The sequence below is a fragment of the Azospirillum formosense genome (genome assembly GCF_040500525.1).
Lineage (GTDB): Bacteria > Pseudomonadota > Alphaproteobacteria > Azospirillales > Azospirillaceae > Azospirillum > Azospirillum formosense_A.
Map to the genome: position 1 here is coordinate 1,646,249 of NZ_CP159403.1, position 55,413 is coordinate 1,701,661.

Here is a 55,413-nt window from a genome sequence, read left to right on the forward strand (position 1 = left end):
CTGCCGCCGGGCCGCCGCCGCATCACCGGCAACACCGCCCGGCAGACGTTGTAGGTGCCGAGCAGCGCCCCATCCACCTGCCCCCGGTAATCCGCCCACTCGGTGTCCCAGAACAGCTTGCGCTTCTCCGGGTCGAAGGCGTAGGGGCGGAAGGCGTTGTTCACCACCACGTCGATCTTGCCGAACTCCTCCGCCGTGCGCTCCACCATGCGGGTCACCGCGTCGGCGTCGGTCACGTCGGCCTGGACCGCCCAGGCGTCGCCGCCCGCCTCGCGGCAAGCGGCGACCACCGCCTGGGCGGCGTCCGCATTCTGGAGGTAGTTGACGGCGACCGCCGCCCCCTCCGCCGCGAAGGCCTTGGCGATGGCGGCGCCGATGCCGCGGCTGGCGCCGGTGACGAGGACGGTCTTGTCGCGGAAATCCATGGTGGGCCAAGCCTTCCTTATTCGGGGATCAGGTCGGACCGGACCAGCTTGGCCATGTCGAGGTCCGCCGCGATCAGGCCGAGCTGCCTGAAGGTGTCCGCCCCCTTCTGCATCAGCTCCGGATCGAAATGGCCGAGGCCCTTGGCCTTCGTCGTCTCCGACACGCTGGAGGCGTTGCGCAGCGTGATGATGGCGAGGTTAGTGGCCTCGTCGCGGCCGTTGATGGCGCGGGTCACGGCGAGGCGGGCGGCCTCCTCCGGCTCGGCGATCATCCAGGCGGCGCTGTCGCGGTAGGCGGCGAGGAAGCGCTTCAGAACGTCCTTCTTCGTGCGGTAGGTCTCCTCCGTCACCACGAAGATGTCGGAGGGCAGGTTCAGCGTGTCCTTGACCTCGATGACGTTGATGTCCTTCAGGCCCTTCTGCATGCCGACATGCAGGCCGGTGTCGGTCGCCGCGGTGGCGTCCACCTGACCCTGGATGACGGGGGCGAAGTTCAGCAGGCCGGTCACCTCGATGGTCACGTCCTTCTCGCTCAGCCCCACCTGATGCAGAAGCACCTGGAGGTTCTGGCGCGTGCCGCTGGACAGGCTGTAGACGCCGATGCGCTTGCCCTTGAGGTCCTCGGGTTTGGTGATGTTGCGCTCCTTCGGCGACACCACGTTGAAGACGTTCTGCGGGTAGATGTTGTAGATGGCGATCAGCTTCTCGCCCTTGTCGAGCGCCAGGTAGAAGGAGGCCGGGTCGGTGAAGGCGACATCGGCCTGACCGGTCAGCATGTTCTGGATGGCCGATCCGCCGCCGGTTCCCGGCACATAGCCGAGATCGATCCCCTTGGCCTTGAAGAAGCCCTTGTCCGGCTCGGCCAGCAGGTTGGTGATCTCGCTGATCGGCTGGCTCCAGCCCGCCACGGTCACCTTGTCGAGCGCCAGCGCGGGGGAGGAGAGGAGGAAGGCCGAAACGGCGACGGCACCCAGGGTGCGCAGGAACCCGAACATCGTGTGATTATCCTTTCCACGGACGGCGCAGCAGCCACCGCTCAAGCCCGGCGGCGGCCTGATAAACGATCATGCCCAGCAGCGTGATGACGATGAACAGGGCGAACATCATGGTCGAATCCATCATCCCCTGCGCCGCGATGATCGAGGCGCCCAGCCCCTGCCGGCCGCCGATGAACTCGCCGACGACGGCGCCGACCAGCGCCAGCACCACGGCGACGCGCAGGCCCGCCAGGATCACCGGCAGGCCGGAGGGGATCTTGAGGCGCAGCAGGGTCTGCAGGCGCGTCGCCCGCAGCATGCGGAACAGCTCCCGCTTGTTGGGATCGACCTGCTGGAGGCCGGTCATGGTGTTCTCCAGCAGCGGAAAGAAGCAGATCAGCGCCGTGATGACCACGGTGGAGGTCATGCCGAAGCCGAACCAGACGATGAACAGCGGCCCCAGGGCCAGCTTCGGCACCACTTGGCTGGCGAGGATGTAGGGGTAGAACAGGCGGCGCAGCACCGGCACCTCGGCCAGCAGCACCCCGGCGAGGAAGCCGATGGTGCAGCCGGCGGCGAGGCCCATCGCCATCTCCGCCGTGGTGACCCAGAGATGCGGCAGCAGATAGCCGCCGGCCAGCCCGTCCCACAGCGTGCGCAGCACCGCCGAGGGCAGCGGCACAACCAGCGCCGACACCCCCGCCACCCGGCAATAGACCTCCCACCCCGCCAGAAGCAGGACGAGCAGCAGGGCGGAGGCGAGGCGGACCATCACGATGCGCGCTCCAGCGCCACCTTCTCGGGATTGCCGTCCATGGCGCGGCGCAGTTCCAGGCACAGGGCGTTGAAGCGCGGGCTGTAGCGGACGTCGCGCCCGCGCGGGCGGGCCAGCGGCACCGGCAGGGCGTGGCGCAGGTGCCCACCCTCCATCACCGCCACCCGGTCGGCCAGATAGACCGCTTCCGCGATGTCGTGGGTGACGAACAGCACGGTGGTGCGGTGGCGGGCGCAGAGCGTCAGCAGGTCGTTCTGCAACTCCTCCCGCGTGATGGCGTCGAGCGCGGCGAAGGGCTCGTCGAGCAGGAGCAGCGGCGGCTCGGTGACCAGCGCGCGGGCCAGCGCGACGCGGCTCTGCTGCCCGCCCGACAGCTGGCTGGGGTAGCGTCCTTCGAGTCCGGACAGACCGACGAGGTCCAGCAGCTCCTCCGCCTTGCGGCGGTCCGCCGGCTGCGGGCGGCGCGTCAGCGACACCGGCAGAAGCAGGTTGTCGAGCACGGTCCGCCACTCCAGCAGCGTCGGCGCCTGGAAGACGAAGCCGACCTGGGCGCCCGGCCCCCGCACCGGCTCCCCCTGGATGCGGACGCTGCCGGTCGAGGGGGTCAGCAGCCCGGCGACCAGCTTCAGCAGGGTCGTCTTGCCGCAGCCGCTGCGCCCGACCAGCGCGTGGAACTCGCCCTCCCCGATGGTCCAGTCGACGCGGTCCAGGATGGTGCCGCCGCCCGGGACGCCGTAGCCGGCCTGTTCGATGCTGACGAAGGGCATGGCCGGGCGCCTCAATCCGTGTAGGGGGCGAAAATTTCCGCCGCCCGTTCCGCCGAGCCCTCGATCTCGGTCAAGGTGACGAGGTCCAGCAGGTTGAACCGTCCGTCATGGTGCCAGCCCGCCTCCGGCGCGGTCATGCGGCCGAGCGCGCAGAGGCGCGTCACCCCGACCGCCCCCAGCGCCCCGGCGAGCGCGAACAGCTCCTCCGGCGCGGCGGCGATGCCCACGGTCTGGAGGAAGGCGCGGTAGGGCGCCAGCCCCGGCACCGCGTCGGCCAGCCGGTCCACCGCCACCACCGTCACCGTGCGGTTCAGCCCGCAAGGGCTCAGGCCGTCCGCCGCGTCGGTGTAGGCGACCGCCCAGCTTCCCACCGGATCGCCCAGCAGGGCGCGGCTCGGGTCGGCGAAGCCCTTCGTCTCCTCTGCGTTGCGCCACGCGGCGACGCTGCCCGCCTCGCCCATCGACAGGGGGCGGCGCGGGAACTTGCTGCCCAGCGCGTCCAGCTCATGCGCCAGATAGCCGGCGAATTCGCGCGGCGACACCCGCCCACCGCGCTCCACGAAAAAGGTCTGGGGCGAGTAGCAACCCTGCTGGTCGTAGCGCGCCACGTCGTAGGCCGCCTGCCGCGCCACCGCTCCCGCCTTCCCGGCGTTGAGCGCGGAGCGGGCGACCATGGCGAAGCTGATCTTGTGGCCGTAGGGCAGGAAGCGCGTGGTGATCGGCACCCGCGCCCGGATGGCCTCCAGCGCGTCGTTGCCGCCATAGGCGACCACCGTGTCGGCGCGGGTCAGCCACGCCCGCTCCGCCGCTTCGTCGCCGCCCTTCCACCAGACGATGGCGATGCAGTCGGCCAGCTCCGGGTCGATCTCCGCCAGGATTTGCGCGAACCAGCCGGCGAACAGCGGCTCGGCGCTCGGCAGCTTGCCGACCGTGCCGGCCTTCACCAGCAGGCCGGAGATCAGGCTCCACAGCGGCAGGCCCGGCACGTTGCCCGCCCAGACATGCAGCAGCAGCTCCGGCCCGAAGGCGCGGGCGAAGCCGCCCTTGGGCATGGGCTGGAAATCGTCGAGCACCGCCGGATTGGCGAAATCCTCGGCGATGAACTTCCGAAGCTCCGGCCCGCGGAAGGTCTTCAGATAGCCGGTCAGCCCCAGCCGGACCATCTCCGCGTCGTAGCCGGTGACCAGCGGCAGCAGCCGTTCCGCCTTCCGCCGCCACGGGTCGTCGCGGTCGAGCAGCCGGGCGACGACGCGGTCGATGGTGGCGGCGATCTCCGTGACGGTGCGGCTTCGCAAATAGGTGCGCGCGTTGGCGCGCACCCGCGTTGCCAGCTCGGCGATCTGCGCCTCGCTCAGCACCGGCACCGCCACGTCGAGCGTCTCGGCGCCGCGCCGGAAGGTCAGCGTCCGCCAATCCACCGCGTCGGCGGACAGCCCCGGCAGATGCCCGGCACGCTCCATCAAGCCAACGGCCATTGGGCCCGCGCCGCTTTGAGGAAGTCCTCGACCGCCATGGAGCAGCCCTTGGCGTCCGCCCCGTCGGCCCGCCCGAGAAGCTGGAAGCCGCCGTCCACCTCCACTCCCGCGTCCTCGGTCAGGATGGCCGACGCGCAGTTGAAGTGGGCAAGATCGTGATGGACCAGCACGCCGACGCTGCCGCGCGACACCTCCTGCCCGGTCAGCGGGTTGATGACCCGGCTGCGGATCCAGTGCGGGCCGGACTTCACCGACGGGCAGGTCTCGTTGCCGTCGTCGTAGAACTGGGTGCTCAGCTCCGTCATGCCGTACATGTTGATGCACAGCCGGCGCGGCACGCCGAAGGTGGCGGACAGGCGGCCGTAGAACTCCTCCGCCGCCATCTCGCGCGACTGGCCCTTGAAGCCGCCGGTGTCGAGGATGCGGCTGCCCGCCGGCAGGGCGAAGCTCCGCCCCCGCTCGGCCAGAGCGTCCATCAGATGCACGACGCTGAAGCTGGCCCCCAGCAGGGCGTAGGGTTCGCCGGTCGCCTCGGCGCGGGACAGCTCGGCGATGGCCCCATCCACGTCCAGCCCGGCGTCGGAGACGAAATAGCGGCTCTCATCCGTCCCGAACTCGCTCTTCGCCAGCGCCAGATAATGGGCGAGCGAGGAGTTGGGCATCGCCTGCTCGGTCGGGAACAGGATGCCCATGCGCAGCCGTTCAAAGTCACCCATGAAGCGGTGGCGGAAATTGACGGTCATCGAGCGGTCGTAGACCGCCAGCGTCGGGTGGTGGCTCTTGCCCCGCACGCCCTTGGTGGTGCCGCTGGTCATGAAGACGTGCGGGCACTCCTCCGGCGGGCGCCCACTCAGCGTCAGGTCCTTGAAGGCGCTGATCGGCACCGCGGGCACGTCGCGCCAGCTCTTCACCGTGCGCAGGGTGCGCGCCCGCTGGGTGGCGAAGCGGCGGTAGGGGGCGTTGGTCTCGAACTGGTGGGCGAAGACGGCCAGCGCCATGCGGTTGAACGCCTCCTCGTCCGCCTCTCCGGCGGCGATGAAGGCCAGCAGCTCTTCGACAAGTCGGGCTTCGGTCACGTCCGCACACACCTTTTGCAGCGCCAACAAACTGTTGCCGGGACAAGCGGTGTCTGGATGGAATGGGGGTACGCCGTGCCGCCCTTCAGTCCCGTCCCTACGCCGGTATGACCCGGATCAGGTTCGATGGGTCACCGCGTTGTCCGGATGAAAGCGCCGGGCCGGCGGAGTCTCAGCCTCCTAGCGAGGCCCCCCAGGGAACACTTTGCAAGCTAAGGGACCCGCCCCCGCCCGTCAAGGAGGTCGGGCTAACGAACGGAGGCATTGCCTTTGGAGCCCCTCTCCCGTCCCGGGAGAGGGAAGGGGCCCACGCGAGGCGTGGGAAGGGTGAGGGTACCGCCGAGAATCAGCGCATTGATCCTTGCATGACCCTCACCCGCCCGCTCCGCGGGCCCCCTCTCCCGGGACGGGAGAGGGATTTGACGTCGAATGCGACGCCCCCGCCCGTCAAAGGAGGACCGGCGCTCCGCCCGTGGCACCCCCACAACCCCCGTGATAGGATCCGCGCCCGCGGGCGGCCGACGTCGGCGGCGGAACGGGGAACGGCATGGTGAGGATCGAGGACTGCACGCTGGTGTTCGCCGACACGGCGAACCACGCCCTGGTCGAGATGGCCATCCGGGACAGCCTCGCCGCCTGCCGCTTCTCCAGCGTCCTGCTGCTCTCCGACCGCGACCCGAAAATTCCGGGCGTCGACTTCCACCGGATCGCCCCGATCCGCGACATGGACGACTATTCGGACACGATCAACGTCCGCCTGCGCCGGCTGGTGACGACGGGCCATGTCCTGATCGCGCAGTGGGACGGCTTCGTCGCCGACCCGCGGGCCTGGACGGAGGAGTTCCGCGCCTTCGACTACATCGGCGCCCGCTGGGGCTGGTACCAGGACGGCATGACCGTGGGGAACGGCGGCTTCTCCCTGCGCTCCGCCGCCCTGCTCGACCGGCTGCGCGACCTGCCCTTCGAAGCCGGCATTCCCGAGGACCATGTCATCTGCCGGACCGAGCGCCCGGCGCTGGAGAAGGCCGGCATCCGCTTCGCCCCGGAGGACGTGGCCGACCGCTTCGCCTTCGAACGCACGCCGGTGCCGGGACCGGCCTTCGGCTTCCACGGCCTGTTCAACTTCGGCAAGGTGCTGGGCGACCGCGCGCTGGAGGAGCGGATCGAGGCCATGGACGGCCCGCTGCTCGACCGGCGCGACTACACGGACCTGATGACCAGCCTCGCGCTGACCGGACGCAAGGCCCCCTTCGCCTCCATGGTCCGCAAACTGGTGGCGCGGCGGGACGAGACGTTCCTGCGCTCCCAGATCACCGAATGGACGACCGGCGTGCAGCGGGACTATGTGCTGGCCCTGGCCGACGCCGTGCAGACGACGGCGGCGCCGGGGTCGCGCTGGCCGGCGGTGACCGCGCCGCAGCGCCGCCAGCCGAAGATCTACGACTGCTTCACCTTCCACAACGAACTCGACCTTCTGGAGCTGCGCTTCCGCGAGCTGTACGACACCGTCGACCAGTTCGTGATCGTCGAGGCCAAGCAGACCTTCACCGGCGCGCCCAAGCCCCTGCATTTCATGGAGGAGCGCGACCGCTTCCTGCCCTTCCTCGACAAGGTGAAGCTGGTCGTCGCCCCCGACTTCCCGGAGACCGACAATCCCTGGGTGCGCGAGCGGGCGCAGCGGAACGCCATCGCGCTCGGGCTGGACAAGGTGGAGCCGGACGACATCGTCGTCGTCTCCGACGTGGACGAGATTTTGCGCGCCCGCTCGGTCGCGTCGCTGCGCGACAGTTCGGCGATGATCGCCGGGTTCCGCGTGCCGCTGTTCTACTTCAAGGTCAATTTCATGAATGTGGAGGGCGAGAATTTCTCGGTCTTCCCCGTCGCCGTCCGCGGGCTGATGGCCCGGATGACCACGCCGCAGCAGATCCGCGAAAGCCGCGGCACGCTGGACCGCTACACCCCCGAGACGCGTCCGCCCTACGTGGACATCCTGCCCCACGCGGGCTGGCATTTCTCCTACATCGGCGACGACGCCGCCATCCGGCACAAGATCCAAAGCTTCTCGCACCAGGAGTTGAACCGCGACGACATCCTTGACGGCATCGACGTGCCGCGCTTCCTGGCGGAGGGCAGCGACCTCTTCAACCGTCCCGGCTACCGCTGGCAGGCCGTGGAGCTGAACGACTATTTCCCGGCGAACCTCCTGGGGGAGCGCGAGCGCTGGGCGGACTTCATCGCCGAGGAGGTCGGCGGCCGGGTCACCTGGAAGTAGGCGTCCCCTGCAAGACGGCCGCTACACCTCCCGCCGCAGCAGCGTCAGGGCGGCCATCGCCATGACCTGCGCGGAATGCACCATGTCGTCGATGTCCACATACTCGTCCGGCTGGTGGGCGAGGTCGAGGATGCCGGGGCCGTAGGCGATGCAGTCCTTCAGATGCCCGACCCGCGCGATGTGCTTCTGGTCGTAGGTTCCGGGGGACACCACCTGCGCCGCCGGGCGGCCCAGCACCGTCTCGATGGCCGCCCCCACCGCCCGCACCACCGGCGCGTCGGTGTCGGTCAGGGTGGGCAGGAAGGCCAGCACCTCGCGCAGATCGTAGTCGAAGCCGGGGCGCTCGCGGCGCAGGTCCTCCAGGATGCCGACGATCTCCGCCCGCACCTCCTCGGGGTCCTCCTCGATCAGGTAGCGGCGGTCGATGACCATGCGGCAGCGGTCGGGCACCATCGGACTGGGCAGGCCGCCATGGTCCTCCGGCTGGCCGCCATGGATGGCGTTGATGTTCAGGGTGGACTGCCGCGCCCCTTCCGGGACCACCGGCATGGCGGTGCGCTTGGCGGCCAGCCGGGGGATCAGTTCCGTCTCGATCCGGTGCAGCACGGCGCCCATGTGGCGCACCGCGCAGTTGCCGAGGAAGGGCATGGAGCCGTGGGCGACGCGGCCCTTCGTCTCGATCTCCGCCCACCAGACGCCGCGGTGGCCGATGCACACCCGGTCCACGTTCAGCGGCTCGGGGATGATGACGTGGTCGACCCGCGGGCGGGAGAAGTAGCCGAGCTTCGCCAAATGCCCGACCCCGCCGTAGCCGCCCGATTCCTCGTCCACCGTGCCGGAGATTTCCAGCGCGCCGGGGAAGGGGATGCCCGCCTCGAGGATCGCTTCCACGGCGATGATGGACGCGGCGATTCCGCCCTTCATGTCGCAGGCGCCGCGGCCATAGACGCGCCCGTCCTTCACCACGCCCTCGAAGGGATCGACCGTCCAGCCCCGGCCGGCGGGCACCACGTCGATGTGGCCGTTGAAGTGCACGCAGGGGCCGGGCTCGCGGCCCTCGATGCGAGCGATCACGTTGGTGCGCGGGTAGCGGTCGCTGTCGCCCGGCGCCCCGTCCGCCCGCACATACTCCACGGCGAAACCGCGCCCGGCCAGCCGCCGCCCGAGGAACTCCGCGCAGTCGGTGTAGACGTCGCCGGGCGGGTTCACGGTGGGGATGCGGATCAGGTCGCGGGTCAGCGCGACGAGGTCGTCGCGCCGCTCCGCGATCCGGCGGAACAGCGACTCCCGGTGGTCGAGCGGCATGCATCCCCCCCTACGCACAATTCGTTGCGCGGAAGGATCGGACATGCCGGCGCGCCTGTCGAGAGGTTCCGCGCCTCACTCCGCCGCGTGATGCCGCAGCCGCCCGTCCTCGTTGGCGCGGCCGTTGCGGATTTGCTCCTCGTACCAGCGGCGGTGATGGTCCTTGGCCCAGTTCTCGTCCACCACGCCGCTGCCCATGGCGTCGAAGGCGCCCTCCATGCCGATGGTGCCGATGTAGATGTGCCCGATGATCAGCGCGATCATCAGCGCGGCCACCACCCCGTGCGCCACATGGAGGATCTGCATGCCGGCGATCCCGGTGACGGCGAAGGGCATCATCAGCAGGAAGCCGGTGAGCGACAGCGCGAAGCCGCCGAACACCACCGCCCAGAAGACGCCCTTCTGGCCGGCGTTGAAGCGTCCGGCCTCGGGATGCTCGCCGGACTTGTTCAGAACGCCGCCGAGCGTCTTCAGCCAGACGAGATCGGCCTTCTCTGGGATGTTGTCGCGCACCCACAGCACGAAGATCATCAGCAGCCCGAGGACGAAGGGCACGCTGAAGAAGTTGTGCATGTACTTGCTGGCCTCGGCCAGCATCGTGAAGTTCGGATGGCCGATCAGCGGGATCAGCAGCATGCGCCCGAAGGTCACGATTAGCCCGGTCACCGCCATCAGCAGGAAACTGACCGCCGTCGTCCAGTGGGCGAAGCGGTCCATGCCGCTGAAGCGCGGCACCTGACGCCCCGACCGGCCGCCCTGGATGCGGATGGTGCCGCGGATCAGGTAGAAGAGTCCCAGCGCCGCGATCGGCCCCAGGATCAGCGCCCCCGCGATGATCTTCAGCCAGACCATGCGGAACTCGCGCCATTCCCGCCCCTCCGGCTGAACCAGGACGCCCAGCTTCGTGTCGGGAATGCTGACCCGCCCGGACAGCATGCCGTCCGGAGTCTGGTAGAGCTGCACCTCGTCCTTCGTGGTCGGCGAGTTCGGCCCCGGCGTCTGGTAGAGCTGCGCCTGCACCGCCGGGGCGGCGAGCAGCAGAACGAACAGGACCAGCAGGGGGCGCAGGAGCTTCGTCATGTCGCGTCCTTCCCTAGAGAATATGCGCTTTGCCTTGGCGGGGGCTTTGCGTTGGAATGCTGTTGCCCCCTCCCCGACCCTCCCCCGCTGCGCGGGAGAGGGGGCTCCACGCGAAGCGGCGGCAGTCCCCTCCACCGCGCCAGCGGGGGAGGGTTAGGGAGGGGGCATCACCCCACCCGCTCAGCTCCCGCCGGTGCCCTCGCGGCCCGGGCCGAAGGCGTTGCCACGGTCGTTCTCGCGGTAGGCGGTGGTCCAGCCCCAAGCGCCAGAGCCGTAACCGCGGCGCACCGTCCGCTCCTTGTAGATGTCGGCCAGGACATCGCCGTCGCCGGCCATCAGCGCGCGGGTGGAGCACATCTCCGCGCAGAGCGGCAGCTTGCCCTCGGCCAGCCGGTTGGCGCCGTATTTCTGGTACTCCTCCAACGAGTTGTCCGGTTCCGGACCGCCGGCGCAGAAGGTGCATTTGTCCATCTTGCCGCGCCCGCCGAAGTTGGTCGCCTGCGGGTACTGCGGCGCGCCGAACGGGCAGGCGTAGAAGCAGTAGCCGCAGCCGATGCACAGGTCCTTCGAGTGCAGCACCACCCCGTCCGCCGTCTGGTAGAAGCAGTCCACCGGGCAGACCGCCGCGCAGGGCGGATCGTTGCAGTGCATGCAGGCCATGGAGATGGAACGCTCGCCCGGCACGCCGTCCTTCAGCGTGATGACTCGGCGGCGGTTGATGCCCCAGGGGATCTCGTGCTCGTTCTTGCAGGCGGTGACGCAGGCGTTGCACTCGATGCAGCGTTCCGCGTCGCACAGGAATTTCATGCGGGCCATGGTCTCGTGTCCTCCTTGCGGCGCGTCAGGCCGGTTCGACGCGGCAAAGCGTCACCTTGGTTTCCTGCATGAAGGTCATGGGGTCGTAGCCGTAGGTCGTCACCCCGTTGGCCGGCTCGCCCAGGACGATGGGGTCGGTGCCCGGCGGGTAGTTCTGCCGCAGGCTGTCGCCCTGCCAGTAGCCGGAGAAGTGGAAGGGCATGAAGACCGTGCCGGCGCCGATGCGTTCGGTCACCAGCGCGCGCATCCGCGCCTTGGAGCTGTCCTCCGGCCCGTAGACCCAGACCATGCCGCCGTCGCGGATGCCCAGCCGCTCGGCGTCCTTGGGGTTGATCTCCACGAACATCGTCTGCTGCAGCTCGGCCAGCCAGGGGTTGGAGCGGGTCTCCTCGCCGCCGCCCTCATACTCGACCAGCCGTCCGGAGGTCAGGATGAAGGGGAAGCGCTGGCGGATGTCGCTGTCCGCGACCTTGAACTGGAGCGAGCGGGCGAGCTGCGGCAGGCGGTAGTCGCGCCGGTCCTCGATCGCCGGGTATTCCTTCACCAGCTCCGGGCGCGGGGAATAGATCGGCTCGCGGTGCAGCGGCACCGGGTCGGGCAGGTTCCAGGCGACGGCGCGGGCCTTGGCGTTGCCGTGCGGCACGCAGCCGTGCTTCAGCGCGACGCGGATGATGCCCATGGACAGGTCGGTCTGCCAGCTCACCTCGTCCACCTTGTCGCCGCCGATGGCCTGGATGACGCGCATCTCCTCCGCCGTCAGGTCCTTGTCCCAGCCCAGCTTCTTCAGCATCGCCATGGTGAATTCGGGATAGCCGTCCTCGATCTCCGACCCCTTGGAATAGGAGCCGTCGGCGAGCAGGCTGACGCCGTTGCGCTCCACCCCGAAGCGGGCGCGGAAGACGCCGCCGCCCTCCATCACATGCTTGGAGGTGTCGTAGAGCACGGCGCAGCCGGGATGGCGCAGCTCCGGATGGCCCCAGCAGGGCCAGGGCAGGCCGTAATACTCGCCCTTCAGCGGGCCGCTGGTCGCCTGCATGGTGATCTTGTCGAAATCGGCCTGATGCTTCATGTGCATCTTCAGCCGCTCCGGCGACTGGCCGGTGTAGCCGGTGGACAGGCAGCCGCGGTTGATCTCGCGCAGGATGTCCTCCGGCACCGGGCGGGTCTCCTCCACCGTGATGTGCTTGAACATCTCGTCGGCGAAGCCGAACTTGCGGGCCAGCAGGTAGATGATCGTGTAGTCGTCCTTGGACTCGAAGATCGGCTCCACGACCTTCTCGCCCCACTGCATCGACCGGTTGGAGCAGGTGCGCGAGCCGTCCGTCTCGAACTGCGTGCAGGCCGGCAGGATGTAGGTGCCGTTCTTGCGTTCCTTGAAGGCGGCGAAGGTGGTCGGGTGCGGGTCGGCGATGACGAGCAGGGACAGCTGCTCCAGCCCCTTCAGCATCTCCGGCATGCGGGTGACGGTGTTGCCGCCGTGGCCGAAGACGACCATCGCCTTCAGCGGCGACGGCTGCTCGATCTCCTCCGGCTTGTAGGTGACGCCGTCGAACCAGCGGGTGGTCGGGATGCCCTTGGCCTCCATCAGCTCCTTGGAGGCGAAGCGGGCCTTCATCCAGTCGTAATCGACGTCCCAGACGCGGCAGAAATGCTTCCACGCCCCTTCGGCCAGCCCGTAGTAGGACGGCAGCGTGGAGACGTCGAGCCCGAAGTCGGTGGCGCCCTGCACGTTGCAGTGGCCGCGGTAGATGTTGGCGCCGCCGCCGGCCACCCCGATGTTGCCCAGCGCCAGCTGCAGGATCGACAGGGCGCGGACGTTGGCGGTGCCGGTGGTCTTCTGGGTGATGCCCATGCACCAGATCACCGTGGACGGCCGATTCTTCGCCAGCGCCTCCGCCACGCGGTAGAGCTGCTCGCCGGGCACGCCGCTGACCCGCTCCACCGTGGCGGGGTCCCACTTCTTCACCTCGGCGCGGATCTCGTCCATGCCGTAGACGCGCTGGCGGATGTATTCCTTGTCCTCCCAGCCGTTCTCGAAGATGTGCCAGAGGATGCCCCAGGTGACCGGGATGTCGGTGCCGGGACGGATGCGCACATAGTCGGTGGCGTGGGCGGCGGTGCGGGTGAAGCGCGGGTCGATGACGATGAAGGGCGCGCGGTTGTGCTCCTTCCCGCGCAGCATGTGCGGCAGCGAGACGGGGTGGGCCTCCGCCGGGTTGCCGCCGATGATCAGCAGCGCCTTGGAATTCTGGATGTCGTTGTAGCTGTTGGTCATGGCGCCGTAGCCCCAGGTGTTCGCCACCCCGGCGACCGTGGTGCTGTGGCAGATGCGCGCCTGATGATCGACGTTGTTGGTTCCCCAGAAGGCCGCCAGCTTGCGGAAGAGATAGGCGCCCTCGTTGGAGAATTTGGCGGAGCCCAGCCAGAAGGTGGCGTCCGGCCCGGACTGCTGGCGGATCTCCAGCAGCTTGTTGCCGATCTCCTCGATGGCCTGGTCCCAGGAGATGCGCTGCCACTGGCCGTCGACCAGCTTCATCGGGTATTTCACCCGCCGCTCGCCCTTGGTCAGCTCGCGCACCGAGGCGCCCTTGGCGCAGTGCGCGCCCTGGCTGATCGGGCTTTCCCAACCCGGCTCCTGGCCGGTCCACACGCCGTTCTGCACCTCCGCGATCACCGTGCAGCCGACGGAGCAGTGGGTGCAGACGTTCTTGCGGGTGACGACCTCGACGTTGGGCAGGATCGGCCCGGCCTCGGCCTTCCGGATCATCGCGGCGGGCAGCGCGCCCAGCGCCGCCATGCCGCCGGCGGCGAGGCCGGAGGTCTTCAGGAAGCCGCGGCGGTCGACGGTTTCTCCCAATCCGGCGGTGCCCGCCGACAGTCCGTTCAGGCGGCGGGCGAGGGAGGCGCGGGTGGCGGCGGTTCCGGCGTTGCGCTTGACGAGCATGGGGCGGCCCTTTGAAAAAACGTCGCGAAAGGAAGCGTCGCGGTCAGAGTCGGTTCAGCGCGTAGAAACGCTTCACATGGTCGTTGTCGCGGTAGAGCGACCTCATCTGTTCCGGCCCCGGATTCATCGCCTCCGCCGGGGCGGCCCGCAGGGTCGCGACCGCCGCGGCGGCTCCCGCCGCACCCAGCCCAAGGCCCTTCAACAGGCTCCGGCGTTCCAGCCCGGCCTTCTTCCGATGGTCATCCGTCTGACGGTCATCACGGTGCATGGATCGTGCCCTCCCGCTGGTCGGCCCCGCGAGCCGCCGCCGAAGGGGCGTCGGCGATCATCGCGAAGGCGTTGGTCTCGATGTCCAGGAACAGCCGCCCGAAGGTGCCCAGGGGCCGGTACAGGTCCGCCGCCGACGCCTCCTCCAGGTCCTGGAAGAAGCGCCCCGCCCACGGGGCGAGGTGGCGCTCGAAGAAGCGCTTCTGGAACGGCAGGTCCGGCTCTCCGTCCACCGTGCCGACGATTCCGGCAGCCAGCGCCCCCATGATCTCGGCGATGGCGGCGATGTGGTCCTCCGGCTCGCTGACGCCGGGGGCGCGCTCGATGCCCAGCGCCTGCATGTCCTCGCGCAGGCGGGCGAGCGGCCGGTCGATCAGGAAGCCGGTGCGGTAGTAGGAGGCGAAGGGAACCAGCTCGCCCCGCGTCACCCCAATGAACAGCTCGTGGTACTCGCGCTCGGCCCGGTGTTCGCCGTCGGGGCCGCCGACGAGCGTACGGGCGCGTGCGGCCAGATCGCTGATGGCCCGGCCCAGCGGCGAGCCGTCCCCGTTCAGCGCGCCGATCGTATCCAGCAGGTCGCGTGACGGCGGGCGCGCCAAGAGATGGGCCAGCAGGCCGTACGCCTGCGCCCGCAGCCGATCCGCGTCGTCGATGATGGCCGTTTCCGCCATGCCTTTGCCCCGCTTCGCCTTTTCCCGTGGCCGGTCAAGGTCCGGCTCATCAAGGGACAACAGCGGGAATGCTCAAAGGTTGCGCAGTCCGGGCGGGATGACGGACTGCCACGCTCAGCGTTGCCCCCTCCCTAACCCTCCCCCGCTTTCGCAGGGGAGGGGGCGGACGCCGCTTCGCCTAAGGCACCCTCTCCCGCGCAGCTCTCGCGCAAACCAAAGGTTTGCGCTGACGCGGCAGGCGGACCTTTGGTCCGCCGAGAGCGGGGGAGGGCCGGGGTGGGGGCAGGACCGTCCACCTCCTCAGCCTCATCCACCCCGGCAACCACCACCTCCTCCGGTTTCTCCTCCGGGGGCTTCTCGTCGGTGGCGATGCGGTCCAGCAGGTCGGCGATGCGGTCGGTGGGCAGCAGCTTGCCGTAGCCGGGGGCGTTGCAGTCCCAGTCATACTCGGCGAAGCCGCGGAAGCCGGCGATCACCGGGTCGCTGGTCCAGGCCTTGCGCAGGGCCAGCCGCTTCAGCTCCTGCGGGACGTTGCTGGCGAGGAAGCCGGTGTAGTCGCTGTCCGCGCCCAGGCTTTCCACCGGGGGCAGACTCTCCGGGTCGAAGGGCTCCGGTGGCGGAGCGGCGATGGCCTGCGGCTCCGCCTCCGCCGCATCCTGCTGTTCCTCCCACGGTTCGGGCGTCTCGACGGGCGCCGTGCGCGCCTCCTGCTTGCGCCGCGACCAGCGGGACAGGAAATTCTCGGACCCGTCATCCATGACGCTGATCCTTTCCGGGTTGACGTCCTTCGGGTTTTACGGCCGGGGTGCGGCGGGCCAGCGCCTCCGGGTCGGCGCGGTCGCGCTGGCGCTTGTAGAAGGGGCGTTCGCTGTGGTGGCGGGCCACGAAGTCGCGCATCCACGCCGCGAGATCGGGCGGCAGGGGAATCGCCTCGATCAGGTCGTCGCCGGCGTCGGAATGGGCGTCCACCTCGCCGGGATCGACGGTGACGGCGAGCAGCCGCAGCCCCGGTTCCTCCGCGCAGCGGCGCAGGATGACGTAGAGCATCGGGTGGCCGCCCTTCAGGTTCTCGACGTAGTTCTCCGTCTCGCCGGGATGGAGCACGATCTCGGCGGCGCCCGCGTAATAGCCGGTGCGCTCCCCGTCCTGCGCCAGCACGGTCCAGGGGCCGCGGTCGGGCAGCGCCGGCAGGGCGCCGGTGACGCGCCAGCGGGCGTCGACCCACGGGTTGTCGATGCGTTGGCGCTCCACCGTGATGCCGACGCCGCGCCGTTCGGCCTGCCCGCTCATGACCGCGCCCCCTCTGCCTTGCGGATCAACCGCTGTTCCCAAACCCGCCGCACCGGTTCGAAGCCCGCGTCCATCCAGCGGTCGATCCAGGTCAGAAGATGCCGGGTGAAGCTCTCCAGAACCGCGACGGCGTCGGTGTCGCCGAAGCCCTCCTCGCGCAGCGCCGTGCGGTCGGGGCGTCGTCCGGGGTCGGGGTCGTCGGGATCGCCCAGAACCTCCAGTTCGGCGCCGACCACCGCCCAGGCGGGAAGACCGTCCTCGGCGCCGGGGCCGAGGGCGACGGTCACCCCGCCGGCCACCGCGCCGTTCAGCAGCAGGCGGCCCGCGCCGTCGAAGCGGATGCTCTGGTTGGGCGGCCCCAGCGCCTCCAGCGCGTCGGCCAGCGCCACCAGGGTAACGGCGGCGAGGCCGTCCCCGCGTCCGGCCGGTCGGGGACCAGCACCACCGCCACGTCCAGCCGGTCGCGCCGGCCGCTGTGCACGAGCGTGCCGGGCGCCGCCTCCTGCGCGGCGAAACGGCAGGCGGTGGCGAAGGGGCCGTCCGCCTCGGCGGGCCAGGGACGGAAGATGGGCGGCAGCGTCGGGTGGTCGGTCGGGTCCATGCCCCTGATAACGCGCGAACGGGAGGGTTGGTGCCCACGCCTGTTGGTGGAGGACGGCCTTGCCACCTCGTCACCGCCCCCCCTTCACCCAAAAGGAGTCCGCCGCCTTGCTCGCCGCACTCATGTCCACCGGCCTCATTTCCTCCGGTCTGGTCGCCGGGATGCTGATGACCGGCAACGTCATCGCCCAGGAAGTCAACAAGGAGTCGCTGTCCAACGACATCAAGGTGCAGCAGAGCCAGGAGCCGCCGCCGAACCAACAGGGTGTGCGCGCGCCCAAGCCCACCACCAGCGGCGAAACCCAAGGGGCGGAGCTTCAGCAGGCGCTGGCCGACGTCCGCCGGGCGCCGCCCGACCTCCAGGGCAACCCGGTGCCGCGCCCGAACCAATGGGCCAGCGAGCCCGACATGGGGCACGAGCCGACCCGCTCGGAAAACCCGTCCGACCTGAGCAGCCAGGAAGCCAAGTAGGGCGAATCGTCCACCTTCCGCGGAGCGCATTCTTTTCCACTTGATATGCTCCGATCGAGCATTTATGGTTTTGCTCATAACGAGCATTAAAGGAATGCGCCATGCGCGACACCACCGGCCTCGCCTACACGCCCGACATCGCCGCGGCGACGCAGCCGATCTACGAGCGCATGAAGCGCGTGATGCCCGCCGTCGAATGGCCGTTCCACGCCCCGCTGGTCCACGAGATCAACCGCCTGAAGCGGGAGCGCAACGCGGTGATCCTCGCCCACAACTACCAGACGCCGGAGATCTTCCACGGCGTGGCCGACATCGTCGGCGACAGCCTGGCGCTCGCCGCCCGGGCGACCGAGACCGACGCCGACGTGATCGTGCTGGCCGGCGTGCATTTCATGGCCGAGACGGCGAAGCTGCTGAACCCGGCGAAAACGGTGCTGATCCCCGACACCGGGGCGGGCTGCTCGCTGGCCGAGTCGATCACCGCCGCCGACGTGCGGCTGCTGCGCGAGCGCTATCCGGGCGTGCCGGTGGTCGCCTACGTCAACACCTCGGCCGACGTGAAGGCGGAGGTGGACATCTGCTGCACCTCCGGCAACGCCGTGGAGGTCGTGGAATCGCTGGGCGCGCCGCGCGTCATCATGCTGCCCGACGAGTATCTGGCGAAATACGTCGCCACCCAGACCAGCGTCGAGATCATCGACTGGAAGGGCCATTGCGAGGTGCATGAGCGCTTCACCGGCGACGAGATCCGGGAGTTCCGTGGGCGCTTCGACGAGCTGGTCGTCATCGCCCATCCGGAATGCCCGCCCGACGTCCTGGAGGCCGCGGACTTCGTCGGCTCCACCGCCCGCATGGTCGACTTCGTGGCCGACCGCCGCCCGCCGCGCGTGCTGATGGTCACCGAATGCTCGATGAGCGACAACGTGGCCGCGGCCGCACCGGAGACGGAGTTCGTGCGGCCCTGCAACCTGTGCCCGCACATGAAGAAGATTACGCTGGCGACCATCCTGGACAGCCTGCGCACGCTGGAACCGCAGGTGACCATCGCGCCGGAGGTGGCCGACCGCGCGCGCCGCTCGGTGGAACGGATGCTGGCCGTCAAGCCGCGCTGATCCTCCGTTGTCCAGTCCCTCTCCCGGGGCGGGAGAGGCAGGTTCCCGTCAAAATCCTCTCGTCGGGAGGCGTTCCATGCCCACCCCCTACACGGTCCGCGATTCGGAAGTGGTCGTCATCGGCTCCGGCATGGCCGGGCTGACCGCCGCCCTGCATCTGGCGCCGCGCGCCGTCACGCTGCTGACCAAGACGCCGGACCTGCCGGGCGGCTCCAGCAACCACGCCCAGGGCGGCATCGCCGCCGCCATCGGCCCCGGCGACGGGCCGGAGGCGCACGCCGCCGACACGGTGGCCGCCGGCGCCGGCTTCGTGGACGCGGGACGCGCCCTGTTGCTCGCCCGCGAGGGGGCGGAGCGGGTGCGGGCGCTGCTCCTCGCCGGGCTGCCCTTCGACCGTGGGGCCGACGGCGCCCCCCTGCTGGGGCGGGAGGCGGCGCACGGGGCGGCGCGGATCGTCCATGCCGGCGGCGACGCCACCGGGGCGACGCTGGTCGCCGCGCTGGCCGAGCGGGTGCGCGCCACCCCATCGATCCGGGTGGAGAGCAACGCCTTCGCCGTCGATCTGGCGGTGCGCCACGGGCGGGTCTGCGGCGTTCTGGCCTGCCACCCGGAAGGCTGGGTGTTCCACCGCGCGCCGCGCGTGGTGCTGGCGACCGGCGGGGTCGGCGGGGCCTACGCCCGCACCACCAACCCGCCGGAGGCGACCGGCGACGGGCTGGCGCTGGCCGCCCGGGCCGGGGCGCTGCTCGCCGACGTCGAGTTCGTGCAGTTCCACCCCACGGCTCTCGCCGTGGACGCTGACCCCGCCCCGCTGCTGACCGAGGCGCTGCGCGGCGCCGGGGCGCTGCTGCTCGACCGTCGCGGGGTCCGCTTCATGGCGGCGGAGCACCCGCTGGCCGAGCTGGCGCCGCGCGACGTGGTGGCCCGCGCCATCGGCGCCCGCGTCGCGGCGGGGGAGCCGGTGCGGCTGGACCTGCGCCCGGCGCTGGCCGCCAGGCCGGACGGCTTCCCCACCGTGCTGGCGCTCTGCGCCGCCCACGGGCTGGACCCCTGGCGGGAGCCGGTGCCGGTCGCCCCGGCGGCGCATTACCACATGGGCGGGGTGGTCACCGATCCCGCCGGGCGGACCAGCCTGGACGGGCTGTGGGCCTGCGGCGAGGTCGCCTGCACCGGCGTCCACGGCGCCAACCGGCTGGCCAGCAATTCCCTGCTGGAGGCGCTGGTGTTCGGTGCGCGGGTGGCCCGCGACGTGGCCGGGCGGGACCTGCCTCCCCTGCCGCCCTTCGCCCTGCCCGACATCCCGGCCGTCGCCGGGGAGATCGGGGCCGGCCTGCTTGACGCCATCACCGACGAATCCCGCCGCACGCTTTACCAGGGCGCCGGGCTGGTGCGCGACGGGGTGGGTCTGTGGACCGCCCGGCGCAAGCTGGACCGGCTCGCCGTGGCGCTCGACGCGTTGTGCGGCGTCGGCCCGGCGGACCTCGCCGCCGTCCGCCGCTGGGGCGAGGCGCGCAACCGCCTGCTGGCCGGGCGGCTGATCGTCCACGCCGCCCTCGCCCGCAGCGAAAGCCGCGGGGCGCATTTCCGCAGCGACTTCCCGCAGGAAGACCCGGCGGCGCAGCGCCACCGCTTCACCCTCACCGACCTGACCGGGGCCGCCGGCCCCCTTTCCGGAGACGCCGCATGCTCCATCCTCTGACCTACGAACCGATCGTCCGCGCCGCATTGGCGGAGGACCTCGGGCGGGCCGGCGACATCACGACCGACAGCATCGTCCCGGCGGACGCCGTGGCGACGGCGCGGGTGGCTGCGCGCAAGGACGGGCGCGTCGCCGGGCTGGAGGTCGCCCTGTCCGCCTTCCGCATGCTCGACCCGGCGGCGGAGCTGCGGGTGGAGCATGGCGACGGCGCCGACGTGGTCCCCGGCGCCACCATCGCCACCGTGACGGCCCGCGCCCGCGCGCTGCTGACGGCGGAGCGCACGGCGCTGAACCTGCTGGGCCGCCTGTCCGGCATCGCCACGGCCACCCGCGCGCTGGTGCGCGAGGTCGAGGGGACCCGCGCCCGCATCGTCTGCACCCGCAAGACCACGCCCGGCCTGCGCGTCCTGGAGAAGCAGGCGGTGCGGCTGGGCGGCGGCTTCAACCACCGCTTCGGGCTCGACGACGCGGTCCTGGTCAAGGACAACCACATCGCCGTGGCCGGCGGCATCCGCCCGGCGGTGGAGCGCGTCCGCGCCGCCATCGGCCACATGGTGAAGGTGGAGGTGGAGGTCGACACGCTGGATCAGCTTGAGGAGCTGCTGGCCCTGCCGGTCGACGTCGTCCTGCTCGACAACATGGACCCGCCGACGCTGCGCCGCGCCGTCGCCATGGTGGACGGCCGCATGGTGACGGAGGCGTCGGGCAACGTCACCCTGTCCACCGTGCGGGCCATCGCCGAGTCGGGGGTGGACATGATCTCGGTCGGCTGGCTGACCCACAGCGCGCCGAACCTGGACGTCGGGCTGGACATGTAGGGCGGGCGATGCAGGGTGCCGCCGGTGGCAACAGCGGCCGGCCCTGCGTTTGCCCGCATCCGAACGTCAGCGGTGAAGGACGCCGCCTGCCCCGGCCGCGGCGCCTCCACCTCCGTCGCCCCTCTGCCTCAGGGACGGGATCGAGCCTGGGAAGCGGTGGGCATCACTCCGCCGGGGGGCCCATGAAGTCGCGGTACTGCACGGTGTTGTCCTTGCTCAGCCGGACCGAGGGCGCGGCGAACGTCTGATCGGCGGTGCGGCCCAGCGTGCCTTCCAGAATCACGCTGGCGCCGATGGCGAGGACGACGGCGGCGGCCAAAGCCATTCCGAACGCTTTCATGACGCTTCCCTCCTGCTGTGCACCGGAGCGGCCGGTGGAGCAGCGCCGATCCCGGAGATGCCGCGCGCGCCCTCCGCCACCGTACCCTCGGCCTTGGCGATGCGGGTGTAGAGCGCCAGCGCCTGCGCCACGACCTGATCCATGTTGTAGTAGCGGTAGGTCGCCAGCCGCCCGACGAAATGGACGTTCGGCGTCGCGTCGGCCAGCTCCTGGTACTTGCGGTACAAGGCGGCGTTTTCCGCGCGGGGGATCGGGTAGTAGGGATCGCCCTCCGCCGACGGGTATTCGTAGGTCAGGCTGGTTCGCGGGTTCGTCTGGCCGGTCAGGTGCTTGTATTCGGTGATGCGGGTGTGCGGCACGTCCTCGCCGGGGTAGTTCACCACCGCGACGGGCTGGAACCACTCCTGGTCGACCGTCTCGTGCCGGAAGGTCAGCGAGCGGTAGGGCAGCTTGCCGAAGCGGTGCCCGAAATACTCGTCCACCGGTCCGGTGAAGATCAGGTTGCGGTAGCGCGCGTCGCGCACCACGTCGCGGAAATCGACGCCCAGGCGGATGGTGATGTTCGGGTGGTCGAGCATGTTCTCGAACATCCGCGTGTAGCCGTGCAGCGGCATCTTCTGGAAGCTGTCGCCGAAATAACGGTCGTCGTCGTTGGTCCGCGTCGGCACGCGGGCGGTGACCGCCTTGTCGAGGTCGGACGGGTCGAGGCCCCATTGCTTGCGGGTGTAGCCGCGGAAGAACTTCTCGTACAGCTCCCGCCCGACCGCGCCGACCACCACGTCCTCCGACGTGCGAACCTCGGCCACCGGTTCCGCCCGGCTTTTGAGGAACTCCGCCACGCCGGCCTCGTCGAGGTCCAGCCCATAGAGCCGGTTGACCGTCGTCCGGTTGATGGGGATGGGCACGAGCTGCCCGTCGACATGGGCCAGCACCCGGTGTTCGTAGGGACGCCACTGGGTGAAGCGCGACAGGTAATCCGCCACCGGCTGCGAATTGGTGTGGAAGATGTGCGGGCCGTAGCGATGGATCAGCACGCCCGCGTCGTCATGATGGTCGTAGGCGTTGCCGCCGATGTGCGGGCGCCGGTCGATCAGCAGCACCCGCTTGCCCAGCCCCGCCGCCAGCCGTTCCGCCAGCACGCTGCCGGCGAATCCCGCCCCGACGATCAGATAATCGAAGACCGCCGGCCCGTCCGTCCGCCCCACGTAAGCCGGCCCCGTAGATGCCGGAACCGCCCCATCGAAATCACGCATAAGGTCTGCCTTCCTCGTCCTGCCAAAAGGCGGACGAGGGGGCACACCGTCCGGCGCCCCACCCGTCCGCACATCCTGCGAACGGTGGAACCCGCCGGTGGTTCCGGACGAAGACGGTTGAGACGGAGGTACCGAAGCTAGGTACCTCCCGCGGCGTCAGCCTCCGAAGACGGTGTTGAGCTGCGCGCCGACGCGGACGAAGGTGGTCCGCTTCGACACCTCCTTCAGCTTGGTGGCGCCGATGTAGGTCATCATGCTGCGCACGCCGCCCATGATCTCCTGCATCGTGCCGTCGATCGGTCCGCGGTAGGGGACCTCCACGGTCTTGCCCTCCGACGCGCGGTAGGAGGCGACGCCGCCCGCGTACTTGTGCATCGCCGTGTCGGACGACATGCCGTAGAAGGTCATCGCCACCGGCACCTTGCGCCCGTCGCGCTCCTCGTAGCGGATGTCGCCCTCGCACTCGTCATGGCCCGCCAGCATGCCGCCGAGCATCACGAAGTCTGCACCGGCGCCGTAGGCCTTGGAGATGTCGCCCGGCACCGTGCAGCCGCCGTCGCCGCAGACCTGCCCCTTCAGCCCGTGGGCGGCGTCGGCGCATTCGATGATGGCGGAGAGCTGCGGATAGCCGACGCCGGTCATCTTGCGCGTCGTGCAGACCGACCCCGGCCCGATGCCGACCTTGATGATGTCGGCGCCGGCGAGCACCAGCGCCTCGGTCATGTCGCCGGTCACCACGTTGCCGGCCATGATGACCATGTCCGGGTTCTCCGTCCGCAACCGGCCGATGACGCGCACGAAGCGCTCCGTGTAGCCGTTGGCGACGTCGAGGCAGAGCTTGGCCACCGGGGCCTTGGCCTTCACCGCCTGGAACTTGTCGTAGTCGGCTTCCGTCGTGCCCAGCGAATAGAAGACGTTGGCCGTGTCCTCGTCGCGGAAGAAGGGGATCAGGGCCTCGGCCGGGTAGTGCTTGTGCAGCGCGGTCATGGCGCCGAAGCGCGACAGGGCGCGGGCAACGGCCATGGTGCCGACCACGTCCATGTTGGCCGCGATCAGCGGGAAGCCCGTCCATTCCAGCCCGCTGTGGACGAAGCGGAAGGTCCGCTCGATGTCCACGTCGTTGCGGCTTTCCAGGGTGCTGCGCTTCGGGCGGATCAGCACGTCCTTGAAGTCCAGCTTCAGATCGTTCTCGATGATCACCGGCGGGTCGTCCTTGTCCTGTAAATGCCTGCTTTCAGGCCCCCTCCCCAGCCCTCCCCCGCTCTCGGCGGACCAAAGGTCCGCCTGCCGCGTCAGCGCAAACCTTTGGTTTGCGCGAGAGCTTCGCGGGAGAGGGTGCCTTCCGCGAAGCGGCGGCAGTCCCCTCCACCTCGCAGAGGGGGAGGGTTAGGGAGGGGGCAACGTCAGCGCCGACGCGCCTTCGCAGAATTCGCTCACCCCTCGCCCAGCAGATCCAACAGCGACAGGGCCACAACCTCCGTCGCCTTGAACAGGTCGGACAGCGGCAGGCGCTCGTCGGCGCGGTGGGCGTTGGCCTCCTCGATGGTGTGAGGGCCGGCGCCGAACAGGGCGATGGGCACGCCCGCGTCGGAGTAATGGCGCGCGTCGGTGTAGAGCGGCACGCCCTTGGTCTCCACCGGCTCGCCCATCACGCGGCTGGCGTGGGCGCAGAGGACGGCGGCCAGCCGGTCGGTGCCGGCCAGCGGGGTCAGCGGGCGGGCCAGCAGGACGCGGCGGACCTCGACGCGGGCCTTCGGGAAAGCCTTGACCGCCTCGGCGATGACCGCGCGCAACGTCTCCTCCACCGCCTCCGGCGCCTCCTCCGGGATCATGCGGCGGTCGAGGCGCAGGGTCACGCGGTCGGGGACGACGTTGGTGTTGATGCCGCCCTTGATCAGCCCGACCGTCAACTGCGGCGAGCCGATGCCCCCCACCGCCGACACGGTCTCGGCATAGCCCTTGCGGTGCTCGTAGAGCGCGGCGAGGATCGCCGTCGTCGCCTCCAGCGCGTCGATGCCGGTCATCGGCAGGGCGGCGTGGGCGGACTTGCCGGTGACCTCGACCTCCAGATGCAGGCAGCCGTTGTGGGCGGTGACGACGCCGTAGCTGAAACCCGCGGCGATGGCGAAGTCCGGCCTGGTCAGCCCCTCGTCGAGCAGCCATTTCGGCCCGATCTCGCCGCCGGCCTCCTCGTCGTAGGTCAGGTGCAGCTCCACCGTGCCGCGGTCCAGCCCGGCCTTTTCCAGCGCCAGCAGCGCGTAGGTGTAGGTGACGAAGTCCGACTTCGAGACGGCGACGCCGCGCCCGTACATCCAGCCGTCCACCACCTCCGCCCCGTAGGGGTCGCGGGTCCAGCCTTCGCCCGGCGGCACCACGTCGCCATGGGCGTTCAGCGCCACCGTCGGCCCGTCGCCGAAGCGGCGGCGCACGATCAGGTTGGTGGCGGAGATCATGCCGTTGGCCCGCACCAGCTCCGCCGGGACCGGGTGGCGCTCCACGGTCAGCCCCATGGCCTCCAGCAGCGCGGCGGCGCGCTCGGCATGGGGGGCGCAGTCGCCGGCCGGGTTGTCGGAGGGCACCTTGACCAGCTCGGCCAGGAAGCGGACCTGCTCGTCGCGGGTCTGTTCCAGGAACGCGTGGATGGCCTGTTTGGCGGCGTCGGTCATGGTGTCGGGGTCTCGTGCTCGAAGTGGCGGATGATGTCGAGGAGGATGCGCACCGAGAGGTCGGCGTCCTCCACGGTGATGGATTCGGCGGGGTTGTGGCTGATGCCGCCCTTGCAGCGGACGAACAGCATGCCCATCGGCAGCACGCCGGCGAAGGCCATGGCGTCGTGCCCGGCGCCGCTGGGCAGCGACAGGGGGCGGACGCCGGCGCGGACCACCGCCGCCTCGATCTGCCGCCGGATGCCGGTGGAGCAGGGGGCGGCCGCCGCGTCGTGGGTGGTCTCCACCGCCAGATCGACGCCGCGGCGGGCGGCGATGCCCTCGAAGTCGGCGAGGATGGCGGCGCAGGCGTCCCGCCGCACGGCGTCCTCCGGCGCGCGGACGTCCAAGGTGAAGACGACCTCGCCGGGGATGACGTTGACGGCGCCGGGCTTCGCCTCGATCCGGCCCACCGTCGCCACCAATCCGGCTTCGGGGGGCCCGGCGTCGGAGGCCGCGGCCACCCGCTCCGCCGCCAGGGTCATCTCGGCGGCGGCGGCCAGCGCGTCGCGGCGCAGCGCCATAGGCACCGTTCCGGCGTGGCCGGCCATGCCGCGCAGCCGGACGGCGAAGCGCGTCGCGCCGTTGATGGCCGTGACGATGCCGACCGGCAACCCTTCGGCCTCCAGCACCGGCCCCTGTTCGATATGGACCTCCAGGAAGGCCAGCGCCTCCCCCGGCTTGCGGGCCGCCGTGGCGATGGCCTCGGGGTCGCCGCCGAAGGCGCGCAGCGCGTCGGCCATGCGCACGCCGTCGCGGTCGCGCGTCTCCAGCGCCGCCCGGTCGAAGCGCCCGGCCACGGCGCGGCTGCCGGTCAGGGTCACCGGGAAGCGCACGCCCTCCTCGTCGCCGAAGCCCAGCACCTCGACGGCGAAGGGCAGCCGCTCGCCGCGCCGGTCCAGTTCCGCCACCGCGGCGACAGCGGCGAGCACGCCCAGATTCCCGTCATACCGGCCGGCGTTGCGCACCGTGTCGATGTGGGAGCCGATCAGCAGGGCCGGCGCGCCCGGCACGGTCCCCTCGTAACGGCCGACCACCGTGCCCGCCGGGTCCAGCCGGGCGTTCATCCCGGCCTTTCCCATCAGCTCCATCAGCCAGTCCGCGGCGGCCCGGTGCTGGGTCGTCAGGAACAGGCGGGTCAGCAGACCCGGCTCCTCCGTGAAGCCGGCGAAGGCGTCCAGCCGCGCCATCAGGTCCGCGCCGAACGCCGTCATGGAAGCAAGTCCTTGAGGCGCAGCCAGGTGATGCGCTCGACCTGGGCCAGCGCGGTGGCGAACTCCTCCTCCGGGCCGTTGGACAGGCGGGTCTCGAAGGCTTCCAGGATCTCGGCGCGGCTGCGGCCCTTGACCGCCAGGATGAAGGGGAAGCCGAAGCGCGCCTTGTAGGCGTCGTTCAATTCGGTGAAGCGGGCGAACTCCTCGGGCGTGCAGCGGTCGAGCCCGGCGCTGGCCTGCTCCGCCGTGCTGTCGGCGGTCAGCTCGCCGCGCAGCGCCAGCCGCCCCGCCAGATCGGGGTGGGCGTTCAGCAACGCCAGCTTCCGGTCATGGCCGGCGGCGCGCAGGACGGCGACCATCGCGGCGTGCAGACCGTCCGCGTCGTCGGGCAGGTTTCTCCCCTGATTGCCGGCGTCCCAGGCGCCTTCGGCGACCCAGGGCGAATGTTCGAACACGCCGCCGAATCGGGCGACGAAACTTGCACGGTCCATCTCGCTCGGTCGCATCCCGGCCTTCCCTGATCGGTCCCCTGCCCCGCAGCATACCCGCAATCGCCGAGGTCCGCTTTTTCGATCCGTTTGAAAGTCTTTTTGCGCAGGCCCCGTTCGGACCGCGCGGCGGTGCGGCATGGGGTGCGGTATAAGGTTTCTTCGCGGCATTCCACGGCGAGGAGAGAGACCCATGTCCGGAAGCGGGCGCCTGACCACCCATGTTCTCGACACGACGCACGGACGGCCCGGCGCCGGGATCGCCGTCACCCTCTACCGCATCGACGGGGACCGGCGGGAGCGGCTGACCCAAACGCGCACCAACGCCGACGGGCGCTGCGACGCGCCGCTCCTCGCCGGGGCCGACCTGACGCCGGGGGTCTACGAGCTGGTGTTCGAGGCGGGCGACTATTTCCGCGCCTCCGGCCTGGAGATCGTCGAGCCCGCCTTCCTCGACGTGGTGCCGATCCGCTTCGGCGTCGCCAGCGCGGACCAGCACTATCACGTGCCGCTGCTCGTCTCCCCCTACAGCTACTCCACCTACCGGGGAAGCTGATCGGCCCAGGCGGCGAGCAGGCGGCGCTCCTCCGGCGTGATCCCGGTGACGTTGCCGGGGGGCATCGCGTCGGACAGCGCCGCCCAGGTCCGGATCTGGGGCGCGTGGCGGCCAATCGCCTCCGCGCTGTCCAGCATCACGCCGCGCGGCGCCACGCCGATCCCCTCCCACACCGGCTGGGCCGCGTGGCACATGGAGCAGCGGGACAGCACCACCTCCTCCACCTGCGCGAACTCGACCCTGGCCGATGCGGCGGCGGCGCTCTCGCTCCGCGTGCCGGCGGCGCTCAGGCCCACGATGACGGCGACGCCCGCGGCGGCCACCGCCCAGGTCCACCAGGGCGTCGGCTTGCCGGCGTGGCGGCTGTTGAAGAAGTGGCGGATCACCGCCCCCACCACCAGAACCACCGCCACGATCACCCAGCTGTAGCGCGTGCCGAAGGCCAGCGGGTAGTGGTTGGAGATCATCAGGAAGACGACCGGCAGCGTCAGGTAGTTGTTGTGCAGCGACCGCTGCTTGGCCTGCTTGCCCAGCGCCGGGTCGGGCACCTGACCGGCCTTCATGGCGGCCACGGCCTTGGTCTGGTTGGGGATGATGATGCGGAAGACGTTGGCCGACATCATCGTGCCGATCAGCGCCCCGACATGCAGCATCGCCGCCCGCCCGCTGAAAACGTGGCTGAGGCCCCAGGCGACCAGCACCAGGAAGACGAAGCCCGCCGCCGCCAGCTTCACGTCGTCCTTGCCCAGCGGCGACTTGCACAGCCGGTCATAGACGTGCCAGCCCAGCCCCAGGGCGCCCAGGCTGAGCAGCACCGCGCCCCACCAGGGGATGTCCAGCACCGCCGGGTCGATCATGTAGAGCGCGGCGCCGTGGTAGTAGAGCACCGACAGCAGCGCGAAGCCGCTGAGCCATGTGGCGTAGGCTTCCCATTTGAACCAGGTCAGCTTCTCCGGCAGCTCGGGCGGAGCAACCGTGTATTTCATCATGTTGTAGAAGCCGCCGCCGTGGACCTGCCACGCCTCCCCCGCCACCCCGTTGGGCAGGCCGTCGCGCCGCCGCAGGGAGAGGTCGAGGTGGATGAAATAGAAGCTCGACCCGATCCAGGCGATGGCCGTGATGACGTGCAGCCAGCGCACCAGAAAGTTGACCCACTCCCAGACGATCGGCTCCATGCGTCGCGGCCTCTTCCGTTCGGTGATCCTCACCCTGAACTCTACGGTTGCCGCAGCGCAGCGGGGAAGCGGATGCGTGCGCCAGCACTTTCAAAAAAAACGGAAAGGTGGGAGGGTTCCCCAGGGCGTGTGAGGAAAGGGCCAAGCGTGGCGCTGCTGGAGAACATGCGGGTGTTCGTGCGGGTGGTGGAGCTGGGCAGCCTGTCCGCCGCCGGGCGCAGCCTGCGCCTGTCGCCCGCCGTGGTCAGCCACCGGCTGCAAAGCCTGGAGGAGCATCTGAACGCCCGCCTGCTGAACCGCACCACCCGGCAGGTGCAGTTCACCGAGGCCGGCAAGGTCTTCTTCGAGCATTGCCTGGAGGTGCTGGAGGCGGCCGAGCGGGCGGAGAGCAGCGTCGGCGCCATCGGCGGGGCGCCGGTGGGCAGCCTGCGGGTGACCGCACCGCTGGGCTTCGGGCGGCGCATCCTGGCCCCGATGGTGCCGCGCTTCCACGCCGCCTACCCCCAGGTGGATGTGCGGCTGCGCCTGTCCGACCATCTGCTGGACCTGCTGCGCGAGGCGACGGACGTCGCCATCCGCATGGCGCCGCTGAAGGATTCCAGCTTCGTCGCGCGCAAGATCGCCGACCTGCCGCGGGTGCTCTGCGCCGCGCCCGCCTATCTGGAGCGGCGGGGCGTGCCGGCCCGGCCGGAGGACCTGCTGTCCCACCATTGCCTGCTGCTGCGCTTTCCCGGCTCGCAGCAGTTCCAATGGACGCTGAACACCCCGCAAGGCCCGATGACGCTGCCGGTGTCCGGGCAGTTCGACGCCGACGACGGCGACGTGCTGACCGGCTGGGCGCTGGCCGGGGAGGGAGTCGTTCTGAAGCCGTTGTGGGAGGTCGCCGACCATCTGCGCCGCGGGGAGCTGCGCGTCGTCCTGCCGCACTGCCCGCCGGAGCCGGTGACGCTCGCCGTGCTCTATCCCCACCGCAACCTGCTGCCCGCGAAGATCCGCGTCTTCATCGACTTCTTCGCGGAGCAGGCGCGTGCCGCGCTCGCGGACACGGAAACGGTTGGAGCGGAACCGAATGCCGCGCCCTGACCGTTCCCGCTTTTCCCCCGCTTTTCCAACGGCGTGCTATGATGCCGCCACGCCGCGCGGCGGGGTTCGCCGCAGGGAAGGACGAGAATGACCGCACAGCCGCCCGCCAAGCCGATCCCGCCGAAGCCCGCCAAGCCCATCCGCAAGAAGGCCCGCCGCGCCACCCAGCGGCTCACCATGACGGACGTGGCCAACGCCGCCGGCGTGTCGCCCAGCACCGTCTCGCTCTATCTGCGCAAGCCGGAGGCGGTGTCGGAGGAGCTGGCGACCCGTGTGCGGACGGTGATCGACCAGCTCGGCTACGTGCCCAACCTCGTGGCGGGCAGCCTCGCCGCGGCGAAGAGCCGGACGGTGGGGGTGATCCTGCCCTCCATCACCAACTCCTTCTTCGCGGAAACCTACAACACGCTGCAAAGCGCCTTCCAGACCGCCCATTACCAGACGCTGCTCGGCGTCAGCGAGTTCGATCCGGAGCGGGAGGAGGAGCTGATCCGCGCCTTCCTCGCCTGGTCGCCCGCCGCGGTGGTGGTCACCGGCCTGCACCACACCGAGCGGACGCGCGCCATGCTGCGCTCCTCCGGCGTGCCGGTGGTGGAGATGTGGGACATCCCCTCCGCCCAGACCCCGGCGGTGGACATGACGGTCGGCTTCTCCCACTTCGAGGTCGGGCGCCGGCAGGCCAGCCATCTCTACGACCAGGGCAGCCGCAAGGTCGCCTACATCGGCGCCGCCGTGCACCAGGACATGCGCGTGCGCAGCCGCACCGACGGCTATGAGGACGAGGTGCGCCGCCGCGGCCTGCACGAGCCGATCGCCTTCACCGCCCCCGACACCGCCTCCACCCCCGTCGGCATCTGGCTGATCGACGAGGTGTTCGCGCTCCACCCGGACATCGACGGGGTGGTCTGCTCCAACGACGCCATGGCGCTGGGCGTGCTGTTCGAGGCGAACCGGCGCGGGCTGAGCGTGCCCGACGATCTGGCGGTGATCGGCTTCGGCGACCTGACCTTCAGCGCCGCCTGCCTGCCGCCGCTGTCCACCGTGCGCCCGCCGCAGCGCGAGATCGGGGAACTGGCCGCCGGCCAGATCCTGGCCCGGCTGAACGGCACGACGGTGGCCCAGCCGCACCATGGGCTGGATTGCGAACTGGTGGTCCGCGACAGCACCCGCCCCGACGCCGCCGCGGGCGTGGAGCGGCAAACGGCGGGATAAGGCCTGCCCTGAAGGTCAGGGCCGACGATTGTCCCTTGTCCATGGTTCGTTCCCCTGCTTCCTTCCGTTCCATCGTGGTTAACACACCGGAATAGGGCAATGGCCGGCTTGGCTGTAGATGGAGCCGCGGTGATCCGCGCCACCCTGCCGACGCTGCCGGACACGCCCGGCGTCTACCGGATGATCGGGGCGGACGGGCGCATCCTCTATGTCGGCAAGGCGAAGAACTTGAAACGCCGGGTGGCAAGCTACACCCGGACCGACGGGCTGCCCAACCGCACCCGCCGCATGGTGGCGCTGACCCGTTCCATGGAGTTCGTCACCACCCACACCGAGGCGGAGGCCCTCCTGCTGGAGGCGAACCTCATCCGCCGCCTGTTGCCGCCCTTCAACGTGCTGGTGAAGGACGACCGCTCCTTCTCCTACATCGCGCTCGGTCAGGGTCATGAGTTCCCGCGTCTGATGCATCATCGCGGCAGCGCCGACCGCCATGGCAGGAAGCGCGACCTGTTCGGCCCCTACGCCTCCCCCGCCCTCGTCGGCATGACCATCGGGGCGTTGCAGCGCGCCTTCCTGCTGCGCAACTGCGACGACGCCACCTTCACGTCGCGCACCCGGCCCTGCCTGCAGCACCAGATCAAGCGCTGCTCCGCCCCCTGCGTCGGCCGCGTCACGGCGGAGGAGTACGCCGCCCAGATGCAGGGCGTGCGCGACGTGCTGTCCGGGCGCAGCGCCGCCATCCAGGCCGAGTTCGCCCGTCACATGATGGACTGCTCCGACCGGCTGGCCTACGAGGACGCCGCCCGGTGGCGCGACCGCATCCGCGCCCTGACCGCCCTGCAGAGCCGCCAGGACATCAATCTGGAAGGCGTGCTCGAGGACGCCGACGTGCTGGCCGTCCATGCCGAGGGCGGGACCGCCTGCGTCCAGGCCTTCTTCTTCCGCGGCGGGCGCAACCAGGGCACCCGCGCCTTCTTCCCCCGGCACGACGGGGAGGAGGAGCCCGCCGCGATCCTCGCCGCCTTCGCCGCCCAGCTCTACGAAGGGACGCCGCCGCCCCGCCACCTGCTGCTCAGCCACGCCATCCCCGAACGCGCCCTGCTGGCCGAGGCGCTGACGCTCGCCGCCGGGCGGCGGGTGGAGGTGGAGGTGCCCCAGCGCGGCCCCAAGCGCCGCGTCGTCGAGCACGCCCTGACCAACGCCCGCGAAGCGCACGGGCGCCGCATGGCCGAGCGCTCCGCCCAGGGCAAACTGCTGGCCGGGGTGGCGCGCGTCTTCGGCCTTCCCAGAACACCGGCCCGCATCGAAATCTACGACAACTCGCACATCCAGGGCGCCTTCCCGGTCGGCGCGATGGTGGTCGCCGGGCCGGAGGGCATCCAGCGCAACGCATGCCGCCGGTTCCACATCAAGGACCCGGACGCGGCTGGCGACGATTACGCCATGCTGCGCGAGGTGCTGACCCGCCGCTTCGGCCGGGCGCTGCGCGAGGACCCGCAGCGCAGCGGCGGCCAGTGGCCCGATCTGGTGCTGATCGACGGAGGCTTGGGCCAGTTGAACACCGCCCGCGCGGTCCTGGACGGGCTGGGCATCGCGGGCGTGCCGCTGGCCGCCATCGCCAAGGGGCCGGACCGCGACGCCGGGCGCGAGCGCTTTTTCCTGCCGGACCGCGCGCCCTTCCGGCTAGAACCCAACGACCCGGTGCTCTACTTCCTGCAACGGCTGCGCGACGAGGCCCACCGGACGGCCATCGACGCCCACCGCACCCGCCGCCTGAAGGCGATGGACCACACCCGCATCGACGGCATCCCCGGTGTCGGCCCGTCGCGCAAGAAGGCCCTGCTGCATCATTTCGGCAGTTCCACGGCGGTGGCCTCGGCCGGGTTGAAGGATCTGGAGGCCACCCCCGGCATCAGCGCGGCGCTGGCCCGGCGGGTGTTCGAGCATTTTCATGTGTAAGGGATGAGTGGCCGCGGTTGCCCCCCACCCCGGCCCTCCCCCGCTATCGCTGGGGAGAGGGAAAAGTCCCCTCCCCCGCCCAGCGGGGGAGGGTCAGGGTGGGGGCAAAGTGGCGCGCGAATTATTCCAAGGACACCGATGCAGCCGCCGCTCATCAGTCCTGCGTTTGCGCGGTTTTTGGTTAGTGCTTCCTTAACCCGACGGGATCATGGTCCGCCCAACGCAAACAGAGCATGCACGCAGGGCGCCTGACCATGGGCCAGAAGACCATCAAGTTCTCCGACAAGAACGGCTACCGCGACGTCGAACTCGACAGCCTGCCGCGCAACGTGCGCGCCGCCGTCACCGACATGGCCGCGAAGAACCCCGTCGCCAGCATCATCGTCGACCAGACGGGCATGCTGTACCGCATTCACCTGACCGAGCCGGCGAACGTCTATCTGGACGTGCTCTCGGTCGCCTGAACCACGGCACATCCCATAAGGAAACGGCCCATAAGGAAACGGCGGCGCACCCGATGCGCCGCCGTTTCCATTTCAGCGTGCCGTAACGAGCGTAAAGTTACTGGCGTGCAGTCACTCCGGCAGAACGGACACCGTGCGGTCCAGGGCATCGCGCGGAACCGTCGAGCCGAAACCGGACAGGATGGCGCGGGCGTGCCCCGGCGCCAGACCGGTCATCCGGGCCAGATCGCCGGCGTCCAGCCCCTGCTGTTCGGCGGCGTGGCGGATGCGGGTGATGGCGTCGCGTTTCTCCGTGCGGTCCATGGCGCTGCTCCGTTTGCGGACGTGGTGGGTCATGCGGTCCTCCTGTGCCTGCGGGCAGGGAGTGGCGGGTGCGCGGCTCCTCAGTGCGGGCGGCCTTCCAGGCGGCGCAGCGCGCGGTCGAGCGTGCTCACGGGCATCATGAACACGGTGCCGCCCAGAACCGCCCGGACATCCTCGATGTCCAGGCCGGTGGCGGCCGCCACGCCCCGCTCGTCCAGGCCGCGGTCCTCGGCGATCACGGCGATCCAACCCGCCAGCGTGCGGGCCTGGGCCATCCGGGCCGGATCGGCGAGCGGATGACGGCGCGCGGGTAAGCTGCGGCCCCGTGGGTCCGCGAGGTCGGTTGGGGTCAGCATGGGCTCCTCCCAAAGAGCATTGGCCCAAAGAGCGTCGGCCGAATCTTTCGGCCTTCTTTTTCGGGCTATGGTGCGCTTCCTCCGTCCTGCGCACAATCCACCCATCGGCTTAATGCCCTTCGCCCGATGCCCCCTGGCAAAAGGTTCTGCGACGAAAAGTCCCGTTTCTGACCCTTCGCGTCCCGGCCCTCCGCTTATCAGGCCCCGACCCAGCGCCGCGTCGGCCCGGTGTCGACGTGGACGAAGTTCCGCTTCGCGTAACAGCCGGCCCCGCCGTCGCCGAAGGACAGGGCGCAGCGGTAGAGGTCCACCGCGCGCCGCCCCTGCAGGCGCAGGTCGACCGCCCGTCCCTGCAGATGCAGGCTGCCGGTCGCCGCCCCCTTCACGCGGCGGTTGGTTTCCTGGGAGCGGAAGGCCGACAGCACCTCGAACGGGTGCTGGCTGTCCAGTTTCTCCTGCATCTCCGACAGGCGGTTCAACAGGGCGAGGTCGATGCGGTGGCAGTCGTCGCTGCGGTGGTCGCGCAGCACCCAGTCGATGCGGGCCATCGCCTCGGCCACCGGGCGTCCCTCCGCCCAATAGACGCCATCGAAGCTTTCCCCCGTCAGGCAGTTGTAGATCCGCAGCGTGCGCTCCGGCGCCGGTTCCCACGCCGCGGCGCTGCGGCTGTTGCAGACGCCGACCGCCACCGCGGCTCCCAGCCCGAAGATGCCGCGACGCGTCAGCGCGGCGGCGGCGGACTGGGCCATCCGGGATTTTGGGGACGACGCTTGAGGGTGGGTAGCGGGAGAGCGATGGGACGAAGCGTTCAGGGACGGCAAAAAAGACGAAGACAGAAAAGGCATGGAACCACCGGTGCGTTGCGTTACCGAAGCCGTGAACAGGGAAAACCGGAAAATGTCGGCACGCGCTGATGACGGCGGGGGACGCGCGTCGGTGAGCCAGGCGTGCCGTGGGAACAGGAAGGGCCTTCAGCCATCGTTCGGACCCTTCCCTGTCGAGTCCCCTGTCCGGCGGCGGGTAACCCGGACAATGGCCCGACCGTTCCGCCGCGGCGGGTAGCATACGGTAGTTTACGCCCCGTTCGGCGGGGGTGGCCCCCGCCGCCTTCGGCAGGACCGTTTCCACCTTCGGGTGAGCGCCCCACCCCAACGAACAGGGATCGGAGCGGACTTCGGGAATAACGCCCGGCCTAAAAGCACAGGGCTGATGGACATCAATTTTTCCCGATGGAAGAATGCCGGCAACACATCCACCCACCCCTTTTGAGAAAGATCGTCCGTCGTCTGTCTCAAAATTCGGGAGATGTCACGAATGACCGAGGAAACGCCGCCCGCGCAGGGGTGGGCATTGGATGATCATGCCGTCAGGACGCAGCTTGAGCGGATTTTGGCGAGCGACCATTTCGACGCGTCGGAGCGCAACCGCCGCTTCCTGCGCTATGTGGTCGAGGAGTGCCTGGACGGGCGGGCGCAGCAGATCAAGGCCTACTGCATCGCCGTCAGCGTCTTCAACCGCGAACCGAGCTTCGACCCCCAATCCGACCCCATCGTGCGGTTGGAGGCCGGACGGCTGCGCCGCAGCCTGGATCATTACTATCTGACCGCCGGCCGCGACGACCCGATCCGCATCGTCGTGCCGAAGGGCGGCTACGCCCCCCGCTTCGAGCGGATGAGCGGCGAGCCGCCCCCCGCCCTGCCCGGCCCCCGCGCGGTTCCAGCAACGGACGCGCATCGGCGCGCCGTGTCCCTACGCCTCGCCGGGCTGGCCGCCGTGGTGCTGATCGCGGTCGGGCTCGCCGGCCTGCTGGTCGGCCGAACCCTCGCCACGCCCGCCGAGGTGGAGGAAGCGTTGGCACTCGGCCCCCACCCGATCGCAGCCAGCGCCGAGCCGAGGGAGGCGGAACCGCCGGCGGCCCTGTCCAACGGCACAGCCACAGCCATAGCCACAGCCGCGCCGCCGCCCGCAACGGGCGACGCATCCCTGACCCTGATCGTCGGCCCCTTCCGCACCACCGGCCAGTCGGGGGAGGATGCCGCGCTTGCCGCCATGCTGACCGACGAGGTCGCCGGCGGCCTCGCCAACCGCACCGACCTGCCGGTGCGGATCGACCCGCCACCAGCCGCTGCGTCGCCCCAGCGGGGACTCCGCCTGTCGGGAAGCCTTCAGGGGCATGACGCGGCGGTGCGTCTGGTCGTGCATCTGACCGACCTCGCCACCGGGACGGTTCTGTGGTCCACCAGCCTGGACCACACGGCCGGACCGCAGGGCATGCCGACGCCGCAGTCCTTGGCGGCGGAAATCGTCGAGCCTGTGACCGCTCCGCAAGGCCCCCTGCTGCCCGCCGTCACCGCGCGCCTGCGCGCCAAGCCGGCCGCCAGCCTGTCGCCGCGCGAGTGCGCCACCCTCGCCACCGGACGGCATGAGATCCCGCCGGCCGAGCGGACCGCCCTGAGCGGTTGCCTGACCTCCGCGGCGAGCGCGCTGACGACCAGCGCTGGCGAGGCGGCCCGCTATTGGTCCGCGCTGTCCCTGCTGCAATCCGACGCTTATCGTGCGGAGCGGAACGAGGCCGCCCTGAACGACGCCCTGGCCGCCGCCCTGCGTGCCACCGAACTGGAGCCGGCCGCGCTGCGCCCGTTGACGGCGCTTTACACCGCCTACTGCCTGCGTGGCCAATACGCTCCCTGCTTCGCCGCCGGCCAGCGCGCCCTGCAGGCGTCGCCCGGAAACGCCCATGTGCTGGGCGACCTCGGCCTGTGGCATGTCGAGGCGGGGCAATCCGCGAAGGGCCTGCCCCTGCTGGAGCAGGCGATGGAGCGCGATCCCGCGCAGCGGGAACGGCTCCTGCCCGCCTACAGCCTCGCCCTCCAGCGCCATGGGCACCCGGACAGCACGAAGCTGGAGTTCGAAGTGACCGCCGCCGCCCCGGCCCAGGCCGCCCTGGCTGTCGCTTTCGTGCAGATGGGGCGGATGGACGAGGCCAAGGCGGCGGCGACGCGGGCGTTGGCGGCGGACCCCGATTTCGCCCGCCGCGCGGCGCGGGAGCAGCGCATCCAGCCCCTGCCCCCGACGCTGGACGCGGCCATCCGCAGCAGCTATGCCATGGTCGGATTGGCCGCGCCCACGGGCGAGAGCATCACCCGGTAGCTCTCATACGACGTCGTATGATGAAACCGGAGACGCCGTCCGGCGCGTCAGCCGGTGCCCGGCTGGACGGAGCCGTCATCCTCCTCGGCCCGCCGCCGCAGCTCGTCGGACGTGGTTCCGGCGGGCACGGCGTCCTGCAGCGTCCCGTCGCCGGGCGTCTTGGTCTTGTCCTCCAACGGCGCGTCCTTGCCCGTGTCGGAAGGGCTGTGCGGTGTCTTCTCTTCAGCCATGGCGAACCTCCGCTTTGTTGTGGTTCCAACGGACAACGCCCCGGACACCCGCGGGGTCCGCGTCACGGCCGGGGTGCGCTGTCCGGAGAGTCGTCGGCGTCCGGCGCCTTATCCTTTCTGGTCTCCGCACCCGGCCCTTCGATGTTCTGGAAGCCCATCTTCTCCTCGTCGATGGCGGGGTCGGCGCGGGTGTTCTTGATGTCGAGCGGCTCGTCGCGCTGGTCGCCGTAACGCTTGTCGGTGCTCATGATGACCTCCTGTCGATGGGGAAGGCTTGCGTTTCCGTCCCTCCCAACAGGGTGCCGGGAGACCTGTTGCGGAAGCCCCCTTGCCGTGGACGCCCCCGCTGCACACATCACGGCGTCATAATCGCGTATAAAGTTGACCCGGACGGTCAGGCAATCCTTGACCGCGCCGCGGCACTTCCGTAGGGACTCGCGCGGTGGACCATGCCGGACAAGACCGGTATGAAACCGGCACCCGACCATCAAGCACCCCGCCCCGGCCGCGCGTCTGCGCACCGGCGGCCCGAACGGAGAGCGTCATGCTCAACGAAGCCACGCCCACCGTCGCCGTTCCGGCGGCGCGGGACATCTTCTCCCTTCCCCGGCACCGGACGGAGGCCCGGCGCCCGGCGCCCTTCCTGCCGATGACGCGGGCGGAGATGGACCGGCTGGGCTGGGATTCCTGCGACATCGTGGTGGTGACGGGCGACGCCTATGTGGACCACCCCAGCTTCGGCATGGCGATCATCGGGCGGCTGCTGGAGGCTCAAGGCTTCCGCGTCGGCATCATCGCCCAACCGGACTGGAACAGCGCGGAGCCGTTCAAGGCGCTGGGCAAGCCGAACCTGTTTTTCGGGGTCACCGGCGGCAACATGGACTCGATGGTGAACCACTACACCTCGGACCGCCGCCTGCGCCACAACGACAGCTACACCCCCAACGACGAGGGCGGCAAGCGGCCCGACCGTGCGGTGATCGTCTACAGCCAGCGCTGCCGCGAGGCCTACAAGGACGTGCCCATCGTGCTCGGCGGCATCGAGGCGTCGCTGCGCCGCATCGCCCAGTACGACCATTGGAGCGAGAAGGTGCGCCGCTCCATCCTGGTGGATTCCAAGGCGGACATCCTGTGCTACGGCAACGCCGAGCGCGCGATCATCGACGTCGCCCACCGCATCGCCGCCGGGGAGAAGGCGCGGGAGATCGACGACGTCCGCGGCACGTCCATCGTCCGCAGCCGCGTGCCGGACGGCTGGACCGTCATCGACAGCAGCAGCATCGACGAGCTGACCCCCGCCGCCCCGCGCGCCGCCGGGGCCGACCGCATCGTGGTCCGCCTGCCCTCCTTCGAGCAGGTCAGCGCCGACAAGGCGCTCTACGCCCACGCCTCGCGCGTTCTGCACCAGGAGAGCAACCCCGGCAACGCCCGCGCGCTGGTGCAGCGGCACGGCGACCGCGAGGTCTGGCTGACCACGCCCCCGATCCCGCTGACCACGGCGGAGATGGACGGTGTCTACGGCCTGCCCTACGCCCGCGCGCCCCACCCGGCCTACGGCGACGCGCGCATCCCGGCCTGGGAGATGATCCGCTTCTCGGTGAACATCATGCGCGGCTGCTTCGGCGGCTGTTCCTTCTGCTCCATCACCGAGCATGAGGGGCGCATCATCCAGAGCCGCTCGGAGGGCTCGATCCTCAAGGAGATCGAGGAGATCCGCGACAAGGTGAAGGGCTTCACCGGCGTCATCTCCGACATGGGCGGGCCGACCGCCAACATGTACCGCATGGCCTGCAAGGACCCGGAGATCGAGAAGGTCTGCCGCCGCCCGTCCTGCGTCTTCCCGGACATCTGCAAGAACCTGAACACCGACCACAGCGACCTGATCCAGCTCTACCGCAAGGCGCGCGCCATCCCCGGCGTGAAGAAGATCAACATCGCCTCGGGCCTGCGCTACGACCTCGCCGTCCGCAGCCCGGAGTATGTGAAGGAGCTGGTGACCCACCATGTCGGCGGCTACCTGAAGATCGCGCCCGAGCACACCGAGCCCGGCCCGCTGTCCAAGATGATGAAGCCGGGCATCGGCACCTACGACCGCTTCAAGGAGATGTTCGAGAAGGCGGCCAAGGCGGCGGGGAAGAAGCTCTACCTGATCCCCTACTTCATCGCCGCCCACCCCGGCACCACGGACGAGGACATGATGAACCTCGCCCTGTGGCTGAAGCGGAACGGCTTCAAGGCCGATCAGGTGCAGACGTACCTGCCATCCCCCATGGCGCTCGCCACGGCGATGTACCACAGCGACCGCAACCCGCTGCGCCCGATCCGCCGCGAGGGCTCGGAGACGGTGTTCTCGGCCAAGGGGCTGAAGCAGCGCCGCCTGCACAAGGCCTTCCTGCGCTACCACGACCCGGAGAACTGGCCGGTGCTGCGCGACGCGCTGAAGGCCATGGGCCGCAGCGACCTGATCGGGCCGGGCGAGCACCAGCTCGTTCCGGCCTGGCAGACGACGGGCGGCGTGGGCAAGGCGGAGAAGCCGAAACCGGGCAAGACCTTCTACACCCAGCAGGCGGGCAAGGGCCGCCGGGCCCCGGTCAAGGGCGGCAAGCCGGCGGGGCGGCCAAGGTAGCTCTCACCCTAACCCTCTCCCCGGAGGGAAGAGGGTTAGCAGCCATTGAGGGCCTTGATCCGTTCGATCAGGGCGAGCCCGTCGCGCTCGGCCAGCGCAACCTCGGCGGCGCCGTCGCAGCTGCGGCCGTTCACATAGACGTAATGATAGCGCACGCGCACGGCGTCCCGGCCGACGGGCTCCGCGGCCAGCAGGCGGACGGGAACGCTCATGTTGCCGTAGAAGCGGTTCATGGACGCGATGTCGTAGGCGCCGCTTCCCCGCTTTTCGGGAACGACGTAGGTGTTCGCCCGCGCGGCGTCCGCCTGCCCCAAGGCATCGTAGAAGGCGCGCACCGCCGCGACCCCGTCGGTCGGCTGGGGGCGCGGCGTGGGCGGATGGGTTTGGGCCGGGTCAGCGCTCGCGGCGGGCTGCGGGATGGACGCAGGGTTGGCCGCGGGCTGACCCGGCCGGCCCACCGTGGCCGCCGGGGACGGCTGCGGTGGAACGGGGACCGGCGGGGCAGGGGGCTGCTCCGCCGTTGGAGAGGGCGCCGGAGAGACGGCGGAGTTCGGCACGAGCCGCAGGGGTCCTCCGGTCGCCGCCGGGGGGGCTGTCTGGGCAATGGCCGCGCCGGCCAGCAGACACGCCCCGGTCGCCGCCGCGAGCCCCGGAAGCCTCACACGGTTGCCCATCGCACTCTCCTGTCGAAAAGCATCAAATCCATAGCAAATACCCATCTCCTGGAGGAGTGTCCGGAACGGTCCTCTGGCTTGCATTCCGGCGGGGCGGGCTCTAGCGTGACCGGCATGACCGATGCACAGACGCCCCCGATCCGACGCCTCGCCGCCCCGCAGGCCGTTCTTCTGGAACAGCCCAGGCACGGCGTCCCGCAAACCAGCGAGATGCTGTTCGGTGAAACATGTACGCCGCTCGACCGGGATGGCGACTGGGTGAAGGTGGAAAACCGCACCGACGGCCATGTCGGCTGGCTGCTCCCCGGCACGGACCTGACGGAGCCGGTCGCCCCGACCCACCGCGTGTCCGGGCGCGTGGCGAACCTGCACCCGGCGCCCACCCACAAGGCGGTGCCGGTGGCGGCGCTGAGCTTCGGCAGCCTCGTGACCGTGGCGGAGCAGGTGGATAGCGGCTGGGTCCGGCTCGACAACGGGCTGTGGACCTTCGGCAAGCTGCTGGAGCCGGTGGCCGTGCCGCTGGACCGCGTTCCAGTGGAAACGGCTCTGCGCTTCTTGGAGACGCCCTATGTCTGGGGCGGGCGGAGCGCCTTCGGCATCGACTGCTCCGGCCTCGTCCAGGTCGCGCTGCGCGCGGCGGGGATCACCACCCACCACAGCAGCGGCATGCAGCGCAACGACGACCGGCTGGGGCCGATGGTCTCAACGAACGGGCAGGGCGTGGACTACCGCCGCAGCGACATCGTGTTCTTTCCCGGCCATGTCGGGATCATGCTGGACGGCGCCACGCTGCTGCACGCCACCGTCTTCACCATGTCAGTCGTGACCGAACCCCTGGCCGACGTGGCCGTCCGCGCTGAGGGCATCACCGGCGTGCGCCGCCCGCTCCTCTAACGCCCGGGCCTCCAGCGCCCAGCCAATCAAAAGCAGCGTTGGGCCGTCGCCCGACGCCACGCCCCGCTCGGCCATGGCGCCCAGCGTCGTCCGGTAATGGCGCTCGTCGGGGCGGCAGCCGTTCTCAACCGCCAGCACCGGCGTGTCTGGAGAGAGCCCGCCTTCGGTCAGGCCGCGCCCGACGCGGCGGGCAGCCTCGCGGCCCATGTAGACCGCCAGCGTGCCCTTGGGGTCGGCCAGCCGCGCCCAGTCCGGCTCGGTCGCGTCGCCCTCGCGGGCGTGGGCGGTGACGAAGGTGACGGCGCGCGACACGCCGCGCTTGGTCAGCGACAGCCCGGCGCTGGACGCGCAGCCGAGCGCCGCGGTGATGCCGGGGACCACCGACACGCTGACTCCGACACGCTCCAGATGCTCGATCTCCTCGCCAGCGCGGCCGAAGATCATCGGATCGCCGCCCTTCAGCCGGACGGTGCGCCGCCCCGTGCGGGCCTGCGCCGCGATCAGCGTGTTGATGGCCTCCTGCGAGTGGGAATGCCGGCCCGACCGCTTGCCGACGCAGATCAGCTCCGCCCCCGGCTGTGCCAGGGCGAGGATGCCCGGCCCGACGAGATGATCGTAGAGGATCACTTCGGCCTGAGCGATGGCCCGCGCCGCCGCGACGGTCAGCAGGTCGGGGTCCCCCGGCCCGGCGCCGACCAGAGTGACGTGCGGAATCCGCGTGCCCGCCTCCGGGATGGCGCGGGCGATGCGGCGGGTCGTGCGCGGACGCAGCGCGGAGCCCAGCGCGGCGCGCAGAGCGACGATGAAGTTGAAACGCTTGCCTCCGGACCGGGAGACAAGACCGTCAAGCCACATGGCTGCGCTGGGCATCGGCAAGGATCTCCTTGAGTTCGGGAAGGCAGGAGCCGCAGTTGGTCCCGGCCCGCAGGGCCGCTCCGACCTCCTGGACCGTGGTCAGGCCTTGGCTTTGGATGGTGGCGATCAGGCGGTTGACGCCGACGCCGAAGCAGGAACAGACCGTCCGTCCCTCGTCGGCCATGGGAACCGGCGACCGGCCGGAGAGCAGGGCGCGGCGGGCGGGACCGTCCAGCGCCTCCGCCGACAGCAGGTCGACCAGCCAAGCGCGGCTCGGCAAACCGCCGGCCGTGGACAGGAACAGGCAGGCCTCCAGCCGGTCGTGGGTCACCCAGGCGCGGCGCAGCACGCCGCGGGCCGCGTCGCTGTAATCGACGGTCGCCCCGGCGAAACCGAACTCCAGCGTCTCCGGAGCGGGCAGGGCGCCCTCGCCGGCCAGCTCGATCAGGTGGCCGCCAGCGACGGCGCGGCGGGACCAGTAGCCGCCATGGGCGGGCTCCACCGGCTCACGGGCGATCAGGAAGCCGGTCCAGGCGGCGGGGTAGGGTGTGACCGTCACCGGCATCCGCTTCAGGTCGGGCTGGCCCGACAGCGGGTCCACGGCCTCGTCGTCCACCAGCCGCCCGACGACGCAGGAGCCGGTGAAGCGGTCGGTCCAATGCATGGGCAGGAAGGCTTCGCCCGCCCGCTGCGCCTCGGTCACGCGCAGGCGGGCCAGCGCCGTGCCGATGGAAGACGTGATGCGGACCAGGGCGCCGTCCGCCAGGCCGCGCGCCGCTGCGTCCTGCGGGTGAAGGTCCAGGCAGGGTTCCGGCGCGTGGGACGAGAGGCGCGGCGACAGGCCGGTGCGCGTCATGGTGTGCCACTGGTCGCGCAGGCGGCCGGTGTTCAACATCAGCGAGCCCGGCCCCCGAGAGCGGGGCAGGGGACGGGACATGACCGGGACGAAGCGCGCCCGCCCGTCGTCGGTGAAGAAGCGCCCGTCGGTGTAGAGGCGGCGCGTCGGACTGTCGCCGACACGGCGCGGCCAGGGGGCGGGAGCAAGCGTTTCAAATTCAGCGTCGGACAGCCCGGCGAGGCCCCCGATGTCGAAGGCGCGCGTACCGTCGTTCTCGAAGGCGGACAGGGCGGCGTGCTCGCGGAACAGGTCGGCGGGCGTCTCGTAGGGGAAGGCGGCGGCATAACCCATCGCGCGGGCGACCTGGGTGACGATCCACCAGTCGGGCCGCGCCTCGCCCGCCAGGGGACGGAAGGCCCGCTGGCGGGAGATGGTCCGGTCGGAGTTGGTGACGGTGCCGTCCTTCTCGCTCCAGCCCGCGGCGGGCAGGCGGATGTGGGCCAGCCGCGCCGTGTCGGTGTCGGCGATGCAGTCGGAGACGATGACCGTCTCGCACCGCGCCAGCGCGCGGCGGACGCGGGCGGCGTCGGGCATGCTGACCGCCGGGTTGGTCGCCATGATCCAGACGGCGCGGACCGTGCCCTGCTCCACCGCGTGGAACAGGTCCACCGCCTTCAGGCCGGGCTTGTCCGCCACCCGCGGCGCGTTCCAGAAGCGGCGCAGCCGGTCCACCGACTCCGGCTCGAATCCCATATGGGCGGCGAGCTGGTTGGCGAGCCCGCCGACCTCGCGCCCGCCCATGGCGTTGGGCTGGCCGGTGACGGAGAAGGGCCCCATGCCCGGCGCGCCGACCCGCCCGGTCAGGAAATGGACGTTCAGGATGGCGTTGACCGTGTCCGTCCCCTGCGAGGACTGGTTCACCCCCTGCGAGTAAACAGTGACGGTGCGGCGGACCGTTGCGACTTCAGCGTAGAAGGCCTCGATCTCGGCCGGCGGCAGACCGCAGCGGGCGGCGACATGGGCGGGGGAGGGCGCGTCGGCGCGCGCCGCCTCCAGCGTTTTCGCCAGTCCGGCGGTGCGCTCCGCGACGAAACGGGCGTCGATCAGGCCGTTGTCGGCGAGATGGACGAGCAACCCGTTGAACAGCAGGGCGTCGGTGCCGGGACGGATGGGCAGGTGCCGGTCGGCCCCGTCCACCGCGGCGGTGCGGCGCGGGTCGATAACGACGATGCGGGTGCCGCGCGTGTGCTTGGCCGCCAGCAGCCGCTGGTTCAGGATCGGGTGGCACCAGGCGAGGTTGGAACCGACCAGAACGACCAGATCGGCCTCGTCGATGTCCTCGTAGGTCACCGGCACCGCGTCGGCGCCGAAGCCGCGCTTGTGGCCCGCCACGCTGGAGGCCATGCAGAGGCGCGAGTTGGTGTCGATGTTGGCCGTGCCGAGGAAGCCTTTCGCCAGCTTGTTGACGGCGTAATAGTCCTCCGTCAGCAACTGGCCGGAGACGTAGAAGGCCACCGAGTCCGGCCCGTGTTTGGCAATGGTGTCGGACAGGCGCGTCGCGACGGCGGCGATGGCCTCCTCCCAGGCGACGCGCCGCCCGTCCACGTCCGGATGCAGCAGCCGCTCGCCGAGGCCCAGCGTGTCGGGCAGGTTGGTGCCCTTGGAGCAAAGCTTCCCCCGGTTGGCCGGGTGGTCGGGGTCGCCGGAGACGGTGACGGTGCCGTCGGCGAAAACGGAGGCCAGAACGCCGCAGCCGACGCCACAGTAGGGGCAGGTGGTGCGGACAACATCCCTCTCCCGCCTCGGAAGAGGGTGCCCGCGCAGCGGGCTCTCGCGCTGGCTGAAAGCCAGCGCTGACGCGGCAGGCGGACCTTCGGTCCGCCGAGAGCGGGTGAGGGGCGTGCGAGGATCAAGGCGCTGATCCTCGGCAGCCCCCTCACCCTCCCACGCTGACGCGTGGGTCCCTCCCTCTCCCGGGGCGGGAGAGGGTCTGTCGGCGTCACCCATGGCCGCACCCTCCGCGTCCCGGACGGAAGGCGGCCAGCCCGAGCTGCACCGCGCCGTCCACCACCCGCACCGGGCAATGGCCGGCGCAGCCCTCGTCCGGCCCGACCGCCTCGCCGCTGGCGAGGTCGATCACCCAGCTGTGCAGCGGGCAGGTCACACGCGCGCCGTGGACGATGCCCTGCGACAGCGGGCCGCCGGCGTGCGGGCAGCGGTCCTCCAGCGCGTAGACCTCGTCCGTCACGGTGCGGAACAGGGCGATGTCGCCGAAGCCGGTCCGCACCACGCGGGACCCCTGGCGGGGAATGTCCTCGACCGAGCCGACGGTGATCCAGGAAATGCTCTGATCCATGTCTCGTTACCCCACCTGAGCGAGCGGCGCGAATTCGTGACGGTCCACCGACCCGTTGGCCCGCTCGGCCCAGGGATCGTCCTGCGAAAAGCTCTGTGAGAAGAGGAAGCGGGCGTTGAGCGCCGCGCGGCCTTCGGCATCATCGACCAGCCGGCGCTTGACGTGGTCCAGCCCGACGCGCTCCAGCCACGGGGCGGTGCGCTCCAGATAGCGGGCCTCCTCGCGGTAGAGCTGCATGTAGGCGCCGGTGTATTCCAGCACCTCCGCCTCGGTCTCCACCTTCACCAGCAGGTCGCAGGCCCGGACATGCATGCCGCCGTTGCCGCCGACATGCAGCTCGTAGCCGCTGTCCACGCAGACGATGCCGAGGTCCTTGATGGTGGCCTCCGCGCAATTGCGCGGGCAGCCGGAGACGGCCAGCTTCACCTTGTGTGGGGTCCAGGTGCCCCAGGTCATCCGCTCCAGCTTGACGCCCAGGCCGGTGCTGTCCTGCGTGCCGAAGCGGCACCATTCCGAGCCGACGCAGGTCTTCACCGTGCGCAGCCCCTTGGCGTAGGCGTGGCCGGAGACCATGCCGGCGGCGTTCAGGTCCGCCCACACCGCGGGCAGATCCTCCTTCTTCACGCCGAACAGGTCGATGCGCTGGCCGCCCGTCACCTTCACCGTGGGGATGGCGAACTTGTCCACCACGTCGGCGATGGCGCGCAGTTCCTTGGCGCTGGTCAGCCCGCCCCACATGCGCGGAACGACGGAGTAGGTGCCGTCCTTCTGGATGTTGGCGTGGACGCGCTCGTTGATGTAGCGGGAGCGGCTGTCGTCCTTGTAGTCGCCCGGCCATTCGCAGAGCAGGTAATAGTTCAGCGCCGGGCGGCAATGATGGCAGCCGTCGGGCGTGCGCCATTCCAGCCGCTGCATCACGTCGGGGATGGACTTCAGGTCCAGCGCGGTGATGGCCCGGCGCACCTCGTCGTGGGTGCGGTCGGTGCACTTGCACATCGGCTTGGCCTTCGCCTCGCCGGTGTAACCATCGCCGAGCGTCAGGGCGAGGAGCTGCTCCACCTGACCGGTGCAGCTTCCGCAGGAGGCCGAGGCTTTGGTATGAGCCCGCACCTCGTCCAGGCTGGACAGGCCCTTCTCGGTGATCGCCGTGACGATGGTGCCCTTGCACACGCCGTTGCAGCCGCAGATCTCCGCACTGTCGGGGAGCGCCGCAACGGCGGCCTTAGGGTTTGCCGCGCCCTCGCCTCCGAATCCTTGCCCAAAAATGAGGGTGTCGCGGACCGGCGCCACCTCGGTCCCGTCCTTCAGCATCTGGAAGTACCAGCCGCCGTCCTTGGTGTCGCCGTAGAGCACGGCGCCCAGGATGCGGTTCTCCTTGACCACCACGCGCTTGTAGACGCCGCGGGCGGCGTCGCGGAACACGATGTCCTCGCAGTCCTTGCCACCGGTGAAGTCGCCGGCCGAGAAGACGTCCACCCCCGTCACCTTCAGCTTGGTCGAGGTGACGGAGCCGGTGTAGGCGGCCTCCGTACCGCCGGCCAGCCGGGCGGCGGCGACCTTGGCCATCTCGAACAGCGGGGCGACGAGGCCGTAGGTCTGGCCGCGATGCTCCACACACTCGCCGACCGACAGGATCGCCGGGTCGGAGGTGGTCATGGCGTCGTCCACCTGGATGCCGCGCCCGCAGGCCAGCCCCGCCGCCTTGCCCAGCGTCGTGTTCGGGCGGATGCCCACCGCCATGACCACCAGATCGGCGGGAAGCTCCTGCCCGTTTTTCAGGCGAACCGCGGAAACTTTCTCGTTGCCTACGATTTCAGCAGTGTCGGCGCCGGTCAGCACGGTGATGCCGCGGCGCTCCAGCTCGTGCCGCAGCAGCGCCCCGGCGGAGCGGTCGAGCTGCCGTTCCATCAGCGTGTCCATCAGGTGCAGGACCGTGACGTCCATGCCCTTGATCTTCAGGCCGTTGGCGGCCTCCAGCCCGAGCAGGCCGCCGCCGATGACCACGGCGCGCCCGCCCTTGGCCGCCGCCTCCAGCATCGTGTCGACATCGGCGAGGTCGCGGAAGCCGACGACGCCGGGCAGGGTGGAGCCGGGGACCGGGATGATGACGGGGGTGGAACCGGTGGCGATCAGCAGCCGGTCGTAGGGCACGGTCAGGCCGGACATCGCCGTGACGCTGCGGTTCGCACGGTCGATCACCTCCACCCGGTCGCCGGTCAACAGCTTGATTCCGTTGGCCGCGTACCAGTCGCGCCCGTTCAGCACGATCTGGTCGAAGGTCTTCTCCCCGGCCAGCACGGGGGAGAGCATGATGCGGTTGTAGTTGGGGTGCGGTTCGGCGCCGAAGACGGTGATGTCGTAGCGGTCCGGCGCCTTGGCCAGCAGCTCCTCCAGCATGCGGATGCCGGCCATGCCGTTGCCGACGACGACCAGCCGTTCGCGCGGAGTCGGTGGATTGGTGTGCGTGCTCATGCTGTGTGCCCTCTTGCGAGGCCGCGAGGCCAAAAAGAAAAAGGCGCCCGAAGCCCTGGGGCCTCCCGCGGGATTCCCAGGGTTTCGGACGCCGTTGTCCGGGTGGTTCGCCGTCGAACCGGCCATGGCGCCGTTGCCCTGGCCCTGATCTGCCCGTCCTTCTGGCAAGCCGCGTGCCAACACCGGCACTAAGGTATGAGAAAGGGACCAGAATGGCGGATTTCCGCCGTTTTCGCGGCCCCGCCACCGTCGACGCATGACGGGAATGTTGGGACCAGAACACGCGCTTTTGTCCCGCTTCGACCAAAAAGCGGTCCGAAAGCCGACAAATTGTGCAATGCGCCACCACCAAGGTACTAGCACAAACAATAGGCAATTCGCGTCAAAGCCGCAGAAACAAAGACTTTCGGCCCTGTTTGGCGGCCTACTCAGCCTTTGGCATGGTCCTTGCGAGAGGGACGGCGGGACGCGCCAACGGCGGTGCGTCCATCCCATACGCCCAAGGTTGGGCCCCTCGGCACCGTCGCTGACCCGGTTCGACAGCCCTTCATGGCTGGAGAGCCCTCAACGGCGCGTCGCCGGTGGGGCGTTGGATCGAGGTCGGGCGTGCCGCGGGGTTCCGGAACGAGAGATGGAGCGACCGACGTGACCCGAGACTTGATCCGAGACGTGATCCGACTGCCCGCCTCCCCCCGCACCGCCCTGCTGTCCGCCGCCGCCACGCTGGCGCTGACGCTCGGGTCCGCCCAAGCCGCTCCGCTCGACGTGGAGAAGGACCAGCTCAAACTGGGCTTCATCAAACTCACCGACATGGCCCCGCTCGCCATCGCCGCGGAGAGGGGCTTCTTCGAGGACGAGGGCCTGTCGGTGACGCTGGAGCCGCAGGCCAACTGGAAGGTGCTGCTCGACCGCGTCATCTCCGGGGAGCTGGACGGCGCCCACATGCTGGCCGGCCAGCCGCTGGGCGCCACCATCGGTTTCGGCACCCAGGCCAACGTGGTGACCGCCTTCTCGATGGACCTCAATGGCAACGGCATCACCCTGTCCAACGAGGTGTGGGACCGGATGAAGCCCAACCTGCCCAAGGGGCCGGACGGCAAGCCGCTGCACCCGATCAAGGCCGACGCGCTGAAGCCGGTCATCGCCCAGTACCGGGCGGAGGGCAAGCCCTTCACCATGGGCATGGTCTTCCCCGTCTCCACCCACAATTACGAGCTTCGCTACTGGCTGGCCGCCGGCGGCATCAATCCCGGCTACTACGCGCCCAACGACGTGTCGGGCCAGATCCAGGCCGACGCCCTGCTGTCGGTCACCCCGCCGCCGCAGATGCCGGCAACCCTGGAGGCCGGGACCATCTTCGGCTACAGCGTCGGCGAGCCGTGGAATCAGCAGGCGGTGATGAAGGGCATCGGCGTGCCGGTCATCACCGACACCGAAATCTGGAAGAACAACCCGGAGAAGGTCTTCGGCGTCACCGAGGGCTGGGCCGCCAAGAACCCCAAGACCCATCTGGCGCTGGTCAAGGCGCTGATCCGCGCCGCCATGTGGCTGGACGAGAACGGCAACGCCAACCGCGCCGAGGCGGTGAAGATCCTGGCGAAGTCGGAGTATGTGGGGGCCGACGCCAAGGTCATCGCCAACTCGATGACCGGCACCTTCGAGTATGAGAAGGGCGACAAGCGGGCGGTTCCCGACTTCAACGTCTTCTTCCGCTACAACGCCACCTATCCCTTCTATTCCGACGCCGTCTGGTACCTGACGCAGATGCGCCGCTGGGGCCAGATCGCCGAGGCCAAGCCGGACTCCTGGTACGACGAGACCGCCCGCAAGGTCTACAAGCCGGAGATCTACCTGAAGGCCGCGCGGCTGCTGGTGGAGGAGGGCAAGGCCAAGGAGGCCGATTTCCCCTGGGCCAGCGACGGCTACAAGCCGCTGGACGAGGGTTTCATCGACGGCATCGCCTACGACGGCCGCAAGCCCAACGAGTACCTGACCAAGCTGCCCATCGGCCTGAAGGGCGGGCAGGCGCTGCAGGGCGGCCAGCTGGTCGGCGGTTGAGCGCTTCTTTCCTCGGATGACCCGCGCAGAGGCTGCGACGGGCCCCTTCCCCGGCCCTCCCCCGCTTTGCGGGAGAGGGAGACAAGTCCCCTCCCTCGCCGAAGGCGGGGGAGGGTTAGGGAGGGGGCCGCGGCGCCCCGCGCCAAACAGAAAGATCACCCCATGACCAGCGTGACCGAAGCCTCCACCCTCTCCGCCGCCGAGGCGATGCGCGCCCGGCGCAAGGCCCGCCTCGCCCACGGCCTGAACCGCGCCGCCGCCACCCTGCAGATCGTCGGGCTCGGCTGGCTCAGCCGGCTGCTGCGCATGGCCGCCGGGGACAGCCCGCGCCAGCAGGGGCGGGAGCTGTGGCAGCAGATGGGCGTCCCGCTGACCGCCCTGATGCTGTTCCTCGCCGCCTGGGCGTGGCTGGCCCCGCAGGTGAACACCAGCCTGGGCGCCATCCCCGGCCCCGCCCAGGTGTGGGAGCAGGTCGGCGTCCTCCACGCCGACCACAAGGCGGAGCGCGCCAAGGAGGCCGCCTTCTACGACCGGCAGGCCAAGCGCAACGCCGAGCTGCTGGCCAAGGACCCGAGCGCCGAGGTGAAGAACCGCGCCTACGCCGGCAAGCCGACCTATCTCGACCAGATCGTCACCAGCCTGAAGACGGTCTTCACCGGCTTCCTGCTCGGCGCGCTGGTGGCGGTGCCGCTGGGGGTGGCCTGTGGCCTGTCGCGCACGGTCAACGCGGCGATGAACCCGCTGATCCAGATCTTCAAGCCGGTGTCGCCGCTGGCCTGGCTGCCGCTGGTCACCATGGTGGTCAGCGCCACGGTGTCGAGCGACAACCCGACCTTCGAGAAGTCCTTCCTGACCTCCGCCATCACGGTCACGCTCTGCTCGCTGTGGCCGACGCTGATCAACACGGCGGTCGGCGTGTCCTCCATCGACAAGGACCTGATGAACGTCGGCAAGGTGCTTCAGCTCTCCGGCCCAACGATGGTCCGCCGGCTCGTGCTGCCATCGGCGCTGCCCTACATCTTCACCGGCCTGCGGCTGTCGCTGGGCGTGGGCTGGATGGTGCTGATCGCGGCGGAGATGCTGGCCCAGAACCCCGGCCTCGGCAAGTTCGTGTGGGACGAGTTCCAGAACGGCTCCTCCTCCTCGCTCGCCCGCATCATGGTGGCGGTCTTCACCATCGGCCTGATCGGCTTCCTGCTCGACCGCGTCATGCTGGCCTTCCAGGCCGCCGTTTCCCACACCGGCACCCGCTGAGGAGTCCCCGAGCATGGCCATCCTTGAGCTGAAGACCGTCGCGAAGTCCTATGGCGGGACCGAGGTGCTGCGCGGAATCGACCTGTCCATCGCGGAGGGCGAGTTCGTCGCCATCGTCGGCTTCTCCGGCGCCGGCAAGACCACGCTGGTCAACCTGATGGGCGGGCTGGCCGCCCCCGACGCGGGCGAGGTGCTGTTCCGCGGCGAGCCGGTGCGCGGGCCGGGAGCGGAACGCGGCGTCGTGTTCCAGAACTACTCGCTGATGCCCTGGCTGAGTGTGAAGGACAACGTGGCGCTGGCCGTGGACGCCGTGCACAAGGGCAAGCCGTCGCCGGAGCGCGGCGTGCTCACCCGCCGGGCGGTGGAGACGGTGGGGCTGGGCCACGCCACCGACCGCCGCCCCAGGGAGCTGTCGGGCGGCATGCGCCAGCGCGTCGGCTTCGCCCGCGCGCTGGCCATGAGCCCGGAGATGCTGCTGCTCGACGAGCCGCTGTCGGCGCTGGACGCGCTGACCCGCGCCAAACTGCAGGACGAGATCGAGGCGATCTGGCGCAAGGACCGCAAGACCGTCGTCCTCATCACCAACGACGTGGACGAGGCGATCCTGCTGGCCGACCGCATCATCCCGCTGACGACCGGTCCGGGGGCGACGCTCGGCCCGGCCTTCGCGGTGGACCTGCCGCGCCCGCGCGACCGCACCGCCGTGAACCACGACCCGGCCTTCAAGCGCCTGCGCGCCGAGGTCACGGCGTGGCTGATGGAGGCCGGGGCCAGCCGCGCCGCCGCCGCGGTGGACGAGAGCCTGCCCCCGCCGAAGGCGACGCCGGTCACCGCCGCGCCGCCGCCGAAATCCTATCAGGCCGGGCGGAGCGGCGGCCTGTCCGACGACCGCTATGTGGAGTTCAGCCGGGTCACCAAGACCTTCGCCACGCCGAAGGGGCCGCTGACCGTGGTCGACGGCTTCGACCTGAAGATGCGCAAGGGGGAGTTTATCTCGCTGATCGGCCATTCGGGCTGCGGCAAATCCACGGTGCTGTCGATGGTCGCCGGGCTGGCCGACGTCTCCAGCGGCGGCATCGTTCTGGATGGCCGGGAGGTCGATGGTGCCGGCCCCGACCGCGCGGTGGTCTTCCAGGCGCCCAGCCTGTTCCCCTGGCTGACCGCCCTGGAGAACGTCATGCTGGGGGTCGACCGCGTCTACCCGCAGGCCGGCCGGGGCGAGCGCAACGACATCGCCCGCTACTACCTGTCGCGCGTCGGGCTGGGCGACGCCATGCACAAGAGGGCGGCGGAGCTGTCCAACGGCATGAAGCAGCGCGTCGGCATCGCGCGGGCCTTCGCCCTGTCGCCGAAGCTGCTGCTGCTCGACGAGCCCTTCGGCATGCTGGACAGCCTGACCCGCTGGGAGCTTCAGGAGGTGCTGATGGAGGTCTGGGCGCGCACCCAGGTCACCGCCATCTGCGTGACCCACGACGTCGACGAGGCAATCCTGCTGGCCGACCGTGTGGTGATGATGTCCAACGGGCCGAACGCCCGCATCGGCCACATCCTGGAGGTGGACATCCCCCAGCCCCGGACCCGGCAGGCCCTGCTGGAGCATCCCCGCTACTACGCCTACCGGGAGGAGCTGCTGAACTTCCTGGAAGGCGGGCATCGCGGGACGGCGAAAGCGGCGTGAAGCGGGCGGCGTAAGGGGAGGACGGAGCGGCCATGGCGAACAAACCCCTGACCATTCTGGTGGCCGGCCCCGACGCCGACGCCACGCGTCCGGTGGAGGACGGCTTGGCCGGGGCGGGGGGCGTCGACCGGATCGCCGTGCTCCATGGCTTCGCCGATCTGCCCGCCCGCGCCGCCGCGCTGGCCCCGGACGCGGTCGTCGCCGTGCTGGAAACGCCGGCACCCGCCGCGTTGGACGGCGTCTTCCGGCTGGCCCGGTCGGGAGCCTGCGCCGTCGTGCTGTTCGCCGACAAGGCGCCGCCAGGGGCCGCGGTGCAGGCGGCGGAGGCCGGGGTCGCCGCCTTCGTCCTGGACGGGCTGCATCCCGCCCGCGTGCGGCCGATCCTGGAAACCGCGCTGGCGCGATTCGCTGCTTTTGAAACGCTGAAACGCGAACGCGACGAGGCCCGTACGCAGCTCGCCGACCGCAAGCTGATCGAGCGGGCGAAGGGGATCCTGATGCAACAGAAGTCTTTGACCGAAGAGGCGGCTTACAACGCCCTGCGCAAGGCCGCCATGAAGCAGGGCCGCCGCGTCGCCGACATCGCGCAAAGCGTCATCACCGCGGCCCAGATCGAGCTGTGACGCATTCCAAATCAAAGCCTTGGCGAAGAGATGATACAAAACGCCATGTTCACTTCCTAGACCGGAGGAAGCGCGCCCGAGCGATCCGGTGACGGCGTGTTCCCATCAACAGTGCCAGAGGTTGCGGGTCGCGACAAGCCGTCCCGCTTTTCGACGGCTCCTGCGAACAGCCGGGGCGGGAGCGTTTGGCTCCCCTCGGCTAACCCTCTGCCGCATGCCGACACCAACCGCGAGGAACCGTATTCCGCACGGCCCAACGCGGCTGTGCTCCGCCACGGCGGACCTCCCGGCAATTCCCATTTTGCGAACGGACAAGTGGTTGCAAATGCAGAATGCAAGACCTGTTTCCATATCCCTGTGCGAGAAACAGTTCTCGCTTTGAATCGCCTAGCCGCCACTGCACTCCTTTTTTGGCACATCATTTGCGTGGAATGGCAAAATCTCCGCGGCAGGGTCAACGGCAACCATTATCCCTTGGTTGTTCTTGTGTGGCTCGAATGCCGATAAGTCGCATGGCGCGGAGATGGAGAAAACGTCCCAAGCAGGTGGTCCATGCGCATCAACGAGCCGATTACCAACACCGAGGTCGAGTTGCAGGAGGGGGTGCCGTTGGTGTCGCGCACCGACCCCAACGGCCGGATCACGTTTGTCAACAAAGCCTTTGTCGAGATCAGCGGCTTTGATGAAAAGGAGCTGATTGGCGCTCCCCACAACATCGTCCGCCATCCCCACATGCCCAAGGAGGCCTTCGCCAATCTCTGGGCCACGATCAAGTCCGGCCGGCCCTGGGAAGGTCTGGTGAAGAACCGGACGAAGGACGGCGGCTTTTATTGGGTCCGCGCCAACGTCACCCCGGTCGTGGAGAACGGACAGGTCACCGGCTACATCTCCATACGCTCCAAGCCGAGCCGGGCAGAGATCGCCGAGACCGAGGCCGCCTACGCCGCCATCCGCGAGGAGCGGGCGTCACGGCTGGAACTGCACGAGGGCGCCCTGGTTCGCCGGGGATTCGGGCCGCGGCTGGCGGACAGGACCCGCAGCATCGCCGGGCGTCTGACGCTGCTCGTCGGGATGCTGGTTCTCATCATCGCGTTCGCGGGCGGCATCGGGCTGTACGGCATGGAGGGTTCCAACGCCGCCCTGAAGACGGTCTACGAGGACCGCACGGTGCCGGCGGTTCAGCTCGGCGACATCCTGGACCTGATGCGCGACGATATCCAGGAAACCACCCTGCTCGTCATCGACGCGCGCGACGGCAGCGACGCCAAGGTGGTCGAGGAACGGATGCGCCGCATCCTCGCCAACAAGGAACGCGTCGACACGCTCTGGAAGGAATATCTGGCGACTTATCTGACCCCAGAGGAGAAGCGGTTGGCCGACCGGTTCCAGGAGCGGCGCGGCGTTTTCGTGCGCGAGGCTCTGCTGCCCGCCCTGGAGATGGCGAAAACCGGAGACGCCCTGCGGCTGGAGTCTCATCTGGGCGCGAAGCTTCTCCCGTCGTTCCGTGCCGCCGCCGAGGTCAACCGCGAACTGCTCGCCCTCCAGATCCGCGTCGCGAAGGAAGAGTATGATGGTGCCGTGTCCGCCCTGAACCGGAACGTCACCGACATCCTGCTCATGATCGTTGCCGGAACGATCGCCGCGGTCACCATGGGCGTGCTGCTGTTGAGAGCCATGCGCCGCCCCCTGCGCCTTCTCGAGGAGAGCTTCGAGCGGATCGCGCGCAATGACTTCATCACGCCCGTCCCCTTCTCCGG

General features: G+C 70.0%; 51 protein-coding genes and 1 riboswitch (2 of these 52 only partly in view). Of the genes, 18 read left to right on the forward strand and 33 right to left on the reverse strand.

What is annotated here, in order from left to right; translation table 11 throughout:
- The 6 genes in view from ABVN73_RS20655 to ABVN73_RS20680 are tightly spaced (at most 17 nt apart) and all read right to left on the reverse strand, a layout consistent with a single transcriptional unit that may run on beyond the window.
- Positions 1-425, reverse strand: the 5' portion of a protein-coding gene (locus ABVN73_RS20655) for a 3-oxoacyl-ACP reductase (RefSeq protein ID WP_353860090.1). The gene continues 343 nt to the left of window position 1, outside the view; the window shows 425 of its 768 coding nt (coding positions 1-425); its start codon is at positions 423-425; the stop codon falls past the left edge of the window.
- A 17-nt stretch (positions 426-442) separates the two neighbouring features.
- Positions 443-1,420 (reverse strand): ABC transporter substrate-binding protein, encoded by a 978-nt coding sequence (locus tag ABVN73_RS20660; RefSeq protein ID WP_353860091.1) that lies wholly within the window; start codon positions 1,418-1,420, stop codon positions 443-445.
- A gap of 7 nt (positions 1,421-1,427) precedes the next feature.
- A complete protein-coding gene (locus ABVN73_RS20665) occupies positions 1,428-2,174 on the reverse strand; it encodes an ABC transporter permease (RefSeq protein WP_353860092.1) in 747 nt (248 codons plus the stop codon).
- Positions 2,174-2,944: an ABC transporter ATP-binding protein gene (locus ABVN73_RS20670; protein WP_353860093.1), complete on the reverse strand. Its 771-nt coding sequence runs from the start codon at positions 2,942-2,944 to the stop codon at positions 2,174-2,176. Before ABVN73_RS20670 ends, ABVN73_RS20665 begins: the two co-directional genes overlap by 1 nt.
- 11 nt (positions 2,945-2,955) lie before the next feature.
- Positions 2,956-4,419 carry an acyl-CoA reductase gene (locus ABVN73_RS20675; RefSeq protein WP_353860094.1) on the reverse strand — a complete coding sequence of 488 codons (1,464 nt, stop codon included), beginning with the start codon at positions 4,417-4,419 and terminating at the stop codon, positions 2,956-2,958.
- The gene (locus ABVN73_RS20680) at positions 4,404-5,495 is read right to left on the reverse strand and encodes a long-chain fatty acid--CoA ligase (RefSeq protein ID WP_353860095.1); all 1,092 of its coding nucleotides are present in this window, start codon (positions 5,493-5,495) and stop codon (positions 4,404-4,406) included. The genes ABVN73_RS20675 and ABVN73_RS20680 overlap by 16 nt, the downstream gene beginning before the upstream one ends.
- A gap of 76 nt (positions 5,496-5,571) precedes the next feature.
- Positions 5,572-5,701, reverse strand: a riboswitch (TPP riboswitch).
- Between the two features lie 341 nt (positions 5,702-6,042).
- Here ABVN73_RS20680 and ABVN73_RS20685 point away from each other — a divergent pair.
- A complete protein-coding gene (locus tag ABVN73_RS20685; protein ID WP_353860096.1) occupies positions 6,043-7,767 on the forward strand; it encodes a DUF5672 family protein in 1,725 nt (574 codons plus the stop codon).
- Positions 7,768-7,788: 21 nt separating this feature from the next.
- Here the strand turns inward: ABVN73_RS20685 and ABVN73_RS20690 are convergent, their stop codons facing one another.
- The 10 genes from ABVN73_RS20690 to ABVN73_RS20735 form a co-directional block, all read right to left on the reverse strand.
- The gene (locus tag ABVN73_RS20690; RefSeq protein ID WP_353860097.1) at positions 7,789-9,072 is read right to left on the reverse strand and encodes an acetylornithine deacetylase/succinyl-diaminopimelate desuccinylase family protein; all 1,284 of its coding nucleotides are present in this window, start codon (positions 9,070-9,072) and stop codon (positions 7,789-7,791) included.
- Positions 9,073-9,147: 75 nt separating this feature from the next.
- Positions 9,148-10,152: a formate dehydrogenase subunit gamma gene (locus tag ABVN73_RS20695; RefSeq protein ID WP_353860098.1), complete on the reverse strand. Its 1,005-nt coding sequence runs from the start codon at positions 10,150-10,152 to the stop codon at positions 9,148-9,150.
- A 180-nt stretch (positions 10,153-10,332) separates the two neighbouring features.
- Complete coding sequence (fdh3B, locus tag ABVN73_RS20700) at positions 10,333-10,968, reverse strand: formate dehydrogenase FDH3 subunit beta (RefSeq protein ID WP_353860099.1); 636 nt, start codon at positions 10,966-10,968, stop codon at positions 10,333-10,335.
- A 25-nt stretch (positions 10,969-10,993) separates the two neighbouring features.
- Complete coding sequence (locus ABVN73_RS20705) at positions 10,994-13,912, reverse strand: formate dehydrogenase subunit alpha (RefSeq protein WP_353860100.1); 2,919 nt, start codon at positions 13,910-13,912, stop codon at positions 10,994-10,996.
- 43 nt (positions 13,913-13,955) lie between these two features.
- A complete protein-coding gene (locus ABVN73_RS20710) occupies positions 13,956-14,180 on the reverse strand; it encodes a twin-arginine translocation signal domain-containing protein (protein ID WP_353860101.1) in 225 nt (74 codons plus the stop codon).
- Positions 14,170-14,850, reverse strand: coding sequence for a molecular chaperone TorD family protein (locus ABVN73_RS20715; RefSeq protein WP_353860102.1), 681 nt, complete (start codon positions 14,848-14,850; stop codon positions 14,170-14,172). Before ABVN73_RS20715 ends, ABVN73_RS20710 begins: the two co-directional genes overlap by 11 nt.
- Positions 14,851-14,981: 131 nt before the next feature.
- The gene (locus tag ABVN73_RS20720) at positions 14,982-15,608 is read right to left on the reverse strand and encodes a DUF3306 domain-containing protein (protein ID WP_353860103.1); all 627 of its coding nucleotides are present in this window, start codon (positions 15,606-15,608) and stop codon (positions 14,982-14,984) included.
- The gene (locus ABVN73_RS20725) at positions 15,601-16,140 is read right to left on the reverse strand and encodes a DUF3305 domain-containing protein (RefSeq protein ID WP_353860104.1); all 540 of its coding nucleotides are present in this window, start codon (positions 16,138-16,140) and stop codon (positions 15,601-15,603) included. The genes ABVN73_RS20720 and ABVN73_RS20725 overlap by 8 nt, the downstream gene beginning before the upstream one ends.
- The gene (locus ABVN73_RS20730; protein WP_353860105.1) at positions 16,137-16,529 is read right to left on the reverse strand and encodes a biotin/lipoate--protein ligase family protein; all 393 of its coding nucleotides are present in this window, start codon (positions 16,527-16,529) and stop codon (positions 16,137-16,139) included. Before ABVN73_RS20730 ends, ABVN73_RS20725 begins: the two co-directional genes overlap by 4 nt.
- On the reverse strand, positions 16,448-16,741 hold the full coding sequence (locus ABVN73_RS20735; protein WP_353860106.1) for a biotin/lipoate--protein ligase family protein: 294 nt from the start codon (positions 16,739-16,741) through the stop codon (positions 16,448-16,450). Before ABVN73_RS20735 ends, ABVN73_RS20730 begins: the two co-directional genes overlap by 82 nt.
- Before the next feature lie 107 nt (positions 16,742-16,848).
- Here ABVN73_RS20735 and ABVN73_RS20740 point away from each other — a divergent pair, with 107 nt between their 5' ends.
- The 4 genes from ABVN73_RS20740 to nadC all read left to right on the forward strand — a co-directional run bounded on the left by ABVN73_RS20740 (position 16,849) and on the right by nadC (position 20,840).
- On the forward strand, positions 16,849-17,211 hold the full coding sequence (locus tag ABVN73_RS20740; RefSeq protein WP_353860107.1) for a hypothetical protein: 363 nt from the start codon (positions 16,849-16,851) through the stop codon (positions 17,209-17,211).
- Positions 17,212-17,312: 101 nt separating this feature from the next.
- The gene (nadA, locus tag ABVN73_RS20745; protein ID WP_353860108.1) at positions 17,313-18,323 is read left to right on the forward strand and encodes a quinolinate synthase NadA; all 1,011 of its coding nucleotides are present in this window, start codon (positions 17,313-17,315) and stop codon (positions 18,321-18,323) included.
- A gap of 76 nt (positions 18,324-18,399) precedes the next feature.
- The gene (locus ABVN73_RS20750; protein ID WP_353860109.1) at positions 18,400-20,022 is read left to right on the forward strand and encodes an L-aspartate oxidase; all 1,623 of its coding nucleotides are present in this window, start codon (positions 18,400-18,402) and stop codon (positions 20,020-20,022) included.
- The gene (nadC, locus tag ABVN73_RS20755) at positions 20,007-20,840 is read left to right on the forward strand and encodes a carboxylating nicotinate-nucleotide diphosphorylase (protein WP_353860110.1); all 834 of its coding nucleotides are present in this window, start codon (positions 20,007-20,009) and stop codon (positions 20,838-20,840) included. Before ABVN73_RS20750 ends, nadC begins: the two co-directional genes overlap by 16 nt.
- Before the next feature lie 163 nt (positions 20,841-21,003).
- On the opposite strand, the gene ABVN73_RS20760 is transcribed toward nadC, so the two are convergent.
- The 6 genes from ABVN73_RS20760 to uraD form a co-directional block, all read right to left on the reverse strand.
- Positions 21,004-21,180, reverse strand: a complete 177-nt coding sequence (locus tag ABVN73_RS20760; RefSeq protein ID WP_353860111.1) for a hypothetical protein — start codon at positions 21,178-21,180, stop codon at positions 21,004-21,006.
- The gene (gene glf, locus ABVN73_RS20765) at positions 21,177-22,433 is read right to left on the reverse strand and encodes a UDP-galactopyranose mutase (RefSeq protein ID WP_353860112.1); all 1,257 of its coding nucleotides are present in this window, start codon (positions 22,431-22,433) and stop codon (positions 21,177-21,179) included. Before glf ends, ABVN73_RS20760 begins: the two co-directional genes overlap by 4 nt.
- Before the next feature lie 156 nt (positions 22,434-22,589).
- Entirely contained in the window at positions 22,590-23,633 is a 1,044-nt protein-coding gene (locus ABVN73_RS20770) for a GMP reductase (RefSeq protein WP_353860113.1), read from the reverse strand.
- 233 nt (positions 23,634-23,866) lie between these two features.
- Positions 23,867-25,099 carry a M20/M25/M40 family metallo-hydrolase gene (locus ABVN73_RS20775; protein WP_353860114.1) on the reverse strand — a complete coding sequence of 411 codons (1,233 nt, stop codon included), beginning with the start codon at positions 25,097-25,099 and terminating at the stop codon, positions 23,867-23,869.
- Positions 25,096-26,352, reverse strand: coding sequence for an allantoate amidohydrolase (locus tag ABVN73_RS20780; RefSeq protein ID WP_353860115.1), 1,257 nt, complete (start codon positions 26,350-26,352; stop codon positions 25,096-25,098). Before ABVN73_RS20780 ends, ABVN73_RS20775 begins: the two co-directional genes overlap by 4 nt.
- The gene (uraD, locus tag ABVN73_RS20785; RefSeq protein WP_353860116.1) at positions 26,349-26,843 is read right to left on the reverse strand and encodes a 2-oxo-4-hydroxy-4-carboxy-5-ureidoimidazoline decarboxylase; all 495 of its coding nucleotides are present in this window, start codon (positions 26,841-26,843) and stop codon (positions 26,349-26,351) included. Before uraD ends, ABVN73_RS20780 begins: the two co-directional genes overlap by 4 nt.
- 190 nt (positions 26,844-27,033) lie before the next feature.
- Here uraD and uraH point away from each other — a divergent pair, with 190 nt between their 5' ends.
- The gene (gene uraH / locus ABVN73_RS20790; RefSeq protein WP_353860117.1) at positions 27,034-27,396 is read left to right on the forward strand and encodes a hydroxyisourate hydrolase; all 363 of its coding nucleotides are present in this window, start codon (positions 27,034-27,036) and stop codon (positions 27,394-27,396) included.
- Here uraH and ABVN73_RS20795 read toward each other — a convergent pair.
- A complete protein-coding gene (locus tag ABVN73_RS20795; RefSeq protein WP_353860118.1) occupies positions 27,381-28,571 on the reverse strand; it encodes a urate hydroxylase PuuD in 1,191 nt (396 codons plus the stop codon). The genes uraH and ABVN73_RS20795 overlap by 16 nt on opposite strands.
- A gap of 147 nt (positions 28,572-28,718) precedes the next feature.
- Between ABVN73_RS20795 and ABVN73_RS20800 the strand changes: the two genes are divergently transcribed.
- The 4 genes from ABVN73_RS20800 to ABVN73_RS20815 all read left to right on the forward strand — a co-directional run bounded on the left by ABVN73_RS20800 (position 28,719) and on the right by ABVN73_RS20815 (position 33,289).
- Complete coding sequence (locus ABVN73_RS20800; protein WP_353860119.1) at positions 28,719-29,654, forward strand: LysR family transcriptional regulator; 936 nt, start codon at positions 28,719-28,721, stop codon at positions 29,652-29,654.
- An 87-nt stretch (positions 29,655-29,741) separates the two neighbouring features.
- On the forward strand, positions 29,742-30,866 hold the full coding sequence (locus tag ABVN73_RS20805; protein WP_353860120.1) for a LacI family DNA-binding transcriptional regulator: 1,125 nt from the start codon (positions 29,742-29,744) through the stop codon (positions 30,864-30,866).
- 99 nt (positions 30,867-30,965) lie between these two features.
- On the forward strand, positions 30,966-32,825 hold the full coding sequence (uvrC, locus tag ABVN73_RS20810) for an excinuclease ABC subunit UvrC (RefSeq protein WP_353860121.1): 1,860 nt from the start codon (positions 30,966-30,968) through the stop codon (positions 32,823-32,825).
- A 233-nt stretch (positions 32,826-33,058) separates the two neighbouring features.
- Positions 33,059-33,289, forward strand: a complete 231-nt coding sequence (locus ABVN73_RS20815) for a hypothetical protein (protein WP_236778257.1) — start codon at positions 33,059-33,061, stop codon at positions 33,287-33,289.
- A 111-nt stretch (positions 33,290-33,400) separates the two neighbouring features.
- Here ABVN73_RS20815 and ABVN73_RS20820 read toward each other — a convergent pair whose 3' ends face one another.
- The 3 genes from ABVN73_RS20820 to ABVN73_RS20830 all read right to left on the reverse strand — a co-directional run bounded on the left by ABVN73_RS20820 (position 33,401) and on the right by ABVN73_RS20830 (position 34,697).
- On the reverse strand, positions 33,401-33,625 hold the full coding sequence (locus tag ABVN73_RS20820; RefSeq protein WP_246653827.1) for a hypothetical protein: 225 nt from the start codon (positions 33,623-33,625) through the stop codon (positions 33,401-33,403).
- A gap of 47 nt (positions 33,626-33,672) precedes the next feature.
- On the reverse strand, positions 33,673-33,948 hold the full coding sequence (locus ABVN73_RS20825; RefSeq protein ID WP_353860122.1) for a hypothetical protein: 276 nt from the start codon (positions 33,946-33,948) through the stop codon (positions 33,673-33,675).
- Between the two features lie 197 nt (positions 33,949-34,145).
- Positions 34,146-34,697 (reverse strand): DUF882 domain-containing protein, encoded by a 552-nt coding sequence (locus ABVN73_RS20830; RefSeq protein WP_353860123.1) that lies wholly within the window; start codon positions 34,695-34,697, stop codon positions 34,146-34,148.
- A 565-nt stretch (positions 34,698-35,262) separates the two neighbouring features.
- Here ABVN73_RS20830 and ABVN73_RS20835 point away from each other — a divergent pair.
- Positions 35,263-37,098, forward strand: a complete 1,836-nt coding sequence (locus ABVN73_RS20835; RefSeq protein WP_353860124.1) for a hypothetical protein — start codon at positions 35,263-35,265, stop codon at positions 37,096-37,098.
- 47 nt (positions 37,099-37,145) lie between these two features.
- Here the strand turns inward: ABVN73_RS20835 and ABVN73_RS20840 are convergent, their stop codons facing one another.
- Both ABVN73_RS20840 and ABVN73_RS20845 read right to left on the reverse strand, forming a co-directional pair.
- On the reverse strand, positions 37,146-37,328 hold the full coding sequence (locus tag ABVN73_RS20840; RefSeq protein ID WP_353860125.1) for a hypothetical protein: 183 nt from the start codon (positions 37,326-37,328) through the stop codon (positions 37,146-37,148).
- A 62-nt stretch (positions 37,329-37,390) separates the two neighbouring features.
- Positions 37,391-37,576 (reverse strand): hypothetical protein, encoded by a 186-nt coding sequence (locus ABVN73_RS20845; RefSeq protein WP_353860126.1) that lies wholly within the window; start codon positions 37,574-37,576, stop codon positions 37,391-37,393.
- A 296-nt stretch (positions 37,577-37,872) separates the two neighbouring features.
- On the opposite strand from ABVN73_RS20845, the gene ABVN73_RS20850 reads away from it, so the two are divergent.
- Complete coding sequence (locus ABVN73_RS20850) at positions 37,873-39,954, forward strand: YgiQ family radical SAM protein (protein WP_353860127.1); 2,082 nt, start codon at positions 37,873-37,875, stop codon at positions 39,952-39,954.
- A 35-nt stretch (positions 39,955-39,989) separates the two neighbouring features.
- Here the strand turns inward: ABVN73_RS20850 and ABVN73_RS20855 are convergent, their stop codons facing one another.
- Positions 39,990-40,289 carry a hypothetical protein gene (locus ABVN73_RS20855; protein WP_353860128.1) on the reverse strand — a complete coding sequence of 100 codons (300 nt, stop codon included), beginning with the start codon at positions 40,287-40,289 and terminating at the stop codon, positions 39,990-39,992.
- 453 nt (positions 40,290-40,742) lie between these two features.
- Between ABVN73_RS20855 and ABVN73_RS20860 the strand changes: the two genes are divergently transcribed.
- Positions 40,743-41,522: an NlpC/P60 family protein gene (locus ABVN73_RS20860; RefSeq protein ID WP_353860129.1), complete on the forward strand. Its 780-nt coding sequence runs from the start codon at positions 40,743-40,745 to the stop codon at positions 41,520-41,522.
- Here ABVN73_RS20860 and cobA read toward each other — a convergent pair.
- The 4 genes from cobA to nirB are packed head-to-tail and all read right to left on the reverse strand — an operon-like array spanning position 41,445 to position 48,043.
- Complete coding sequence (gene cobA, locus ABVN73_RS20865; protein ID WP_353860130.1) at positions 41,445-42,398, reverse strand: uroporphyrinogen-III C-methyltransferase; 954 nt, start codon at positions 42,396-42,398, stop codon at positions 41,445-41,447. The two genes, ABVN73_RS20860 and cobA, sit on opposite strands and share 78 nt — an antisense overlap.
- Complete coding sequence (locus ABVN73_RS20870) at positions 42,367-45,222, reverse strand: molybdopterin-dependent oxidoreductase (protein WP_353860131.1); 2,856 nt, start codon at positions 45,220-45,222, stop codon at positions 42,367-42,369. The genes cobA and ABVN73_RS20870 overlap by 32 nt, the downstream gene beginning before the upstream one ends.
- Positions 45,215-45,571 carry a nitrite reductase small subunit NirD gene (gene nirD / locus ABVN73_RS20875; RefSeq protein WP_145689153.1) on the reverse strand — a complete coding sequence of 119 codons (357 nt, stop codon included), beginning with the start codon at positions 45,569-45,571 and terminating at the stop codon, positions 45,215-45,217. The genes ABVN73_RS20870 and nirD overlap by 8 nt, the downstream gene beginning before the upstream one ends.
- A 6-nt stretch (positions 45,572-45,577) precedes the next feature.
- Positions 45,578-48,043, reverse strand: coding sequence for a nitrite reductase large subunit NirB (gene nirB, locus ABVN73_RS20880; protein ID WP_353860132.1), 2,466 nt, complete (start codon positions 48,041-48,043; stop codon positions 45,578-45,580).
- 669 nt (positions 48,044-48,712) lie between these two features.
- On the opposite strand from nirB, the gene ABVN73_RS20885 reads away from it, so the two are divergent.
- The 5 genes from ABVN73_RS20885 to ABVN73_RS20905 all read left to right on the forward strand — a co-directional run.
- Positions 48,713-50,101 carry a CmpA/NrtA family ABC transporter substrate-binding protein gene (locus ABVN73_RS20885; protein ID WP_353860133.1) on the forward strand — a complete coding sequence of 463 codons (1,389 nt, stop codon included), beginning with the start codon at positions 48,713-48,715 and terminating at the stop codon, positions 50,099-50,101.
- Positions 50,102-50,263: 162 nt separating this feature from the next.
- Positions 50,264-51,355 carry an ABC transporter permease gene (locus ABVN73_RS20890; protein WP_353860134.1) on the forward strand — a complete coding sequence of 364 codons (1,092 nt, stop codon included), beginning with the start codon at positions 50,264-50,266 and terminating at the stop codon, positions 51,353-51,355.
- Between the two features lie 13 nt (positions 51,356-51,368).
- Positions 51,369-53,033, forward strand: coding sequence for a nitrate ABC transporter ATP-binding protein (locus ABVN73_RS20895; RefSeq protein ID WP_353860135.1), 1,665 nt, complete (start codon positions 51,369-51,371; stop codon positions 53,031-53,033).
- Positions 53,034-53,065: 32 nt separating this feature from the next.
- Positions 53,066-53,656 (forward strand): ANTAR domain-containing protein, encoded by a 591-nt coding sequence (locus ABVN73_RS20900; protein ID WP_353860136.1) that lies wholly within the window; start codon positions 53,066-53,068, stop codon positions 53,654-53,656.
- A 552-nt stretch (positions 53,657-54,208) separates the two neighbouring features.
- Positions 54,209-55,413, forward strand: the 5' portion of a protein-coding gene (locus ABVN73_RS20905) for a methyl-accepting chemotaxis protein (RefSeq protein ID WP_353860137.1). The gene runs 1,762 nt beyond the window's last position; only the first 1,205 of its 2,967 coding nucleotides appear in the window; it begins with the start codon at positions 54,209-54,211; the stop codon falls past the right edge of the window.

What these genes read in the sequence shown, in the direction of transcription:
- ABVN73_RS20660 (WP_353860091.1), bottom strand. Translation starts at nt 1,420, where the DNA reads ATGTTCGGGTTCCTGCGCACCCTGGGTGCCGTCGCCGTTTCGGCCTTC.
- ABVN73_RS20665 (WP_353860092.1), bottom strand. Translation starts at nt 2,174, where the DNA reads ATGGTCCGCCTCGCCTCCGCCCTGCTGCTCGTCCTGCTTCTGGCGGGG.
- ABVN73_RS20670 (WP_353860093.1), bottom strand. Translation starts at nt 2,944, where the DNA reads ATGCCCTTCGTCAGCATCGAACAGGCCGGCTACGGCGTCCCGGGCGGC.
- ABVN73_RS20675 (WP_353860094.1), bottom strand. Translation starts at nt 4,419, where the DNA reads ATGGCCGTTGGCTTGATGGAGCGTGCCGGGCATCTGCCGGGGCTGTCC.
- ABVN73_RS20685 (WP_353860096.1), top strand. Translation starts at nt 6,043, where the DNA reads ATGGTGAGGATCGAGGACTGCACGCTGGTGTTCGCCGACACGGCGAAC.
- ABVN73_RS20690 (WP_353860097.1), bottom strand. Translation starts at nt 9,072, where the DNA reads ATGCCGCTCGACCACCGGGAGTCGCTGTTCCGCCGGATCGCGGAGCGG.
- ABVN73_RS20695 (WP_353860098.1), bottom strand. Translation starts at nt 10,152, where the DNA reads ATGACGAAGCTCCTGCGCCCCCTGCTGGTCCTGTTCGTTCTGCTGCTC.
- fdh3B (WP_353860099.1), bottom strand. Translation starts at nt 10,968, where the DNA reads ATGGCCCGCATGAAATTCCTGTGCGACGCGGAACGCTGCATCGAGTGC.
- ABVN73_RS20705 (WP_353860100.1), bottom strand. Translation starts at nt 13,912, where the DNA reads ATGCTCGTCAAGCGCAACGCCGGAACCGCCGCCACCCGCGCCTCCCTC.
- ABVN73_RS20710 (WP_353860101.1), bottom strand. Translation starts at nt 14,180, where the DNA reads ATGCACCGTGATGACCGTCAGACGGATGACCATCGGAAGAAGGCCGGG.
- ABVN73_RS20715 (WP_353860102.1), bottom strand. Translation starts at nt 14,850, where the DNA reads ATGGCGGAAACGGCCATCATCGACGACGCGGATCGGCTGCGGGCGCAG.
- ABVN73_RS20720 (WP_353860103.1), bottom strand. Translation starts at nt 15,608, where the DNA reads ATGGATGACGGGTCCGAGAATTTCCTGTCCCGCTGGTCGCGGCGCAAG.
- ABVN73_RS20725 (WP_353860104.1), bottom strand. Translation starts at nt 16,140, where the DNA reads ATGAGCGGGCAGGCCGAACGGCGCGGCGTCGGCATCACGGTGGAGCGC.
- ABVN73_RS20735 (WP_353860106.1), bottom strand. Translation starts at nt 16,741, where the DNA reads ATGGACCCGACCGACCACCCGACGCTGCCGCCCATCTTCCGTCCCTGG.
- nadA (WP_353860108.1), top strand. Translation starts at nt 17,313, where the DNA reads ATGCGCGACACCACCGGCCTCGCCTACACGCCCGACATCGCCGCGGCG.
- ABVN73_RS20750 (WP_353860109.1), top strand. Translation starts at nt 18,400, where the DNA reads ATGCCCACCCCCTACACGGTCCGCGATTCGGAAGTGGTCGTCATCGGC.
- nadC (WP_353860110.1), top strand. Translation starts at nt 20,007, where the DNA reads ATGCTCCATCCTCTGACCTACGAACCGATCGTCCGCGCCGCATTGGCG.
- ABVN73_RS20760 (WP_353860111.1), bottom strand. Translation starts at nt 21,180, where the DNA reads ATGAAAGCGTTCGGAATGGCTTTGGCCGCCGCCGTCGTCCTCGCCATC.
- glf (WP_353860112.1), bottom strand. Translation starts at nt 22,433, where the DNA reads ATGCGTGATTTCGATGGGGCGGTTCCGGCATCTACGGGGCCGGCTTAC.
- ABVN73_RS20775 (WP_353860114.1), bottom strand. Translation starts at nt 25,099, where the DNA reads ATGACCGACGCCGCCAAACAGGCCATCCACGCGTTCCTGGAACAGACC.
- ABVN73_RS20780 (WP_353860115.1), bottom strand. Translation starts at nt 26,352, where the DNA reads ATGACGGCGTTCGGCGCGGACCTGATGGCGCGGCTGGACGCCTTCGCC.
- uraD (WP_353860116.1), bottom strand. Translation starts at nt 26,843, where the DNA reads ATGGACCGTGCAAGTTTCGTCGCCCGATTCGGCGGCGTGTTCGAACAT.
- uraH (WP_353860117.1), top strand. Translation starts at nt 27,034, where the DNA reads ATGTCCGGAAGCGGGCGCCTGACCACCCATGTTCTCGACACGACGCAC.
- ABVN73_RS20795 (WP_353860118.1), bottom strand. Translation starts at nt 28,571, where the DNA reads ATGGAGCCGATCGTCTGGGAGTGGGTCAACTTTCTGGTGCGCTGGCTG.
- ABVN73_RS20805 (WP_353860120.1), top strand. Translation starts at nt 29,742, where the DNA reads ATGACCGCACAGCCGCCCGCCAAGCCGATCCCGCCGAAGCCCGCCAAG.
- uvrC (WP_353860121.1), top strand. Translation starts at nt 30,966, where the DNA reads ATGGCCGGCTTGGCTGTAGATGGAGCCGCGGTGATCCGCGCCACCCTG.
- ABVN73_RS20815 (WP_236778257.1), top strand. Translation starts at nt 33,059, where the DNA reads ATGCACGCAGGGCGCCTGACCATGGGCCAGAAGACCATCAAGTTCTCC.
- ABVN73_RS20820 (WP_246653827.1), bottom strand. Translation starts at nt 33,625, where the DNA reads ATGACCCACCACGTCCGCAAACGGAGCAGCGCCATGGACCGCACGGAG.
- ABVN73_RS20825 (WP_353860122.1), bottom strand. Translation starts at nt 33,948, where the DNA reads ATGCTGACCCCAACCGACCTCGCGGACCCACGGGGCCGCAGCTTACCC.
- ABVN73_RS20830 (WP_353860123.1), bottom strand. Translation starts at nt 34,697, where the DNA reads ATGGCCCAGTCCGCCGCCGCCGCGCTGACGCGTCGCGGCATCTTCGGG.
- ABVN73_RS20835 (WP_353860124.1), top strand. Translation starts at nt 35,263, where the DNA reads ATGACCGAGGAAACGCCGCCCGCGCAGGGGTGGGCATTGGATGATCAT.
- ABVN73_RS20840 (WP_353860125.1), bottom strand. Translation starts at nt 37,328, where the DNA reads ATGGCTGAAGAGAAGACACCGCACAGCCCTTCCGACACGGGCAAGGAC.
- ABVN73_RS20845 (WP_353860126.1), bottom strand. Translation starts at nt 37,576, where the DNA reads ATGAGCACCGACAAGCGTTACGGCGACCAGCGCGACGAGCCGCTCGAC.
- ABVN73_RS20850 (WP_353860127.1), top strand. Translation starts at nt 37,873, where the DNA reads ATGCTCAACGAAGCCACGCCCACCGTCGCCGTTCCGGCGGCGCGGGAC.
- ABVN73_RS20860 (WP_353860129.1), top strand. Translation starts at nt 40,743, where the DNA reads ATGACCGATGCACAGACGCCCCCGATCCGACGCCTCGCCGCCCCGCAG.
- ABVN73_RS20870 (WP_353860131.1), bottom strand. Translation starts at nt 45,222, where the DNA reads ATGGGTGACGCCGACAGACCCTCTCCCGCCCCGGGAGAGGGAGGGACC.
- nirD (WP_145689153.1), bottom strand. Translation starts at nt 45,571, where the DNA reads ATGGATCAGAGCATTTCCTGGATCACCGTCGGCTCGGTCGAGGACATT.
- nirB (WP_353860132.1), bottom strand. Translation starts at nt 48,043, where the DNA reads ATGAGCACGCACACCAATCCACCGACTCCGCGCGAACGGCTGGTCGTC.
- ABVN73_RS20890 (WP_353860134.1), top strand. Translation starts at nt 50,264, where the DNA reads ATGACCAGCGTGACCGAAGCCTCCACCCTCTCCGCCGCCGAGGCGATG.
- ABVN73_RS20895 (WP_353860135.1), top strand. Translation starts at nt 51,369, where the DNA reads ATGGCCATCCTTGAGCTGAAGACCGTCGCGAAGTCCTATGGCGGGACC.
- ABVN73_RS20900 (WP_353860136.1), top strand. Translation starts at nt 53,066, where the DNA reads ATGGCGAACAAACCCCTGACCATTCTGGTGGCCGGCCCCGACGCCGAC.